At 73.9% G+C, this 55,048-nt stretch carries 56 protein-coding genes and 1 riboswitch (1 of these 57 cut by a window edge); of the genes, 16 read left to right on the top strand and 40 right to left on the bottom strand.

The genetic code is table 11. From position 1 onward, the window contains the following. Nucleotides 1-143 carry the end of an 8-amino-7-oxononanoate synthase gene (locus ABT092_RS18015; RefSeq protein ID WP_351244884.1) on the top strand. The gene continues 1,009 nt to the left of window position 1, outside the view, so the window shows 143 of its 1,152 coding nt (coding positions 1,010-1,152); its start codon lies beyond the left edge, outside the window; it ends in the stop codon at nt 141-143. A gap of 18 nt (nt 144-161) precedes the next feature. Here the strand turns inward: ABT092_RS18015 and ABT092_RS18010 are convergent, their stop codons facing one another. The 4 genes from ABT092_RS18010 to ABT092_RS17995 all read right to left on the bottom strand — a co-directional run bounded on the left by ABT092_RS18010 (nt 162) and on the right by ABT092_RS17995 (nt 2,733). Beyond that, nucleotides 162-668: a DUF6328 family protein gene (locus ABT092_RS18010; RefSeq protein WP_351244882.1), complete on the bottom strand. Its 507-nt coding sequence runs from the start codon at nt 666-668 to the stop codon at nt 162-164. A gap of 132 nt (nt 669-800) precedes the next feature. Further along, a complete protein-coding gene (locus ABT092_RS18005) occupies nt 801-1,274 on the bottom strand; it encodes a C40 family peptidase (protein WP_351244880.1) in 474 nt (157 codons plus the stop codon). Between the two features lie 4 nt (nt 1,275-1,278). Then, nucleotides 1,279-1,450, bottom strand: a riboswitch (cyclic di-AMP (ydaO/yuaA leader). A 323-nt stretch (nt 1,451-1,773) separates the two neighbouring features. Beyond that, the gene (locus tag ABT092_RS18000; protein ID WP_351244878.1) at nt 1,774-2,076 is read right to left on the bottom strand and encodes a hypothetical protein; all 303 of its coding nucleotides are present in this window, start codon (nt 2,074-2,076) and stop codon (nt 1,774-1,776) included. Nucleotides 2,077-2,082: 6 nt separating this feature from the next. Then, a complete protein-coding gene (locus ABT092_RS17995; RefSeq protein ID WP_351244876.1) occupies nt 2,083-2,733 on the bottom strand; it encodes an ATP-dependent Clp protease proteolytic subunit in 651 nt (216 codons plus the stop codon). Nucleotides 2,734-2,790: 57 nt separating this feature from the next. Here ABT092_RS17995 and ABT092_RS17990 point away from each other — a divergent pair, with 57 nt between their 5' ends. Further along, a complete protein-coding gene (locus tag ABT092_RS17990) occupies nt 2,791-3,069 on the top strand; it encodes a type II toxin-antitoxin system Phd/YefM family antitoxin (protein ID WP_351244874.1) in 279 nt (92 codons plus the stop codon). Nucleotides 3,070-3,501: 432 nt separating this feature from the next. Then, a complete protein-coding gene (locus ABT092_RS17985) occupies nt 3,502-5,109 on the top strand; it encodes an alpha/beta hydrolase (protein WP_351244872.1) in 1,608 nt (535 codons plus the stop codon). Between the two features lie 106 nt (nt 5,110-5,215). On the opposite strand, the gene ABT092_RS17980 is transcribed toward ABT092_RS17985, so the two are convergent. The 6 genes from ABT092_RS17980 to ABT092_RS17955 all read right to left on the bottom strand — a co-directional run bounded on the left by ABT092_RS17980 (nt 5,216) and on the right by ABT092_RS17955 (nt 10,734). Further along, complete coding sequence (locus ABT092_RS17980; RefSeq protein WP_351244870.1) at nt 5,216-5,947, bottom strand: lysophospholipid acyltransferase family protein; 732 nt, start codon at nt 5,945-5,947, stop codon at nt 5,216-5,218. Nucleotides 5,948-6,104: 157 nt separating this feature from the next. Then, the gene (locus ABT092_RS17975; protein WP_351244868.1) at nt 6,105-6,275 is read right to left on the bottom strand and encodes a hypothetical protein; all 171 of its coding nucleotides are present in this window, start codon (nt 6,273-6,275) and stop codon (nt 6,105-6,107) included. Between the two features lie 131 nt (nt 6,276-6,406). Then, the gene (locus ABT092_RS17970; protein WP_351244866.1) at nt 6,407-7,357 is read right to left on the bottom strand and encodes a cytochrome c oxidase assembly protein; all 951 of its coding nucleotides are present in this window, start codon (nt 7,355-7,357) and stop codon (nt 6,407-6,409) included. A gap of 127 nt (nt 7,358-7,484) precedes the next feature. Then, nucleotides 7,485-8,510 carry a 6-phosphofructokinase gene (locus ABT092_RS17965; RefSeq protein ID WP_351244864.1) on the bottom strand — a complete coding sequence of 342 codons (1,026 nt, stop codon included), beginning with the start codon at nt 8,508-8,510 and terminating at the stop codon, nt 7,485-7,487. A 187-nt stretch (nt 8,511-8,697) separates the two neighbouring features. Then, entirely contained in the window at nt 8,698-9,426 is a 729-nt protein-coding gene (locus ABT092_RS17960) for a type 1 glutamine amidotransferase (protein ID WP_351244862.1), read from the bottom strand. A 69-nt stretch (nt 9,427-9,495) separates the two neighbouring features. Continuing rightward, on the bottom strand, nt 9,496-10,734 hold the full coding sequence (locus ABT092_RS17955; protein ID WP_351244860.1) for a MurT ligase domain-containing protein: 1,239 nt from the start codon (nt 10,732-10,734) through the stop codon (nt 9,496-9,498). Nucleotides 10,735-10,870: 136 nt separating this feature from the next. Between ABT092_RS17955 and def the strand changes: the two genes are divergently transcribed. Beyond that, nucleotides 10,871-11,410 (top strand): peptide deformylase, encoded by a 540-nt coding sequence (def, locus tag ABT092_RS17950; protein WP_351244858.1) that lies wholly within the window; start codon nt 10,871-10,873, stop codon nt 11,408-11,410. A 20-nt stretch (nt 11,411-11,430) separates the two neighbouring features. Here def and ABT092_RS17945 read toward each other — a convergent pair whose 3' ends face one another. From ABT092_RS17945 to ABT092_RS17900, 10 genes are all read right to left on the bottom strand, one after another. Next, entirely contained in the window at nt 11,431-12,057 is a 627-nt protein-coding gene (locus tag ABT092_RS17945; protein ID WP_351244856.1) for a TetR/AcrR family transcriptional regulator, read from the bottom strand. A gap of 111 nt (nt 12,058-12,168) precedes the next feature. Continuing rightward, entirely contained in the window at nt 12,169-12,720 is a 552-nt protein-coding gene (locus tag ABT092_RS17940) for a cupin domain-containing protein (protein WP_351244854.1), read from the bottom strand. A gap of 19 nt (nt 12,721-12,739) precedes the next feature. Next, complete coding sequence (locus ABT092_RS17935) at nt 12,740-13,954, bottom strand: cytochrome P450 (RefSeq protein ID WP_351244852.1); 1,215 nt, start codon at nt 13,952-13,954, stop codon at nt 12,740-12,742. Between the two features lie 107 nt (nt 13,955-14,061). Beyond that, a complete protein-coding gene (locus ABT092_RS17930) occupies nt 14,062-15,159 on the bottom strand; it encodes a type III polyketide synthase (RefSeq protein WP_351244850.1) in 1,098 nt (365 codons plus the stop codon). Nucleotides 15,160-15,306: 147 nt separating this feature from the next. After that, nucleotides 15,307-15,543, bottom strand: a complete 237-nt coding sequence (locus tag ABT092_RS17925) for a DUF6213 family protein (protein WP_351244848.1) — start codon at nt 15,541-15,543, stop codon at nt 15,307-15,309. Nucleotides 15,544-15,637: 94 nt separating this feature from the next. Continuing rightward, nucleotides 15,638-17,038 (bottom strand): NADP-dependent succinic semialdehyde dehydrogenase, encoded by a 1,401-nt coding sequence (locus ABT092_RS17920; protein ID WP_351244846.1) that lies wholly within the window; start codon nt 17,036-17,038, stop codon nt 15,638-15,640. Between the two features lie 78 nt (nt 17,039-17,116). After that, complete coding sequence (locus ABT092_RS17915) at nt 17,117-17,581, bottom strand: NUDIX hydrolase (protein WP_351244844.1); 465 nt, start codon at nt 17,579-17,581, stop codon at nt 17,117-17,119. A 54-nt stretch (nt 17,582-17,635) separates the two neighbouring features. Continuing rightward, complete coding sequence (locus ABT092_RS17910; RefSeq protein ID WP_351244842.1) at nt 17,636-19,201, bottom strand: ATP-dependent DNA ligase; 1,566 nt, start codon at nt 19,199-19,201, stop codon at nt 17,636-17,638. A gap of 63 nt (nt 19,202-19,264) precedes the next feature. Continuing rightward, the gene (locus ABT092_RS17905; protein WP_351244840.1) at nt 19,265-20,290 is read right to left on the bottom strand and encodes a hypothetical protein; all 1,026 of its coding nucleotides are present in this window, start codon (nt 20,288-20,290) and stop codon (nt 19,265-19,267) included. Nucleotides 20,291-20,400: 110 nt separating this feature from the next. After that, entirely contained in the window at nt 20,401-20,721 is a 321-nt protein-coding gene (locus ABT092_RS17900; RefSeq protein ID WP_351244838.1) for a trypco2 family protein, read from the bottom strand. 77 nt (nt 20,722-20,798) lie between these two features. Between ABT092_RS17900 and ABT092_RS17895 the strand changes: the two genes are divergently transcribed. From ABT092_RS17895 to ABT092_RS17865, 7 genes are all read left to right on the top strand, one after another. After that, on the top strand, nt 20,799-22,481 hold the full coding sequence (locus tag ABT092_RS17895; RefSeq protein WP_351244836.1) for a trypsin-like peptidase domain-containing protein: 1,683 nt from the start codon (nt 20,799-20,801) through the stop codon (nt 22,479-22,481). Between the two features lie 47 nt (nt 22,482-22,528). Beyond that, entirely contained in the window at nt 22,529-24,880 is a 2,352-nt protein-coding gene (locus tag ABT092_RS17890) for a tetratricopeptide repeat protein (protein WP_351244834.1), read from the top strand. Between the two features lie 14 nt (nt 24,881-24,894). After that, nucleotides 24,895-26,331, top strand: coding sequence for a vWA domain-containing protein (locus ABT092_RS17885; RefSeq protein WP_351244832.1), 1,437 nt, complete (start codon nt 24,895-24,897; stop codon nt 26,329-26,331). Next, complete coding sequence (locus ABT092_RS17880) at nt 26,328-27,260, top strand: GlnX family signal transduction membrane protein (RefSeq protein WP_351244830.1); 933 nt, start codon at nt 26,328-26,330, stop codon at nt 27,258-27,260. The genes ABT092_RS17885 and ABT092_RS17880 overlap by 4 nt, the downstream gene beginning before the upstream one ends. Beyond that, on the top strand, nt 27,257-28,474 hold the full coding sequence (locus tag ABT092_RS17875) for an ABC transporter substrate-binding protein (RefSeq protein ID WP_351244828.1): 1,218 nt from the start codon (nt 27,257-27,259) through the stop codon (nt 28,472-28,474). Before ABT092_RS17880 ends, ABT092_RS17875 begins: the two co-directional genes overlap by 4 nt. Before the next feature lie 240 nt (nt 28,475-28,714). Then, nucleotides 28,715-30,739 carry an ATP-binding protein gene (locus tag ABT092_RS17870; RefSeq protein WP_351244826.1) on the top strand — a complete coding sequence of 675 codons (2,025 nt, stop codon included), beginning with the start codon at nt 28,715-28,717 and terminating at the stop codon, nt 30,737-30,739. Nucleotides 30,740-30,998: 259 nt separating this feature from the next. Beyond that, nucleotides 30,999-31,769, top strand: a complete 771-nt coding sequence (locus ABT092_RS17865) for a chaplin (RefSeq protein WP_351244824.1) — start codon at nt 30,999-31,001, stop codon at nt 31,767-31,769. 115 nt (nt 31,770-31,884) lie between these two features. Here the strand turns inward: ABT092_RS17865 and ABT092_RS17860 are convergent, their stop codons facing one another. The 4 genes from ABT092_RS17860 to ABT092_RS17845 form a co-directional block, all read right to left on the bottom strand. Beyond that, nucleotides 31,885-33,489: an MFS transporter gene (locus tag ABT092_RS17860; protein WP_351244822.1), complete on the bottom strand. Its 1,605-nt coding sequence runs from the start codon at nt 33,487-33,489 to the stop codon at nt 31,885-31,887. A 21-nt stretch (nt 33,490-33,510) separates the two neighbouring features. Beyond that, entirely contained in the window at nt 33,511-33,828 is a 318-nt protein-coding gene (locus ABT092_RS17855; protein WP_351244820.1) for a GNAT family N-acetyltransferase, read from the bottom strand. 100 nt (nt 33,829-33,928) lie between these two features. Further along, nucleotides 33,929-34,453: a DUF4232 domain-containing protein gene (locus tag ABT092_RS17850; RefSeq protein ID WP_351244818.1), complete on the bottom strand. Its 525-nt coding sequence runs from the start codon at nt 34,451-34,453 to the stop codon at nt 33,929-33,931. Nucleotides 34,454-34,659: 206 nt separating this feature from the next. Then, the gene (locus ABT092_RS17845) at nt 34,660-35,853 is read right to left on the bottom strand and encodes a D-alanyl-D-alanine carboxypeptidase family protein (RefSeq protein WP_351244816.1); all 1,194 of its coding nucleotides are present in this window, start codon (nt 35,851-35,853) and stop codon (nt 34,660-34,662) included. 173 nt (nt 35,854-36,026) lie between these two features. Here ABT092_RS17845 and ABT092_RS17840 point away from each other — a divergent pair, with 173 nt between their 5' ends. Next, a complete protein-coding gene (locus tag ABT092_RS17840; protein WP_351244814.1) occupies nt 36,027-36,677 on the top strand; it encodes a DUF4352 domain-containing protein in 651 nt (216 codons plus the stop codon). 122 nt (nt 36,678-36,799) lie between these two features. On the opposite strand, the gene ABT092_RS17835 is transcribed toward ABT092_RS17840, so the two are convergent. From ABT092_RS17835 to ABT092_RS17810, 6 genes are all read right to left on the bottom strand, one after another. After that, on the bottom strand, nt 36,800-38,227 hold the full coding sequence (locus ABT092_RS17835) for a flotillin family protein (RefSeq protein ID WP_351244812.1): 1,428 nt from the start codon (nt 38,225-38,227) through the stop codon (nt 36,800-36,802). A 144-nt stretch (nt 38,228-38,371) separates the two neighbouring features. After that, nucleotides 38,372-38,896 carry an NfeD C-terminal domain-containing protein gene (locus ABT092_RS17830; protein WP_351244810.1) on the bottom strand — a complete coding sequence of 175 codons (525 nt, stop codon included), beginning with the start codon at nt 38,894-38,896 and terminating at the stop codon, nt 38,372-38,374. Between the two features lie 153 nt (nt 38,897-39,049). Continuing rightward, nucleotides 39,050-40,948, bottom strand: a complete 1,899-nt coding sequence (locus tag ABT092_RS17825; RefSeq protein ID WP_351244957.1) for an NAD-binding protein — start codon at nt 40,946-40,948, stop codon at nt 39,050-39,052. A 130-nt stretch (nt 40,949-41,078) separates the two neighbouring features. Then, a complete protein-coding gene (locus tag ABT092_RS17820; RefSeq protein WP_351244808.1) occupies nt 41,079-41,795 on the bottom strand; it encodes a DUF2470 domain-containing protein in 717 nt (238 codons plus the stop codon). 893 nt (nt 41,796-42,688) lie between these two features. Then, the gene (locus ABT092_RS17815) at nt 42,689-43,636 is read right to left on the bottom strand and encodes a putative protein N(5)-glutamine methyltransferase (protein WP_351244806.1); all 948 of its coding nucleotides are present in this window, start codon (nt 43,634-43,636) and stop codon (nt 42,689-42,691) included. Between the two features lie 162 nt (nt 43,637-43,798). After that, nucleotides 43,799-44,032 carry a DUF5133 domain-containing protein gene (locus ABT092_RS17810; RefSeq protein ID WP_445399363.1) on the bottom strand — a complete coding sequence of 78 codons (234 nt, stop codon included), beginning with the start codon at nt 44,030-44,032 and terminating at the stop codon, nt 43,799-43,801. A 304-nt stretch (nt 44,033-44,336) separates the two neighbouring features. Here ABT092_RS17810 and ABT092_RS17805 point away from each other — a divergent pair, with 304 nt between their 5' ends. Further along, nucleotides 44,337-44,858, top strand: coding sequence for an ATP-binding protein (locus ABT092_RS17805; RefSeq protein WP_351244804.1), 522 nt, complete (start codon nt 44,337-44,339; stop codon nt 44,856-44,858). A 10-nt stretch (nt 44,859-44,868) separates the two neighbouring features. Here ABT092_RS17805 and ABT092_RS17800 read toward each other — a convergent pair whose 3' ends face one another. From ABT092_RS17800 to ABT092_RS17775, 6 genes are all read right to left on the bottom strand, one after another. Further along, nucleotides 44,869-45,876, bottom strand: a complete 1,008-nt coding sequence (locus tag ABT092_RS17800; protein WP_351244802.1) for a phosphotransferase enzyme family protein — start codon at nt 45,874-45,876, stop codon at nt 44,869-44,871. 66 nt (nt 45,877-45,942) lie between these two features. Further along, a complete protein-coding gene (locus tag ABT092_RS17795) occupies nt 45,943-46,389 on the bottom strand; it encodes a nitroreductase family deazaflavin-dependent oxidoreductase (RefSeq protein ID WP_351244800.1) in 447 nt (148 codons plus the stop codon). Between the two features lie 133 nt (nt 46,390-46,522). Then, complete coding sequence (locus ABT092_RS17790) at nt 46,523-47,044, bottom strand: ricin-type beta-trefoil lectin domain protein (protein WP_351244798.1); 522 nt, start codon at nt 47,042-47,044, stop codon at nt 46,523-46,525. 130 nt (nt 47,045-47,174) lie between these two features. Then, nucleotides 47,175-47,378, bottom strand: coding sequence for a type II toxin-antitoxin system VapB family antitoxin (locus ABT092_RS17785; protein ID WP_351244796.1), 204 nt, complete (start codon nt 47,376-47,378; stop codon nt 47,175-47,177). Nucleotides 47,379-47,434: 56 nt separating this feature from the next. Beyond that, nucleotides 47,435-48,613 carry a threonine synthase gene (locus ABT092_RS17780; protein WP_351244794.1) on the bottom strand — a complete coding sequence of 393 codons (1,179 nt, stop codon included), beginning with the start codon at nt 48,611-48,613 and terminating at the stop codon, nt 47,435-47,437. Between the two features lie 153 nt (nt 48,614-48,766). Then, nucleotides 48,767-50,014, bottom strand: coding sequence for an FUSC family protein (locus ABT092_RS17775; RefSeq protein WP_451361977.1), 1,248 nt, complete (start codon nt 50,012-50,014; stop codon nt 48,767-48,769). Nucleotides 50,015-50,135: 121 nt separating this feature from the next. Between ABT092_RS17775 and ABT092_RS17770 the strand changes: the two genes are divergently transcribed. Beyond that, nucleotides 50,136-50,621 (top strand): VOC family protein, encoded by a 486-nt coding sequence (locus tag ABT092_RS17770; protein ID WP_351244792.1) that lies wholly within the window; start codon nt 50,136-50,138, stop codon nt 50,619-50,621. A gap of 51 nt (nt 50,622-50,672) precedes the next feature. Here the strand turns inward: ABT092_RS17770 and ABT092_RS17765 are convergent, their stop codons facing one another. Together ABT092_RS17765 and ABT092_RS17760 are read right to left on the bottom strand one after the other, a co-directional pair. Beyond that, complete coding sequence (locus ABT092_RS17765) at nt 50,673-51,161, bottom strand: DUF1269 domain-containing protein (RefSeq protein ID WP_351244790.1); 489 nt, start codon at nt 51,159-51,161, stop codon at nt 50,673-50,675. A 104-nt stretch (nt 51,162-51,265) separates the two neighbouring features. Further along, nucleotides 51,266-51,694 (bottom strand): hypothetical protein, encoded by a 429-nt coding sequence (locus tag ABT092_RS17760; protein WP_351244788.1) that lies wholly within the window; start codon nt 51,692-51,694, stop codon nt 51,266-51,268. Between the two features lie 404 nt (nt 51,695-52,098). Between ABT092_RS17760 and ABT092_RS17755 the strand changes: the two genes are divergently transcribed. Then, nucleotides 52,099-52,524 (top strand): hypothetical protein, encoded by a 426-nt coding sequence (locus ABT092_RS17755; protein ID WP_351244786.1) that lies wholly within the window; start codon nt 52,099-52,101, stop codon nt 52,522-52,524. A gap of 6 nt (nt 52,525-52,530) precedes the next feature. Here ABT092_RS17755 and ABT092_RS17750 read toward each other — a convergent pair whose 3' ends face one another. After that, nucleotides 52,531-52,719, bottom strand: a complete 189-nt coding sequence (locus tag ABT092_RS17750) for an antitoxin (protein ID WP_351244784.1) — start codon at nt 52,717-52,719, stop codon at nt 52,531-52,533. A gap of 194 nt (nt 52,720-52,913) precedes the next feature. Between ABT092_RS17750 and ABT092_RS17745 the strand changes: the two genes are divergently transcribed. Continuing rightward, the gene (locus tag ABT092_RS17745) at nt 52,914-53,513 is read left to right on the top strand and encodes a DUF2165 domain-containing protein (protein WP_351244782.1); all 600 of its coding nucleotides are present in this window, start codon (nt 52,914-52,916) and stop codon (nt 53,511-53,513) included. A gap of 47 nt (nt 53,514-53,560) precedes the next feature. Here the strand turns inward: ABT092_RS17745 and ABT092_RS17740 are convergent, their stop codons facing one another. Then, nucleotides 53,561-54,850, bottom strand: coding sequence for a streptophobe family protein (locus ABT092_RS17740; protein WP_351244780.1), 1,290 nt, complete (start codon nt 54,848-54,850; stop codon nt 53,561-53,563). Nucleotides 54,851-55,048 lie beyond the last annotated feature (198 nt).

Raw genomic sequence — 55,048 nt, 5'->3', positions numbered from 1 at the left:
CCGTGGGGTGCTTCCGTCCGCCCTCGGTACCGGACGGCGTCTCCCGGCTGAGGTTGACCGCCCGTGCCGACCTCACGGACGCCCAGGTGCGCCGGGCGGTGCGGGTGGTGGTGGAGCGGGCTCCGGCGGGCGCGCTGGCGTGAGCAGACGCGCCTGGGCGCTCACTGCCGCTCGGGCGCCGCTCCGTGCCGCAGTCGGTGCCTGAGCACCCGCCAGGGCAGGACCAGCCACAGCCCCGTGCAGACCAGCAGGGTGCCCGCGCCGGCGGCCACCCCGCCGGCCCGGCCCACCGCCACGTCGACGGAGAGCAGGACCGAACCGGTGAGCGCCAGGGACAGCACGCCCAGACCGAGTTCGGTGATGCGGGACGACACCCGCACGATGTCGGGCTTGGCGCCGCGGTGGAAGAGGTAGCGGTGGATGGCGGCGGGGGCCGTGAACAGGGCCGCCGCGAGGACGGCCAGGCACAGGGAGACCACGTAGGCGGTGCGCTGGACGGTGTCCAGCGTGGGGAAGCGGGGGGTGAACGCCAGGGTCAGGAGGAAGGCGAAGAGGATCTGCACCCCGGTCTGGGTGACCCTGAGTTCCTGGAGGAGTTCGCCGAAGTTCCGATTGGTCCGCTGGATCGGGGTCTCGGAGGGCGGAGCGCCGGGCCGGTCGTCAGTCATGTCTCATGGGTAACCGGAAGCGCACCCGCCCAGCGGGGCCCGAAGGGGTGGGGGACGCACCGGTGCGTCCCCCACCCCTTCGGGCGGTCGGCACACGCCTCAGCGTATGCACCGCTCAGTTCGTGGCATCGCTCACCGCACCCGTCCGTACTTGACGCTCTTGGTCCAGATCTTGGAGAGGCGTACCACGTCGCCGGTTTTCGGCGAGTGCCAGATCTTGCCGCTGCCGGCGTAGATGCCGACGTGGTAGACGTTCCGGCCCGAGTAGAAGAAGACCAGGTCGCCCTTGGCGCGGTTGCCCGCGCTCACGCGCTTGGTCTTGTTGTACTGGGCCGCTGCGGTACGGGGCAGGGTCTTGCCCGCCTTCTTGTACGAGTACATCGTGAGCCCGGAGCAGTCGAACCTGTAGGGCCCCGTCGCGCCGTACCGGTAGGGAGCGCCCTTCTTCGAGGCGGCCACCTTGAGTGCCTTGGTCGCGGGCGTCGCGGCGGACGCCTCCGTGGCGCCGCCGGGGGCCACTATGGTCCCTCCCACGGCGGCGAGGGTGAGTGCCGAGGCCGCGGAGGCCATGGTCAGCAGCGACGGAACACGATTGAGCGCAGTCATTGCGCAACCCTTCGTCAGCCGCCTGTGAAGGATGACCTGTCGGGTTCGGGCAGGCGAAGATGCCCGGCCGCTGACGCGGCTTCACCCCAAGGGCCGTCCGGATCGCTCCGACGGCCCGGCTTGCTCGGGTCCTCCACTCCTGCCGTCCACTCCTGTCGACCTGGCGTCCGGGCGGCGGCAGGACTCGGCGTCCGCCCGGACCGCCCCGCCGCTGTGGCGGGGGCTTGTCGTCGGAAGGGATCTTCACGCATGACCATCGGAAAAACCGAACGTTACCGCTGGTTTGTGAGTCTCCTCACCCCTGGCCCGTTCGGGTGGACAGTCGTCCCGCAAGAGCGGGTGACGGGTGCCTGACGACCCCGGTACCAGCGGCGAAACGTCGATTGCCCACTATGGAGTGGACGAACCGCGCAAGTCGGGCCCTTGGAAACGTCTACTCCGGGATCCGCTGTTCGTGGTACCCCGTTTGGGCCGTTTCCGGCTCTGCCCGGACGCCGGGTCAGTTCTGCTCCGGTGGGAGCCCGACGCGTGCCGCCCGGCGCACCCCGTCCAGGGTGCGCAGCGCACGGGCCAGCGTGTCGGCGCACAGCCGGCTCTCGCCGCGCTGGTGCATCAGCGCCAGCGCGTCCCGCAGCACCACGGCCGTGCTGACCAGCGCCTGCGCGGCGCGCAGGCCGCGATAGGTGTCGTCGCCGCGCGCCGGATTGATCCGCCCGAGGAGGTCGACCGCCTCCAGGTAGCGGTCGATCACCTCCCCCTCGGCCCGGGTGAGGGCCGGCAAGGGCGGGAGGTCGGGAAGCACGACCGCCTACCGGGCGGGCGGGGCGGGCGGCGTGCTGCCGGCGCGGGTGGTGACGATCCGGTCCACGAGGCCGTACTCCAGGGCCTGGGCGGCGTCGAGGAACCGGTTCCGTTCGAGGTCGGCCGCCACCCGTGCGCGGCTGCGTCCGGTGTGCCGCACCAGCAGTTCCTCCATCAGATCGCGTCGGCGCCGGAGTTCCCGGGCCTGGATCGCCAGGTCGTCGACCTGGCCCCGTAGCGGTTCCGGCAGCGCGGGTTGATGGATCGTCGCCCGCGCCCCGGGCAGCGCCAGCCGTTTGCCGGGGGTGCCCGCCGAGAGGAGGACCGCCGCGGCGGACACGGCCTGCCCCAGGCAGATGGTCTCCACGTCGCAGCTGAGGTAGCGCAGGGTGTCGTAGATCGCGGTCATGGCGGTGAACGAGCCGCCGGGCGAATTGATGTACAGCGAGACGTCCCGCTCGGGGGCCGCGTGCTCCAGGTGCATGAACTGGGCGATCACGTCGTTCGCGGCGGCGTCGTCGATGGGGGTGCCCAGGACGACGATGCGCTCTTCCAGCAGCTTTCCGTACGGGTCGAGGGTGCGCCGGCCGCCGGGGGCGCGCTCGGTGAACCGGGGGAGGACGTGACGGGCGCGGGGGCGCGCGGAAGCCGTGGCCACGAGCGGGCACCTCTCTGTAAAAAATGTACAGGATGTACATGTCGTTAGAATGGGAGCATGGCTCACGAGATCCCGGTCACGCAAGCACGTGCCGAACTGGCCGACCTGATCAACCGCGTGGTGTACGGCGGCGAGACGGTGGTGCTCACCCGGCACGGCAAACCGCTCGTCGCCCTGGTGTCGGCGGATGACCTGCGCACACTCGATGAGTTCCGGGAGCGGGAGGACGGGGCGGCGGTCAGCACCGTCACCCCGCTGTCCCCGCTGCCGTCCGCTCCCGGCGAACGCCAGCGCTTCGGGATCACGGCCGAGTACCGGGGCCCCGAGACCCAGTAGCGCGTCTACGCGCCCCCTGGCAAGACTTCGCGCCCGCGCACACCAAATCGTGTCGTGGGCGCGTTCGTGTGCGGAGGGCCGTGCGTCGCCCTCCCGGTCGGGCCACCCGTTCGGGGGGAGGGGGGCGTGCGCCGGGGCGCACCGAGGGAAACCGACCGCACGGTCCGTTCCGTCGGCGAGAGCGGACGGGCCCGGAGGCTCCGGCTCTCCTGCACGACGGCGGGAACGGCGGTGACCGGCGCGCCGATCGGACCGCGCGGCGGCTCGGGGCTGCGGAGGCCCGCATCGGGCCCGTTCCCGGGAACCGGTGAACGGTATCCGATGTCCCGGTTATCGGATTGGCAAAGAACCCCGACCTCGTCTTTTGTCAGGGACCCCACAGGCGGCAGGATCACGCTGCATTCATTCGAATCTGCGTACGGGAGGTCCCAGTTGAGACGGACACGGACGAGCCGGGCAACCGCCCTCGGCTCCGCGGGCACGATGATCGCCGCCACGCTGATGGTGGGCGTGCTGACCACGCCCACCGCGAGCGCGCACGACCGGACCGGCGACCTGGTGCGCGGTCAGGAACGGGAGCAGGTCGGCGCCTCCATCGCCGCCAACCGTGCCGCGAGGGCCGGCATCGAGTGGAAGGACTGTCCCGCCGACTGGGGGCTGGCCAAGCCCATCCAGTGCGGCTGGGTGACGGTCCCGCTCGACTACGCCAAGCCGTTCGGCAAGCAGATCAAGCTGGCCGTCGACCGGATCGGCCACACCGGCACCCCCGAGGAGCGCCAGGGCGCCCTCGTCTACAACCCGGGCGGCCCCGGCGGCTCGGGCATGCGCTTCCCGGTCCGCGTCACCGCCAAGAACCCGCTGTGGGCCAAGACCGCCAAGGCGTACGACTTCGTCGGCTTCGACCCGCGCGGGGTCGGGCACTCCACCCCCATCTCCTGCATCGACCCGCAGGAGTTCGTGAAGGCGCCCAAGCTCGACCCCGTGCCCGACGGCGAGGCCGACAAGCGGGTGCAGCGCGGGCTCGCCGCCGCGTACGCGGACGGCTGCGCCGAGCGCAGCGGCGAGATGCTGCCGCACATGACCACGCCCAACACCGCGCGCGACCTCGACGTCATCCGCGCGGCCCTCGGCGAGGAGAAGCTCAACTTCCTCGGCGTCTCCTACGGCACCTACCTGGGCGCCGTCTACGGCACCCTCTTCCCCGACCACGTGCGCCGCCTGGTCGCCGACAGCGTGGTCAACCCGTCCCGCAAGAAGATCTGGTACCAGGCCAACCTGGACCAGGACGTCGCCTTCCAGATGCGCTGGAACGACTGGCTGACCTGGGTGGCCCAGCACGACGCCACCTTCCACCTGGGCACCACCCGCGCCGCGGTGGAGCAGCGCTGGAACGCCCTGCGGGCCGCCGCCAAGAAGAACCCGATCGGCGGCCTGGTCGGCCCCGCCGAGCTGATCGGCTTCTTCCAGGCCGCCCCCTACTACGACTCCCGCTGGGTGCCCGTCGCCCGGGCGTGGAGCCAGTACGAGGCCGGCAACACCCAGGCCCTGGTGGACGCCGCCGCCCCCGACCTCACGGACACCGAGGGCAACGCCGCCGCCGAGAACGGCAACGCCGTCTACACCGCGGTCGAGTGCGCGGACGCCAGGTGGCCCCGCGACTGGCGCACCTGGGACCGGGACAACACCCGGCTGCACCAGAAGTACCCCTTCCTCACCTGGTCCAACGCCTGGATGAACCTTCCCTGCGCGACCTGGAAGTCCAAGCAGCACACGCCCGTCGAGGTGACCACCCGCAAGGGCCTGCCGCCGGTCCTGATCGTCCAGGCGACCCGGGACGCGGCCACCCCCTACGCGGGCGCGCTCGAACTGCACAAGCGGTTCAAGGGCTCCCGACTGATCACCGAGGAGAACGCCGGTTCGCACGGCGTCACCGGGATCGTCAACCCGTGCGTCAACGACCGCGTGGACAGGTACCTGCTGACCGGTGAGCTCGACGGCAAGAACGTGAGCTGCGCGCCGCACGCCACGCCCAAGCCGTGACCGCCCGGCGCGCCCGGCCCGGTACCGGGCGCGCCGCACGACGCGCACCGGGCCCGCACCCCGCTCGCAGGGGCGCGGGCCCGGTGCGCGTTCCGGCTCCCGGCCCTCAACGACGGGGCCGGCCGGGGAACCTCCGCGGCCGCTTCGCGGGCGGCGCCCCGGCGTCCTCCTCGGCCTTCACCACGGCGGCGTAGCGGTCCACGTACTCCTGGCCCGACAGCGTCATGACCGCGTACATGATCTCGTCGGTGACCGCGCGCAGCACCGCCTTCTCGTCCTCCAGCCCCGCGTAGCGGGAGAAGTCCAGGGGGGCGCCGAACCGGATCGTCACCGGCCGGGGCCGGGGGAGCAGCCGGCCCGGCGGCTGGGCCTCGAAGGTGCCGATCATGGCGCAGGGCACGACCGGCACGCCCGCGGTGAGCGCCATCGTCGCCACCCCCACCTTGCCCTTGTAGAGGCGGCCGTCGTGGGAGCGGGTGCCCTCCGGGTAGATGCCGAGCAGTTCGCCCCGGGCGAGCACCCCGAGCCCCTCGCGGATCGCGGCGGCCCCCGCCTCCCGCCCCGAACGGTCCACGGGGATCTGCCCGGCGCTGCGGAAGAACGCGGCGACGATTCGGCCGCGCAGACCGGGGCCCGTGAAGTACTCCGCCTTCGCGAGGAAGGTGATCCGCCGGTGCAGGACCGCCGGCATCAGGAAGTGGTCCGCGAACGAGAGGTGGTTCCCGGCGACGATCCCCGCGCCCCCGTCCGGCACGTGGTGCAGCCCCTCGATCCGGGGGCGGAACAACAACCGCAACAGGGGACCCAGGAGCACGTACTTCAGCGCGTGGTAGAACACGGCGTTCCTCCCGACTCCACGCCCGGCCGGCCGGTCCCGCTCCGACGCGTGCCGTCGTGGATCACTCGGCACAGGATGACAGGCGCGGATCGCCGCGTACGGACGTTCCCGCGGCCGGGCCCCGGGCCCGCCCGGCCGCTCCGGGTCCGTCACCCGGTCAGGCGTCGCGCGCCACGATCATGCCGAGGGTGATCAGGACCAGCAGCACCCAGCCGAACCACAGCCAGCCGTTGCTGCCGAGCGCCACCGAGTAGGCCGAGACGGCCACCAGCGCTCCGACGGTGAGCATTCCCATGGTCCTGGTCGACCGGGGGGTCGTTCCGGGCATCGCGCACCCTCCTCACGGCCGCCCGGACTCCTCGGCCGGGTCACGGCCTCCCGCCCATCGTCACCCCGGGACCGGGCCGTGCGCCAGGCGTCGGTACGGGCCGACCGCCCGGGCCGACGCCTTCGCGCAGCTCAGCGACCGCGGGAGTGCAGCGAGGCGAGGTAGGCGTTGTACTCCGCCAGCTCCTTGTCCCCGTCCCGGTCGGCGGCACGGTCCTGACGCCGGGCCTGACGCTGGTCGGAGGCGTACCACTGGAACACCAGGGCGATCAGCACCAGCACCGAGGGCACCTCGCTGAACGCCCAGGCGATGCCGCCGGCCGCGGTCTGGTCGGCCAGGGCGTCGATCCCCAGCGATGCGGGCGGGTCCTGGTACGGGCCGATCATCGGGGTGCTCGCCATCATCAGCGCGATGCCGAAGAAAGCGTGGAACGGCATGCCCGCGAACAGTTCCAACATCCGCATCACGTACCCGGGCCGGTGCGGCCCCGGGTCCACGCCCATGATCGGCCAGAAGAACACCAGCCCCGTCGCCAGGAAGTGCACCATCATCGCCAGGTGGCCCGGCGTGGACCCCATCAGGAACTCGAACAGCGGCGTGAAGTACAGGCCGTACAGGCTCGCGATGAACAGCGGAATGGTGAACCCCGGGTGCGTGATCACCTTCAGGTACCGGCTGTGCAGCAGGCCCAGCAGCAGTTCGCGCGGCCCTCTGCGGCCCCGACCCGCGACCGGCAGCGCCCGCAGCGCCAGGGTGATCGGCGCCCCCAGCAGCAGCATGATCGGCGACAGCATGCTGATCACCATGTGCTGCACCATGTGCACGCTGAACATGACCATGCCGTAGTCGTTGAGCGCGGTGCACATCACCAGCATCACCGACAGCACGCCCAGCACGAACGACACCGTCCGGCCCACCGGCCAGGCGTCGCCGCGGCGCACCAGGCGCGCCACGCCCCAGCCGTACAGGGCCAGCGCCAGCAGACAGCCGATCAGGAAGAACGGCTCGGGGGACCACTCAAGACCTCGCCCCAGCGTGAACGGCGGCAGGTCCGTGGTCGTGCCGTGCCCGCTGTGATCCATCCGCCGGCTCCTGTTTCGTGGGGGATTCGCTCTGTCCGTCCGCACCAGACTAGAACCGCCCCCGACCGCGCTCGCGGTCGGGGGCGGTCGAAGCGCCGAACGGGTCGGGCCCGCTCGTGCAAGGGGCCTACAGCACGACGCCGGCCTCGGCGTACCGCGCGTCGGGCACCGTCTTCAACGACTCCACGGCATCGCTCAGCGGCACCGTGACGATCTCCGTGCCGCGCAGCGCGGTCATCCGCCCGAACTCGCCCCGGTGCACGGCCTCCACCGCGTGCCAACCGAAGCGGGTGGCCAACACCCGGTCGTACGCGGTGGGCGTGCCGCCGCGCTGGACGTGCCCCAGGATCACCGGCCGCGCCTCCTTGCCCAGGCGCTGCTCCAGCTCGATCGACAGCTGCCGGGCGATCCCCGCGAAGCGCTCGTGGCCGTAGACGTCCTTGCCGCCCTCGTCGAACTCCATGGAACCCGGTCGGGGCTTGGCGCCCTCGGCGGCCACCACGATCGCGAACTTCTTGCCGGCCGAGAACCGCTCCCCGACCCGCGAGGCCAGCTCCGCCACGTCGAACGGACGCTCCGGGACCACGATGGCGTGGGCGCCCGCGGCCATCCCCGAGTGCAGGGCGATCCACCCGGTGTGCCTCCCCATGACCTCGACGATCAGCACCCGCTGGTGCGACTCGGCGGTGGTCTTGAGCCGGTCCAGGGCCTCGGTCGCCACGCCCACGGCGGTGTCGAAGCCGAAGGTGACGTCCGTCGCGGCGATGTCGTTGTCGATGGTCTTCGGCACGCCCACGATCGGCAGCCCGTTGTCCGAGAGCAACCGGGCCGCCTTCAGGGTGCCCTCGCCGCCGATCGGGATGATCGCGTCCAGCCCCAACTCCGCGACGTGGCCCTTGGCGCGCTCCACCCCGTCCACCAGATGGGCGGGCTGCACCCGGGACGAGCCGAGGATGGTCCCGCCCAGGGCGAGGATGCCGCCGACCGCGTCCAGGTCGAGCTTGCGGTAGTCGCACTCCAACAGGCCCTTCCAGCCGTCGTTGAAGCCGACCACCTCGTCGCCGTGATCGACGACGGCACGGTGGACGACGGACCGGATGACGGCGTTCAGGCCAGGGCAGTCACCGCCGGAGGTGAGGACACCAAGACGCATGGCTCGGAAACCTTTGCAACGTGGACGTGCGACCGGACCACGCCGTCCGGTGGGACGCCGCCACCCTACCGGCGCGGTCGGCCTGCGCCGAACGCCGCGTCCGCCTTCTGGACACCCCTGCACACCTGAGCGCGGGCCCCGTCAGACGGGGCCCGCGCTCAGGTGTGCGACGGGTCGCACGGCTGCTTCAGGCGGGCTGTTGGGCCGCCGCGATCCGCTCGCTGCGCAGCGCCTCGTACCAGCGGTCGTCGGTCGGCGGCAGTGCGTTCACGTCCAGGGCCAGCTTCAGCAGCAGATCGGCCACCAGCGGGTTGCGGGCCAGCACCGGACCGTGCATGTACGTGCCGAACACGGTGTCGTTGTACGCCCCCTCGGTACCGTCCCCGGTGCCGTTGCCCCGGCCGATCCGCACCCGGGCGAAGGGACGGGCGGACGGCCCCAGGTACGTCACGCCCTGGTGGTTCTCGAAGCCGGTGAGCGGCGGCAGCCCCAACCGGGAGTCGATGTCCCCGAGCACGTCGCCCACGCAGCGCTCGCCCTCGCCGCGCACCGTCTTGACGTCCAACAGGCCCAGACCCGGCTCGCGTTGGCCGAGGTCGTTGATGAACTCGTGCCCGAGGATCTGGTAGCCGGCGCACACCGCGAAAACGATCGCCCCGTTCTCCACCGCCCGCGGCAGACCGGCGTCCCGGCGCAGCCGCTCCGCGGCCAACCGCTGCGGACGGTCCTCGCCCCCGCCGATCAGGTAGATGTCCCCCGAGGTCGGGATCGGCTGGTCGCTGCGGACGTCGATCCGGGTGACGTCGAGCCGCCGCTGACGGGCCCGACGCTCCACGACCAGGGCGTTTCCCTGGTCGCCGTAGGTGCTGAGCAGGTCCGGGTAGATCCAGACCAGACGCAGACTGCTTTCGCTCATCCTCAAAATCCTTGGCTCAAAGGCCCATCGTGCGGGGCGGGCGTGCGGGAACGCGGCTCGGTCGGCCGGTCAGTTGCCGATGCGGCGGCGCAGGTCCTGGAACGCGGTGTAGTTCGCGATGACCTCGATCCGACCAGGCGGGGCCATCTGCACCGCCTGGTCGACCGTGTCGCAGACCTGGAAGCTCTGGCCCGCCACCTCCAGCCGCACCGCGAGGTCCAGCTTGCGGTCGCCGATGACGAAGATCGGGTGCCCGGTCAGCCGCGTGTAGTCGACGTCCCACAGCCAGGAGGTGTCGGTGCCGTCGGCGCCGCGCGCGTTCACGGAGAGGATCACCGGCGTCGGCGGCGGGTCGATCAGCGAGAAGGTCTCCAACCAGCCGGCCGGGTTCTTCGCCAGCAGCAACCGCAGGTCCCGACCCGCGAACTGCACCACGTCGTAACGGCCGGCGACGGCCTGCACCTGGTACATCCGCTCCAGCGCCACCTGCGGCGGCACCCCGAAGACCGCGACGACCGCGGCCGAGGTCGCCGCGTTGGCCTTGTTGGCGCGGCCCGGCAACTGGAGGTGGATCGGCCAGGCCGAACCGTGCGGGTCGAGCACGTAGTCGCCCTGGAGCACCCAGCTGGGAGCGGGCCGGCGGAAGCCGCACTCGCCGCAGTACCAGTCGTCGCCGGGGCGCTGCATCACCCCGCCGCAGGACGGGCAGGACCAGGCGTCGTCCTTCCACATCTGCCCCGCCGCCACCCAGATCACGTTCGGCGAGGAGGACGCCGCCCACACCACCAGCGGGTCGTCGGCGTTCGCGATCACCACGGCCTTGGTGCCGGCCAGCCCCTCGCGCCAGTGCTCGGCCAACATGCGGGTCTCGGCGGCCCGGTCCAACTGGTCCCGGGAGAGGTTCAGCAACGCGATCGCCTTCGGCTCCACGTCACGGGCCACCCCGGACAGGTACTTCTCGTCCACCTCGATCACGCCGTACCGGGCGTCCGAGCCGCCCGCGAGCGCCGAGGTGATCCCGGCGGGCATGTTCGCGCCGAGCGCGTTCGACACCACGGGCCCCGCGGCGCGCAGCGCCTCCGCGATGAGTCGGGTCGTCGTCGTCTTGCCGTTGGTGGCCGAGACCAGTACCACGTCCAGGTGCTGGGCGAGGCGGCCCAGCAGCTCCGGGTCGAGTTTGAGTGCCACCCGGCCGCCGATGACCGATCCACTGCCACGGCCCGCCGCGCGCGAGACCGCCGCGGCTGCCTTGCCCGCCGTCACGGCCAGCTTGGCTCGTGGCGACAGCGGGTCCGGGGTTGCTGCCATCGTTCTGCGTCCTCCTTGCGTACGGCGCCGCGCCTGCACCGGCCTCGATGCCCTCAGCCTATCGAGATGTGGTCACCTGCCCGAACCACGGCACCGCCCGGGAATGGGCGGGTGTGGTGAACGTACCCTTGCCGGCATGCCGCACCGCACCATCCCGGGAGCCTCCGGGCGCGTACGCCCCCTCGTCCTGCACGGCGATGCCGTGCTGCGCGCCCGCTGCGCGGAGGTGACCGACTTCGGGCCGTCCCTGGCCCGGTTGGTCGACGACCTGTTCGCGACGATGTACGCGGCGCGCGGGGTGGGCCTCGCCGCCAACCAGGTCGGCGAGGCGCTGCGGGTGTTCGTCTTCGACTGCCCCGACGACGAGGACGAACGGCACCTGGGACATGTGGTGAACCCCACGCTCGTCACCGCCGACGGAGTCACGGTCAGGGGGCCCGAGGGCTGCCTGTCCCTGCCCGGACTGGAAGCGGGCACCGAGCGGTTCGACCACGCCGTGGTGGAGGGGGTCGACGTGCGGGGCGAGCCCGTGCGCATCGACGGCACCGGGTTCTTCGCCCGCTGCCTCCAGCACGAGAGCGACCACCTCGACGGCGGGCTCTACGTGGACCGGGTCACCGGTTGGCGGGCCCACCGGGTGCGGCGTGCGGTGGCGCGCGGGCCGGTGGCGCGGTGAGCCGCCGTCGCCCCCCGGCGTCAGAAGCCCGGGCCGGCGACCCGGTCGCCGGCGGCGGCCAGCCGACCCCACAACAGGTCCGCCAGGGACTTGACCAACTCGGCGCGGGAGCAGGGGTGTTCGCTGAGCCACCAGTCCCCTGCGGTGTGCATCATGCCGATGATGCCGTGTCCCCACACCCGGGCCAGCCGCTCCCCGTCGGGGCCCAGGTCGAGCCGCTCCTCGATCACCCGGGCCAGTTCCTCGCCGAGGCTGTTCAACAGGGGGGCCCGGTGGCCGCCGGCCACCGGGCCGCTCTTCCCCGGGTGCATCAGGAACCGGTACACCTGGGGACGGGACTCGATCGCGTGGAGGTAGGCGTCCAGGGTCGCCTCGATCCGCTCCCGGCGCCCCACCGGAGCGTCCAGGGCGGCCCGCAGCGAGGCGAGCAGCCCGTCCGTGTGCCGCTCGGCCAGCGCCGCGTACAGCCCGCCCTTGTCGCCGAAGTGGCGGTACAGGATCGGCTTGGTGATGCCGGCCTCGGCGGCGATCGCGTTCATCGAGGCCCCGGGGCCGTCCCGGAGCACCACCCGGTCCGCGGCCTCCAGCAGCTCGTACCGCCGCCGCTCGGCCGACCGTTGCAGATCGCCCCGATGCGTGGTCTCCATGACCCTTGCTCCCCACCCCGTTGGACTCCTTGACGCCAGCGAAAACTAACACCCCCGGCGGGGCGGGCCGCCGGGTTCCGCGGCCCGGGCGGGGCGGGTGCCCGGGCGAGGTCACCCGCCCGGCACCTCGTGCCGGCCGTGCCGCAGCGGCGTCAGCTGTTCGATGTCGTAGCGGGCCCGCAGGTCCGCGATGGCCGCGACGTCGGGGGTGCCGCCGGTCGAGAGGATCTCCAACAGCTCCTCGAAGTACCGCTCGTGGTCGGGGGGCGGGGAGGACTGGAAGAACATCCTCGCCGGGGTGTCGGTCGGATTGGCGAAGGCGTGCGGACACCCCGGCGGCACCACGATCACGGTGCCCGGCTCGGCCCGCACCACCCGCCGCCCGCCGGGGGACTCCCACCGCTGCCAGCGGTCGGCGGTGCGCACCTTCGGCTCGAAGGCCAGCACCTCCAGCTCGCCCTCCAGCACGTAGAACAACTCCTCGCTGCGGGAGTGCACATGGGCGCCCACGTCGAAGCCGGGCGGCACCACCACCTCGAAGGTCGACGCCACCTGCGAGTGCTCCCCGGTCACCTTGAACGTGACGTCCTGGGCCGGGGTCAGCACCCGCTTGCCGTGGCCGGGCGGGACCAGCAGGCCCTCCGGCGGGATCAGCGCGGTCATCGGTGTTCCTCCCGCCGGCTCACCAGGCCACCGGGAGCGCCTCGGGCCCCCGGATCAGGGCGCCCTTGCGCCACGGCACCTCGTCGGGCGGCACGGCGAGGTGCAGCCCGGGCAACCGGTCGACCAGCGTGGACACCATCAGCTCGGCCTCCATCTTCGCCAGGATGCCGCCCACGCAGTAGTGCGGGCCGTGCCCGAAGGACACGTGCGGATTGGGGCTGCGGTCGAAGTCGATCCGGTCCGGTTCGGGGAACACCTCGGGATCGCGGTTGGCCGCCAGGTACGACACGTACACCGGCTCGCCCCGGCGGATCAGCACCCCGCCGACCTCCACGTCCTCCAGTGCGATCCGGGACAGTCCGACCGCGCTGCGGTGCGGGATGTACCGGATCAGTTCGTCGATCGCCTGCGAGCGCACCGCGGGCTCCTCCCGCAGCCGTCGCCACAGCTCCGGCCTGGTCAGCAGCAGGTAGAACAACTGTCCGGTGTTGTTGGTGACCGCCTCGCCGCCGATCTGCACCAGCACCGCGAGGCCCACCGCCTCCTCCTCGCTCAACTCGCCCCGCCCCACCGCCGCGCCCAGCAGCCCGACGACGTCCTCCGAGGTGCTGCCCCGCCCGGCCCGCACCAACGCGGTGAACTGGGCCACCATCGCGTCCTTCGCCCGCTCGCTGACCTCCGCGCCGTTGGACGAGGACAGGATGAGCTGGGTCCAGGTGTGCATCCGCTCCCGGTCCTGCGCCGGCACCCCCATCACCTCGCAGATCACCGCGATCGGGAACGGGGCCAGCACCCGTTCGGTGAGGTCCGCAGGGGGGCCGTCCCGCAGCAGCCCGTCCACCATCGCGTCCAGGGTCCGCTGGGCGTGCTCCCGGATGCGTTGCACGCCCCGGGCGGTGAAGGCCGCGGTGACGGCGCGCCGCAGCCGGGTGTGGTCCGGGGGGTCCGCGAAGCCGACCGCGCCGGGCACCGGGATGAAGTGCGGTGCCAGCCGGGTCACCTGGCGCCCCACCACCTCGGCGCGGCTGAACCGGGCGTCGTTGGTCACGGCCCGGACGTCGTCGTAGCGGGTCACCAACCACGCCCAGCCCTCGCCGTTGGGGAGTCGGATGCGGTTGACGGGGCCCTCGCGCATCAGCTCCGCCAGGACCGGGTCGAAGTCCACCGCGGTCAGGTCCAGCGCGGGCCAGAACCGTACGGGGGGCAGGGTGGTGGTGGTCGTCTCGTCGGTCATGCCGATGGCCCTCGTCTGTGGTGTGTGGGGGTCTGTGGGGACGGTGGTCCGTGTCGCGGCCCGGCGCGCACGCGCGCCGGGCCGTCCGGCCGGAGGGGAGGCGCCGCTCAGGCGAGGGCCTCCCGGGGCACCTGGACCGTGGAGGCCAGCGGTTCCTTGGCGCTCACCCAACGGCCGAGCGCCATCTCGGCGGTGATCCCCGGCCCGAAGCCCGCGAGCAGCCCCCGGGCCCGGTGGGTGGCGCCGCCCTCGTCGAACAGGCGGCGCAGCGCGTCGAGCACCACCGCACTGGCGATGTTGCCGTACTCGGTGAGCGTGGCCCGACTGAACCGGAACGCGTCCGAGGGCACCTGGAGGAACTTGCTCAGGTCGTCCAGGATGCGGGGCCCGCCCGCGTGGACGATGTAGAAGTCCAGGTCGGTGGCGTCCCAACCGTGGACGTCCGCGAGTTGCTTGAGCGCCGGGGCCAGGGGCTCCATCGTCGCCGGCACCCGCTTGTCCAACAGGAAGTGGAATCCGGTGGCCCGGACGTCGTACGCGATCCAGTCCTCGGTCTTCGGGATCAGGTACGAGCCGTTGCGCTCCAGGGTGACCCCGGTGCCGCCCCTGCCGCGGACCACGGCCGCGGCGACCCCGTCGCCGAAGAGGCCGTTGGACAGCAGGGAGCCGATCCCCAGGTCGGTCGGCTGGTAGCAGAGCGAGCAGAACTCGCACGCCACGATCAGCGCGTTCGCCTCCGGGTAGGCGGTGCAGAAGTCGTGCGCCCGGTTGATGGCGGCACCTCCCGCCGCGCAACCGAGTTGGGCGATCGGTATCTGCCGGGTCTCGCTGGAGAACGACATCTCGTTGATCAGCCACGCGGTCAGCGAGGGCATCATGAAGCCCGTGCACGACACGTAGATGATGACGTCGATGTCACCGGCGCGGAGTTCGGCGTCGTCCAGCGCGCGCCGCACCACGGCCGGCACCCGCGCCTTGGCCTCCGCCTCGTACAGCTTGTTGCGGTCCTCGAACCCCGGGTGCTTCAGGGTCTCCTCGATGGGCTGGACGATGTGGCGGGTTCGGACGCCGGTGTTCCGGATCAGTCGCAGCGCCAGGGGGAGCTGCGGGTGGTCGGCGTGGCGACTGCTCGCCAGCGCCAGCGTCTCCTCCATCGTGATGATGTGCTCGGGAACGGATACAGCGGGTCTGCACAGGGTCGCCATGGCGTGCCTTCTCTCGCCCCCTCCGGACGGAGGGTGGTCCATCCACGATGACCCGCGGCGGCGGGGATATCGCGTCGGACTACTCCAGACCGGGGGTGGCGGCACGGCGGGGACGGGGACGGGACCGGCCCCGGGCGCCCGGCGGGTTCAGGAGGCCGTGCTCGTCTGGTGGGCGATGCAGGCCACGTCGATGCGGTCGGCGAGCTTGGCCAACTCGATGGCCAGCGCGGCCACCGTGTCCTCGTCCAGTTCGGGTCCGCCCCGCTCCACCAGGTGGAGCCAGTGCGCCCCGATCCCGCGCAGCAGCCTGCTGACGTCCGCCGCGGCCACGTGCAGGCTGCCGTGACTGTCGATGATCACGGGGGGCGTGACTTCCCGGCCCACTGGTTCCTCCCGGGGACGACGACGCGGGGATCGTAACCGCCCGTGCCGCCCTGCCCGCCGCGCCCGCGCTCGTCCGGCAGCGAAGTTAGGCCGGTCAGGGGCCCTGCCACACCGTCGTGATGTTGCAGAACTCGTGCATGCCGTGCCCGGACAGCTCGCGACCGTACCCGGAGCGCTTGACGCCTCCGAAGGGGAGGGCGGGGTGCGAGGCCGTCATCCCGTTGACGAACACCCCGCCGGCCCGCAGGTCGCGGGTGAACCGGTCGACCTCCGCGGCGTCCCGGGTCCACACGTTGGAGCTCAACCCGAACGGCGTGTCGTTCGCCAGGGCCACCGCCGCGTCGAGGTCCGCCACCCGGTACAGGGTCGCGACCGGCCCGAACGCCTCCTCGTGGTGGATGCGCATCCGCGGCGTCACGTCGGCCAGCACGGTCGGCTCGTAGAACCAGCCGGCCGTGAGCGCGGGCGGACGGCGCCCGCCGCACAGCACGGTGGCACCGCTCTCCACGGCCTCGTCCACCAACTCCTCCAGGTCCGCCCGGCCGCGTTCGGTGGCCAACGGACCGACGTCGGTGGCCTCGTCCAGCGGGTCGCCCACCCGCAGCGCCCGCATGCCCTCGACGAACCGCTCGGCGAAGGCGTCGAAGACCTCCTCGTGGACCAGGAACCGCTTGGCCGCGATGCAGGACTGGCCGTTGTTCTGCACCCGGGCCGTGACCGCGACCCGGGCGGCCCGCTCCAGCTCCGCCGAGGGCATGACCACGAACGGATCGCTGCCGCCCAGCTCCAACACCGTCTTCTTGACCTCGTCCCCGGCGACGGCCGCCACCGCCCGGCCGGCCGGCTCGCTCCCGGTGAGCGTCGCGGCGGCCACCCGCGGATCGCGCAGCACGCCCTCCACGGCGTCCGAGCCGATCAGCAGGGTCTGGAAGCACCCTTGCGGATAGCCGGCCCGACGGAACAGGTCCTCCAGGTACAGCGCCGTCCGGGGCACGTTCGAGGCGTGCTTGAGCAGCCCCACGTTCCCGGCCATCAGGGCCGGCGCGGCGAACCGCACGACCTGCCAGAGCGGGAAGTTCCACGGCATCACCGCGAGCACCACCCCCAGCGGGCGGTACACCACCCGGGCGCTCGCGGCCCCCGCATCGGCCACGTCCACCCCGTCCGGCACCTCGTCGGCCAGCAGCCCGTCCGCGCGCTCCGCGTACCAGCGCATGGCCTTGGCGCACTTGGCGGCCTCCGCCCGGGCCTGCCCGATCGGCTTGCCCATCTCCACCGTCAGCACCCGGGCGATCTCGGGCCCGTCGTGGTCCAGCAGGTCGGCGGCGCTGTGCAGCAGTCGGGCCCGCTCGTACAGCGGCAGCAGCCGGAACCGCTCGAACGCCTCGGCGGCGGCGGCGAGCTTGGCCTCGACGCCCTCCGCGCCCAGCACCTCGAAGGCCGCCACCTCCTCGCCGGTGGCCGGATTGACCGTCGTCAGCCGCTTGGGGGACATGGGGGACCTCCTGGTGGGGGAGCGGTCCTTCGACCTTCCCCCGGCCCCCTCGGCCCCGCAACGCGGCACGGGTGCGGTTCAGCCCTCCCACGCGGCGGCCAACCGGTCGACGAACGCCCGCTGCCCCTTCACCAGGGCCGCCCGAGCGGCATCGAGACCGAACCAGGCGACGCGGTCCAGCTCCGGGAAGGTGCCGGTCCGGCCGGAGCGGGGCGGCCACTCCATGGTGAACGTACCGGGCACCACGTCCGCGGGGTCCAGATCGGCCTCGACGGCCCACACCGTGACCACCTTTCCGCCGGCCTGGACGGTCTCGCCGAGCGCCACCGCGGTACCGGCGGGCGGCGCCAGCCCCAGCTCCTCCCGGAACTCCCGGCGGGCCGCCTGCCACGCCTCCTCCGGCGGTGCGTACTCGCCCTTCGGCACGCTCCACGCACCGGCGTCCCTGCCCACCCACCACGGGCCGCCCATGTGCCCGAGGAGCACCTCGGGGCCGGTGGGGCGGCGGCGGAAGAGCAGCAGCCCCGCGCTGCGTCTGGTCATGCGCCCAGTGTCTCCACGATCGGCGCCCGCGGCCAGGCGCGCCCGCCCGGGCGGCTACGGCGACCCGGCCGTCCCGTGCGGGGCACCGAGGGCGAGCACCGCCTCCACCGTGTCGGCCTCCCGCGCCGTCTTGTCCTCCCGGTAGCGCACCACCCGGGCGAACCGCAGGGTCACCCCGGCCGGGTACCGGGTCGACCGCTGGAGCCCGTCGAAGGCGATCTCCACCACCAACTCGGGCCGCACCCGCACCAGGTGTCCGTCGTCGCTCACGGCGAGCCCCCGCAGCCGTTCGGTCTGCCAGGCCAGCACGGCGTCGGTGAGCCCCTTGAACGTCTTGCCCAGCATGGCGAAGGTCCCGTCCGGGCGGCGCGCCCCCAGGTGCAGGTTGGACAGGGTGCCGGTGCGCCTGCCGTGCCCCCACTCGGCGGCCAGCACCACCAGGTCCAGGGTGTGCACGGGCTTCACCTTCCACCAGGAGGCACCCCGCCGACCCGCGCTGTACGGGGCGGCCAGCGACTTCACCACCACGCCCTCGTGCCCCCGCGCGAGCGCCGCCGCGAAGAACGCCTCCGCCGCGTCCCGGGCGGCTCCCGCATCGGCGCCCGGGTCCACCACCGTGCGGCGGACCCGGGCCTCGGCGGGCACCAGACGGGCCAACTCCGCGTGCCGCCGCTCCAGCGGCAGGTCCAACAGATCGCGGTCGTCCACCACCAGGACGTCGAAGAACACCGGGGTCAGCGGGACCGAGCGGGCCGCGGACGCCACGTCGGACCGTGCGCCCACCCGGCCCGCCGTCTCCTGGAAGGCCCGTGGCCGGCCCGCGTCGTCCAGGGCGATCAACTCGCCGTCCAGGACGCACCGCTCACCGGGAAGCTCCCGCACCCGGGCGACGAGTTCGGGGAGCCGCGGAGTGATCTCGTCCAGCGTCCGGGTGAAGACCCGCACCCGCTCGCCGTCCCGGTGCACCTGGATCCGGATGCCGTCCAGCTTCTCCTCCACCGCGCACGGGCCCGCGACCCGGTCGACCGCCTCCCCCGCCGAGGGCGCACTCGCCGCCAGCATCGGCCGCACCGGCCGCCCCACCGCCACCCGGAACGACGCCAGCGCGGCGGGTCCTTCGGCGAGCAGCACCCGGGCCACCTCCGGCAGCGAACCGGCGAGCATCACGGCCCGGCGCACCTCCTCCGCCGGTGCCCCGGCCGCCCGGGCCAGGGCCTCGCCGGCGAGGGCGTCGAGGGCGCCCTGCCGCACCTCGCCCGTCAACACGGCGCGCAGGAAGTCCTGTTCCGGTGCGGTCGCCGCTGCGAAGAGTGCGGTGACCTGCCGGGCCCGTGCGGCGCGCGCGCCGGGCCCGGACACCCCGGCCAGGGAGGTCAGCGCCGCATCCACGTCCCGCACGGTCAGGGACGCCGTGACGGCGGGCTCCACCGGATGCCGCAGCAGGCTCCACCCCACCCCGATCCGGCCCTGCGGCAACCGCCCCGAGAGGTGGCCGATGACCACCGGAACGTCCGCGGGCCCCGCCTGAGCGAACAACTCCGCGAGCAGCGCGACCTTGCGGGACCGGGCCGAGACCGCCGCGACCTCCCGCGAGGCCTGGGCCAGCCGGGCGAACAGCATGCGGCCATCCTCCGACCGGCGCCCGCCGCACGCCAGTCGGGGCCCGGGGAGCGCCCGGCCCGGCTACCAGTCGCCGTCCGCGACGGGTCGGCCGGGGCGCGGATCGCCGAGCGGGTGGACCTGCGGGGGCGCCGGCGGCTGCCAGGGGGCCTGGTCGTCGCCGAGCCAGTCACCGACCGGCCGGACCGCGCCGAGCGCGTCCGAGGGCGTCAGATCGACCCCGTCCTCGTCGTAGTGGTCGAACCAGGGCAGCCCGGCAGCGGTGTACGCGGCCCGGTCCACCGGGGAGGGCGGCGGTGCCTCCCCGGTGATCCGCTGCCATAGGGACGCCGGCACCAGATGGACGAAGGTCCGCGCCGCGGGGCGGGACGCCCAGTCCGACGGCGGCCGGTCGTCCCGGAACACCTGCTGGCGCATCGACCCGCCGACCCCGACCCCCATGGCGGCGGCCGGCGTGCCCCGCATCGACGCGGCCCGGGCCGCGGGGGCCGCTCCGGGAGCCGGCGGTGCGCCGCCCGCGGCGCCGCCGAACGCCATCGGGGGTGCCTCCCGCCACGCCCGCCGCCACGTCCGCCGGGCCTGCTCACCGAGCCCGAACGCCTGGAGTTGGACGCCGCCCACCGTCTCCTCGCCGGTCACCTGGCCCTCGACCGTGGCCCCCGATCCCATCGGCACGGCCACGAACTGACGGACCGTGCCCCGACCGGAATTGATGCCGTCCAACCAGGGCTGCCGCGGCAGCACCAGGTAGTTCTGCGGGCTCCGGTCCAAGCGGTCGCTCCAGGGCTGCCCGGACACCGCGCACACCTTGCCCACCCCGACCTGGAGGGCCGAGGGCTCCACCGTGCCGGAGAAGCTGAGCCACATCGCCTCGCGCAGGTGCACCGGGAGCATCACCCCGCCCTTGGCCAGCCACGCGGCCGGCACCGCCTCGGAGTGGTCCTCGACGCGGCGGAGGGGGAAGTGGCCCAACCCGGGCGGCAGCGGATGGGTGCCCTGCTCGGGCAGCCGCAGGGTGCGGACGAACCGCACCCGGACCCCTCCCAACACCAGTGCGTCCCCGTCGATCCGGGCGGTGCTCGTGCCCACGCCGGCTCCCTCCTGCTCGTTCGCCCCGTCCGCTGCGGTGGACGGGGTCCCCGCGGGTACCACGAACGGGCGGCGCGCCCGGTTCCGCCCGCGTCGGTGGGGCCACGGCCTCAGCGGTACGTGCCGCGCCCGTCTTTGAACCGGCCGACCTGCATCCGCTCGCCGTCGGGCAGCTCCGGTTTCAGGTCGACCTGGACCTGATGGGTCACCTGACGGTCCACCGCGCCCCCCAACTCGGCGGTCACCACGCCGATGCGGACACCGCCGCCGGCGGTGCCCGAACGGTGGATCTGGACGGTGAAGGTCAGGTTCACGTTCTCCACGGTGAAGCCGACTTCCTGGCCGCGGGCCTGCGCCCGGGCCTCCTCCAGTTCGCCACGGATCTGGCGGATGACCTCGGCTAGTCCCACGAACCCCAGTTCTTCCGCCAACTCTGGTTCCTCCCAGGCTTGTTGATTCTTTTCGACAACAAGTATGCGGCAGTGGGAGGCGCCCGTATAGTGTCGATATGGCTGCTGGCGGGGGAGTCCGGGCCGCCTCGTTGATGGAGACGCCCAGGTGGGCGGTTCGGCTCCGGAGGGCGAACGGCGACATCGTGGGGACCGGCATTCTGCTGAGCCCGGACCGGGTCCTGACCTGCGCTCACGTGGTGGATTCGGCGAACGGGCCGATCACCGCGGAGTTCGTCGGCGCGGCGGCGCCCGACGTTCCCTCGGTCCCGGCGCGGGTGGACGAGGGCGCCTACGTGCAGGAGGACCGGGACCTCGACGGCGATCCCGGTGGCGACCTGGCGTTGCTGGAGTTGGAACGGCCCAGACCGGCGGCGGACGCGGTGCGGCTGCACCGGCTCTCCTCCCGCCGCGAGGTGCGGATGTACGGCTTCCCCCGCGGACACAACGGCGGCATCTGGTTCCGGGCCCTGGCCGTCGGCGGCTGCGGCCGCGACGGACAGGTCCAACTCGCCCCGACCGTCCCCGGCGAGGTGGCCGGCCCCGGATTCAGCGGCGCCGGGGTCGCGGACGGCACGACCGGTGAGGTCTTCGGCATGGTGCTGAACCGCCACCGGGACGGGCACTGCTTCATGGCCCCGGCCGAGACCATCGTCAGGCACCTGCCCCAGGTCCAGGCGTTCACGGTGGGCCCGACCGCGGTCGACGACCGGCTCAGGTCCACCGGCGACGACGTCTCGGCGGACCTGCTGGACGAGCCGTTCGCCCAACGCCTCGCCGAGTGGCTGCGCGACGACGGGCGACAGGTGAAGATCAGCGTGGTCGGCCCCGACGACCGGGCCCGGGCCGCCACCCTGCGCCGTGCCGTCTCCCTCGCCGACCGGGAGCGCCCGGCCGCAGCCGCGGCCCGTTCCTCCTGGGGACCGCCCGCCACGGTCCCCTCGATCGGCGGCTACGACCTGGCGGTGGACGCCGCCGGACTGGAGTGCGCCGAGATCGCCGGACGGATCGCCGGCCGCCTGGGACTGCCCCCGTGCCCGGAGGGCTCCGTCAGCGCGGCGCTGCGGGCCGCCCGCAGCACCCTGGACCTCGTGGTCGTCGGCGTGGACGAGGCGGTGGACCCGCCGGACCTCCTCGACCTGCTGGAGGTGCTGCGCGCCGGCGGCAGCCGGTTGCTGCTGGTCTTCCGCACGGCCGGCGTCCCGTACCTCCGGGCCCGGGAGGAACTGGTCGTCCGGCCCGCGCGGGAGCGCCGGGCACGACTCGTCGAGCGGCTGGAGGAGGTCACCGGCCCGCTCGCCCGCGCCCTGCACCAGCGACGGGCCGAGGTGCTGCCCCACGGCCTCCGGTCGGTCGACGCCTACCTGGTGGCCGCCCACGCGGCCCTCGCCGACCTCACCCGGACCCCGGACGACCCGGCCCGGCTCCCGGACCTGGCCCGCTACGAGCGGCTGGCCGAACGGGCCGCCGCCGGGCTGAGCGCGTACGCCGAACGCCTCGACCTGCTCCGGGAACGCTGCGACGAACTCGGAGGACGCCTCCGCGGCTACCGCGTGCTGCACCAGCACGCGGCCCAGGGCGTGGAGGACCCCGCGGTGGACGCCCTCTACCTGCGGGCGCACGCCCTGCTCCAGACCAGGCCCTGCGACCTCCGGGAGGCCGAGGCCGCCGTCGCCGCCTACACGCACCGGGTGGACGGCACCGACGCGTCCGCCCGGGACCGGGGCGGGGCGCCCCGGTGAACGGCGGCGCGCCCTGCGCCAGATCCGGGTGCCGCGGCGGGCACCTGATGGTGACCGGGTTCTGCGACACCTGCCACCGCCGACCCGCCGCTCCCCGAGGGCGGGGCGCCCCTGAAGCCCCGGCTCCCCGGCGACCCCGGCAGCCCCCGCACCACCCGCAGCCCTCGCGGGCCGCCCCGGCTCCGGCCGGCGGCGCCCTGGACCGCGACGGCCTGCCGGTGCTGCCCCGGTTGGACCCGCCCGGCGTGTCGGAGGCGGCCGACACCACCGCCCGGCGGCACACCGGTGGCCGGCGGTGCGGCGTGGACAACTGCGTCGGCACCATCGGGGTCTCCTACGACCAGGACCCGGCCCCGGACCGCGGATTCTGCCCGCAGTGCGGTACGGAGTACTCGTTCCGGCCGAAGCTGCGGCCGGGCGACCTGGTCGGCGGCCACTACGAGGTGCTCGGGTACCTCGCGGTGGGCGGCCACGGCTGGATCTACCTGGCCGGGGACACCCGGGTGCCGGGTCTCCACGTGGTGCTGAAGGGACTGATCAACAACGGCGACGCGGCGGCCCGCCGGGCCGCCGTCGAGGAGCGCCGTTCCCTCACCACGCTGCACCACCCCGACATCGTCCGCATCATCACCCACGTGTGGCACCGGGGACCCGGGGACCGCGAGGACACCGGCTACATCGTGATGGAGTACGTCGGCGGGCGGTCGCTCGCCTGGCTCAGGGACGCCTCGGCCGGGGAGGTGGCCCGGGTGCTCGGCGGGCCCCTGGAGTTCGGGCACCTCGTCACCTACGGCTGCATGATCATCGGGGCCCTGGAGTACCTCCACGACCAGGGCCTGCTGTACTGCGACATGAAGCCCGAGAACGTCATCCACTACGGACGGCGGATCAAGGTCATCGACCTCGGGGCCGTCCGCCGGCTCGGGGACCGCACCTCCACCCTGACGTACACGCACGGCTACCCGCCCGACCGCAAGGAGCTGGACGAGCGCGGTTTCCACGTCGACAGCGACCTGTTCACCGTGGCCAGGACCCTCAGCTCCCTCGCCGCGCGCGCCACCCCGCCCGTCGGCCTCGCCGCCCGCTCCTTCGACGTGCTGATCCGTCGGGCCACCCACCCGGACCCGGGGGCCCGCTTCGGTTCGGCCGCCGAGATGTCCCGGCAACTGTGGGAGGTGCTGCGCGAGCACCTGGCGTTGAGCGGCCACGAAGCGTACCCGGAGAGGTCGACCCGGTTCGAGCCGAGCGCGGTGCTCCTGGGCGCCGACCTCGGCACCGCACCGGAGCTGGGCCACTGGACCCGCCGCCCCCCGTCCCGACTCCCCGAACTGCCCGTCGCGGCACCGGAACCCCGCCGGGCGGCAGCGGCGCTGCCCGTACCCCTGCCCGACCCCGCGGACGAGGCCGCCGCCCTGCTCGACGGTCTCGCCGCCGACACCCCGGACCGGATCGTGGACCGGGCCCGGAGTGACCCGCGGCTGGCCACCGCGGAAGCGGCGCTGTGGCTCTGCCGCGCCTATCTGAGCGTCGAACGGACGGATCAGGCCGCCTGGTGGGTGCGCACGGCCCGGGAGCGCAGCCGCGACTACGACTGGCGGATCTTCTGGCACCGCGGACTCGTCCATCTGACGCGCGGCGAAGTCCGGGCCGCCGAAGGCGAGTTCACCGCCGTCTACCACGCGCTTCCGGGCGAGTGGGCGCCCAAGTTGGCCCTCGGGTACTGCGCGGAGTTCCAGGAGGACACCGGCACCCCGGGCACCGGACCGGGCGGCCCGGGACAGCGGGTCGTCACCGCTGCCGAGTACTACGAGGCGGTCCGCCGACGGGACCCGGCCCAGGGCAGCGCGGTCTTCGGCCTGGCCCGCATCCATCTGCGCCGGGGCGAGCGGAGCCGCGCCCGCGCCGTCCTCGACGAGGTGCCGATGACCGCACGCCACTACGACGCCGCGCGCCTGGCGACGGTCCGGCTGCTGGTCGGCCGGCTGCCGGACGGGTCCGGGCCCGGTGCCGCGGAGCTGACGGAGGCCGACCGGAGGCTGGAGGGGCTGACCCTGGCGGAGGGAACGCGCCGGCGGCTCGTCACCGAACTGCGGGAGCAGGCCGTCGCCGCCCGCCCTCCCGCCGGATGGGGCGCCGACTTCCCCGCCGGTGACCGGTTCGGGCCCGAGGACACCCCGGCCGCCCTGGCCGCCGGACTGTTCCGCTCGTTGCGGGAACTGGCCGACCAGGCGGGCAGCGCGGCCGAGCGCGGTGCCCTGCTGGACCGTGCCTACGCGGTACTCCCCGAACCCTGGGGCCCGCGCCGCCGACGACGCGCTGCGCGCGGGCGAGACGGGCCGGCCCCGGCCCCGGCGGACCGGGGGACCCGTGCGGCCCCGGAGGAGCACGACGACCCGTGAGGACGAGGAGTGTGGTGCCAGTGGACCCCGGAGCGCCCCCGGCGACCGAGCGACCCTCCGTGCGGTTGGCGGTCGACCAGTGGAAGTACCTGTCCGCGACGGAGCCCCACCCCCGGATGCACGTCATCCTCAGCGTCCAGGTCACCGGGACCGGGGGCGATCGGCGCACCCCGCTGCTGGCCCAGGTGCTGGTCGTGGACTGCTCCGGTTCGATGTCGCAGGAGAAGATGCACGCCGCCCAACGGGCGACCGCGGCGGCGATCAGGAAGCTTCCCGACGGCGCCCCCTTCGCGGTGGTCCGGGGCGACGGGGACGCCACCGTGGTCTACCCGGACACCGGGGGCACGGCCCGCGCCGACGACCGCAGCCGCAGGGCCGCGGAACGCGCGGTGCGCCGACTGGTCGCCGGCGGCACCACCTGCATCGGTGCCTGGCTGGACCTGTCCCGTCGGCTCCTGGCCGAGCAGGACGCGCCCATCGGCCACGTCCTGCTGCTCACCGACGGCAAGAACCAGGACGGCGACCGGATGCCGCTGGCAGAGGTACTGGAGGGCTGCGCGGGGCGGTTCGTCTGCGATGCCTGGGGCATCGGCGACGGCTGGGACGGGCGGGAACTGCTGCGCATCACCAGCCGGCTGCACGGCAGTGCCTCGGCCGTCCGCGAGGAGGCGTCCCTGCCGGCGGCGTACGAGGAGCTGATGGACCGTCTGCTCGCCAAGACCGTGCCCCGGCTGGACGTCCTGGTGACCCCGATGACCGGGACCGTCGTGCGGTACCTCAAACAGGTCCACCCCACCGAGGCGTGGCTGCACCCCGAGGGCGGGTCCCACCGGTTCGTGACCCGGGCCTGGGGCGACGAGACCCGCCGCTACCAGCTGTGCCTGGACGTCGACCCCGCGGGCCGACCCCGACGCGAGGACCTCCAACTCGCCGTGGTCGCCCTCGACGCGCCCGGCGTCACCGGGCTGCTCCTGCCGCAGCCGCAGCCCTGCGAGGTGCACTGGACCGAGGACGCCTCGCTCTCCGCGCACACCGACGCCCACGTGGCCCACTTCGAGCAGCACCAGCAGCTCGGCGAGGCGGTCGCCGCCGCGACCGACGCACACCGCCGCGGGCAGCCGGACCGGGCGGCCGAGCACCTCGGCCGCGCGGTCCAGATCGCCGAGGCCATGGGCGCCCGCACCCTCCTGCGGAGGCTGTCCGAACTGGTGGACCCGGGCGCCCCGGCGGGGCCGGTCCGGTTGCGCCCCGGGGTGACGACCGCCGACTTCGAGCACCTGATCACCGCGAGCAGCCGCAGCACCTTCGGACCTCCCTCCGCCGGGGCCACCGCCGTCCCGCAGCTCACCACCGCGGCCCGTACGACCTGCGTCGACTGTGCCCGCCCGGCACCGGCCACCGCGCGGTTCTGCCCCTCGTGCGGCCATCGCTTCCCGGAGCAACGACCATGAGCACCACCGGCCGGGAACTCGTCCGCGGACTGCGGCTGTTGCTGGCGCTCGGCGTCATCACCACCTTGGTCCTCCTCTTCGCCTACCGGGGGGTCCACGACGACACGGTGCCGCTCGCCTCGTCGAGCGCGCCCGGTGTGCTCGCCGTCGACACCGCGCACCACGCGCTCCGCGCGGCGCACCGGGCGATCCGCGACGGCGGGCCGCGGGGCGACCTGAGCTCCGAGTTCCACACCCAGGTCTCCGTCGCCCACCAGAGCCTGGCGGTGGCTGCCTCGAAGAACGTGCTCGGCGTGGCGGGCCGGCACGACCTCCAGACGGTCACGGGCCTGATCTCCGTCTACTCCCACTGGGTGGAGCGGTGGGGCAAGGAGGAGCACGGGGCACTGGGCACCGCGTACCTGCACTACGCGGAACAGGTGCTCGGCTCCCGCCCCGTCCCCGCGGGCGGGGACGTGATGAGCCGTCTCGCGGCCCTGCGCCAGGGACAACTCGACGAGGCGGAGCGCCAGGCCGCGTTCACCCGGCCGCTGCGGCTCGGCTGGGGCGCCGTCGCGGTGCTGTACTGCGCACTGCTCCTCGTGCTCCTGCGCACCCAGAGGTTCCACCGCCGCCGCTTCCGGCGCGCCGTGCAGCCGCAACTGCTCGTCGCCACGGCCCTGTGCGCCCTCGGCGTCCCGGCGCTCGGCTGGATCACCCTGTCCGCGCAGCGGGCGACGGCCGCGGCACTGGAGGAGATCCGGGTCCCCGCGGGGCGCCCGGACGGGGTGCCGCTCGCCGCCGACCGGGTGCAGGACCTCCTGGCGGGGGCGGACCGCTGGCAGTCGCTCTCCGCCGGGGTGTTGTTCGCCGGGGGCGCGGTGGTGGCGCTCGCGGTGTGGGCGCTCTGGCCGCGGATCGCCGAGTACCGGTGGAAGGGGCCCCGATGAGAAGACCCCGCCCGCGCACGCTCGGCATCCTGTGCGCCTGTCTCGCCCTGCTGGGCCCGGCCGTGGTCGCCGAGGTGCGCGGGGCGGTCGGCTGGCGGGGGTCGGTGACGTTGCTCGCCGGTTGGAGCGGTGAGGAGCGCGAGCAGTTCGAGGAGCACGTCGTCGAACCGTTCGAGAGGACCCACCGGATCGACGTCGTCTACCAGGGCAGTTCCGCGTTGAGTCAGGTCCTCGCCGCCGACATGGCGGCCGGCAACCCGCCGGACGTGGTGATCCTGCCCGGGCCGGGCGAACTGCTGAGCTACGCCCTGGACGGCAGGCTCCACCCGGTGGACGACTTGTTCGACGCCGGACACTACGACGACATCTGGGTGCCCGAGGTGAGCGTGCCGGGCCGCCCGGGCCGCCACGCCTTCTGGCTACCGGTCAAGATCGGCCTGAAGAGCATGGTGTGGTACGCGGGCGAGCGGCCCGCCGCGGGGGCGGCGGGCGACCGCGAACGGTGGTGCCTGGGCATGGAGTCCGGCGCGACCTCCGGTTGGCCCGGCACCGACTGGGTCGAGGACGTCCTGCTGCACCAGGCCGGCCCCCGCACCTACGAGAAGTGGGCGAGGGGGGAGCTGGACTGGACCGATCCCGCCGTGCGCAGGGCGTGGACGACCTGGGGCGAACTGGTCGGTGCCGGGGAGGAGCACGTCCGGCCGGCGCTGACGACCGCGTTCGGGAAGGAGTGCCCGGCCGGGAACCCGGAGCACCAGGGGGCCTTCCGCACCGACCACTGGCGACGCAAGGGCGGTGACTTCGTCCACTTCTCCGAGGTGCTCGGCGGGGCCGGCCCCCGCACCAGGGCGTGGAGCGTCTCCGGCGACCTCGCCGCCCTGGTGAACCCGACCGAGGAGGGCCGGCAGCTGATCCGCTACCTCGCCGACCCCGACACCGCGCTGCCCGAGCACCGGGCGAACGAGGAGGCGGCGCCGGAGGGCGACCGGGACGCCACCCGACGGAGGATCGCGGGCATCCTGCGCGGCGCACGGGGCCAGCCCCGCTGCTGGGACGCCTCCGACACGATGTCCCGCGCCCTGCGGGACGCCTTCCACCTGGCGGTCCTGCGTCACCTCGTCGACCCCGCGGAGCTCGACGTCCAACTCAGGCGACTGCAAAGGCTCCAGCAGTTGAGCGGCGGGCACGACCTGCCGGTGTGCAGTCACGACTGACCGCGGCGCCCCGGGGCCGTTCGCCACCCACGGGGCCCCTGGGACCCGAGCGTCCCACCGTGCCCGATGGTGACCTCCGCGCGACCGTGCGTAACCGGTCACTTTCCTGCCCGCCCCGGACGGCGCGCACGTTCCTGGCCAGGGCGGGTATCAGTCAACTCTGCGCACGCCATGACCGTTTCCGGCTGCTTTCGTGGCTGGGCGGTGCACGGCCGTGTGAGCTGGTCCACACTGTTCCCCGTGGTGGGAAGCACTCCTGATGAGTCCACGAGCTTCGTCGGACGTACGTCCGAACTGGCCCGATTGGTCGATGCGTTCGCGGGGCACCGGATCGTGACCCTGACCGGCCCCGGCGGGGTCGGCAAGTCCCGGCTTGCCCTGCACGCCGTGACCACCGGAATCCTCGGCCCTCCCGAGGCGGTGGCCTGGGCGGACCTCTCCCCCCTCCAGGACGAGCGCCTGCTCGCGGCCACCGTCTCCGACGCCTCCGGGCTCGCGGACCACACGCCGCGGATGCCCGCCGACGCGCTGTGCGCCTGGCTGGCCGACAAGCGGATGCTGCTCGTCCTCGACTCCTGCGAACACCTGGTCGACGCCTGTCGGGACCTGGTGGGCGACCTCCTCACGGCCTGCCCCGGCATCACGGTCCTGGCGACCAGCCGTCAACCCATCGGCATCCCGGGCGAACTGCGCTTCGAGGTGGGTCCGCTGCCCCGCGACGGCGACGCGCTCACCCTGTTCGTGGAGCGGGCGCGGGCCGCCGTCCCGGGCATCCGACTGGACGGGCCCGGGGAGGTCGAGGCGGTCGCCGCGATCTGCCGACGCCTCGACGGCATCCCCCTGGCCCTGGAACTGGCCGGCGCCCAACTGCGCGAGGGCAGCGTCGGCGAGGTGGCCGAGCGCCTGCACACCGCGCTCTCCGTGCTGGGCACCGAGGAGCCCGTGCGCCCGGCGCGCCACCAGTCCCTGCGGACCGCCATCGGCTGGAGCCACGAACTGTGCGCCCCGCTCGAACGGCTGCTGTGGGCCCGGCTGTCGGTGCTGCGCGGGACCTTCGACGAGTCCGCCGCCCGCGCCGTGTGCGCCGGCGGCCCCCTGAACGCCGAGGCGGTCGCCCCCGCCCTCGCCGGCCTGGTCGCCAAGTCGGTGGTGTCCCGGCGGGGCAGCGGCTTCCGGATGCTGGACACCGTCCGCGAGTACGGGCGGATGTGGCTGGCCGAACTGGGCGAGGAGAAGGCCGCCGAGGACCGGCACGCCCGCGCCTTCCTCAACCTGGTGCGCCGCGCCGACGACGGGTGGTTGGGTCCGGGCCAGGCCGGCTGGTACCGCAGGCTGGCCGCCGCCCACCCGGACGTGTGCGCCGCCCTCGACCACCTGCTGGCCAACGATCCGCACGCGGCCACCGAGATGGCCTCCCGCGTCGGCTTCTTCTGGGCCTGCTGCGGCCACCTCCACGAGGCCCGCGGCTACCTGGAGTCCGTCCTCGCCCAGTACCGCGTGCCCGGTCCCACCCGGACCAGGGCCCAGTGGGCCCTCGGTTGCTGCGCCCTGCTCCAGGGCGAGCACGCGAAGGCGCAACTGCTGGGGGAGCGGTGCGCCGCGGAGGCGGACCGGGACGACGACCTGGAGGGCCGGCGCTCCGCCGCCTACCTGTTGGGCATCACGCACCTGCTGTCCGGCGAACCTGCCGCCGCGGAGCAGGTGGCAGACCGGGCCCTGGCGACCGCCCCGGACGGACCGTTCGCCTCCGCCTCGGTGCTCCGCTGCCACCTGGTGCGGATCTTCGCCCTGACCGGGGCGGGGAAGCTGGACCGGTCGGCGCGGGAGGCCGAACGCCTGCGCCGGGGGTGCGTGGCCCGCGGGGAGTACTGGGCCCGCAACTACACCTACTACCAACTGTCGTTGATCGCCCTCTTCCAGGACCGCCCCGGGGAGGCCGCGGAGTACGCCCGGGCGATGCTCGACGGCAAACGACGGCTCGGCGACAGCTTCGGCATCGCCCTCGGGCTCGACCTGCTCGCCGCCGCCCTGGCCGCGGGCGGGGAGAACGGCCCGGCCGCCCGCCTCGCGGGCACCGGTCTGGCGTTCTGGCGGGCCGTCGGTCACGCCCAGCGCGGCACCCCGGAACTGGGCCCCATCCGCGAGGAGTGCGAGCGCGCGGCCCGCGCCGCGCTGGGCGACGCGAGCTACGAGCGCGAGTTCCGCTCCGGCATCGAGGAGGACGCCTCGATGGCCCTGGCCCGCGTCGTCCGCGGGGCGGGCTGAGGCCGCCGTCGGGCCGGGCGCGCTCACGGGGGAACGGACGTGCGGTGCCGTGCCGTTCCCCGGCTCCGGCACCCTGCGGTGCCCCTCCGTGCCGTGTGCACTCGGGAACAGTGGTCGCTCACCCGAGCGAGCCGGGACAGTTCGACCGGACGTTAGCCCATGAGGGTGAAAATCAGTTTGACCATAACTCCAGCCGTTTCTCCTGCGTTTCTTCCCATGCGGGTGAGTGCCCGCAGACGATCTGGAAGGCAGGGAACCTATGAAGCGGGTTGCCCGGAATGGCTTGATCGCCGCAGCTGTCGCCGGAAGCGCTGTCGTGGGGGCAGCGCCGGCGTTCGCGGATGCGACGGCTGACGGTGCGGCGGTCGGCTCCCCCGGTGCGGTCTCCGGGAACACGATCCAGCTCCCGGTACACGTCCCCGTCAACGCGTGCGGGAACACCGTGAACGTCGTCGGACTCCTCAACCCGGCGGCGGGCAACACCTGCGCCAACCAGGGTTCGGGCCCGGCGTCCACGGGCTACGGGGAGCAGGCGCCCGGCGGGAACGAGGCCGGCACCAGCACCTCGAACGGAGGCGGAGCCACGGCGGAGGGCGCCGCCGTGGGTTCTCCCGGAGTGGTCTCCGGCAACGGCGTCCAGTTGCCGGTGGACCTCCCGGTCAACGTGAGCGGCAACACGGTCGACGTGGTCGGCGTCGGCAACCCGGTCTTCGGCAACCACGCGGAGAACGTCCCCGCGCCGAAGCCTCCGCAGCCCCCGGTGCGCCCCGAGCGGCCGGTGACCCCGAAGCCCGAGAAGCCCCCGGTCGAGGAGCCGGTGAAGCACGCACCGCACACGGAGGCCAAGCCGCCGGTCGAGATCCCCGAGGAGCGGGAGCAGAAGCCGGCCGAACCCGCGCAGCAGGCCGAGGAGCGGGCTTCGCTCGCCCAGACCGGTGCCGACCCGCTGGCCCTCGCCGCGCCCGCCGCCCTGGCCCTCCTCGGCGGAACGCTGCTGCACCGGCGGTTCCGCCGGCAGCGCGACAACTGAGCCGACCCCCTCGGGCGGCGGGTGGATCCCCTCCTTGATCCGCCCCTCCCCGAGTCACGGGCCCCGCCGCGGCCTTCCTCCGCGGCGGGGCCCGTGGCCGTCGTCCGGCCGGCCGTCAGCCGTCCCCGGCCGACGGCGGGGCCGGGGTGCGCGGGCCGGGCTCCAGGGGAGGGCAGTTGGCGGCCATGTGGGAGCGGCACTGCGGCTTGGGGGCGTCCCGCAACCGGGGCTCCACCGCCCTCGGCGGGATCAGGAGCAGAGCGGTGAGGGAGCCGAGCAGGAAGAGTCCCGCACAGCCGAGGACCGCGCGGTGGAACGAGGTGTTCACGGCGTCCGCCGAGGTGTAGGCGTCCCCGGAGAGGCCCACCGCGAGCGGCAGGGCGGCCACCACCAGGAACTGCGCGATCCGCGCGGCGGTGTTGTTGACCCCGCTGGCCAGCCCCGCCCGCGCCGCCTCGACGGAGGCCAGCACCGTCGCCGTCAGCGGTGCGACGAACAGGCTCATGCCCACGCCCAGCACCACCACCGCGGGGAACACGTCCGCGAGGTACGAGGAACCCGGGCGCACCCGCAGCATCAACAGCACTCCGGCCGCCGCCACCAGCGGGCCGGTCACCAGGGGCAGGGTGGGCCCCACCCGCCGGGTCAGTTCCCCCGCCCGGGCCGAGAGCAGCAGCATCAGCACCGTGATGGGCAGCGTCGCGGTCCCCGCCTCCAGGGCGTTCCAACCGAGCGCGGTCTGCAACTGCACCGGCAACAGGAACAGGATGCCGCCGATCGCCGCGTACAGGCACAGGGTCATGACGTTGGTGGCGGTGAACAGCCGCGACCGGAAGATCGACAACGGCAGCATCGGCGCCGCCCTGACCCGCTCCACCAGGACGAACACCACTCCCGCGACGACCCCGCCCGCGGCGGACAGGGCCACGACCGCCGGGGACGTCCCCCCGGAGGCGTCGATGAGGGCGTAGCTGACACCGGCCAGGCACAGCGCGCCGAGGCCCGCACCCAGCAGGTCGAAGCGTTCCCCCGCGGCACCCGGGTCACGGCTCTCCGGAACCTGCCACAGGGCGAGCGCGATGACCACGACGGCCAGCGGCACGTTGATCAGGAAGATCCACCGCCAGCCCGGGCCGTCGATCAACCAGCCCCCCAGGAAGGGCCCGAGCGCCCCCGCCACCCCGGTCAGCCCCGACCAGGCGCCCACGGCACGGGACTGGTCGTCCGGGTGGTACGTCGAGCGGACCAGCGCCAACGACCCGGGGGTGAGGAGGGCCCCGCCCACCCCCTGGAGCGCCCGGGCGGCGATCAGGGTGGCGTCGTCGGGGGCGATGCCGCACAACACCGAGGCCACCGCGAACCACACCACCCCGATGACCAGCGTCCGCTTGCGGCCGATCCGGTCACCGAGCGCGCCGCCCCACAGGAGCAGGGTCGACAGCGTCAGCATGTAGGCGTTGACCACCCATTGCAGCCCGGACAGGGAGGCGTTCAGGTCGCGGCCCATCCGGGGCAGGGCCACTGTGACCACGGTGCCGTCCAGCATCGCCATCCCGGAGGCGAGGACCACGCACGCCAGCACCCAGCGCCCGCGGGCCGAGGACAACCGGACGCCCGGGCCCTCCGCGGGCGGTTCGACGGCCCCGGGACCGCCCGCCGACGCGCCCCGCCCGCCGGCCCGGACGTCCGGCTCGGGACCCGGTTCCGCCTCCGCACCCATGCCTCGCGCTCCGGCGGGCGGTCAGTCGCTGACCCGGCTCCGGCCGGCGTACAACAGATCCCGGTACTCGGGGTGCCGGGCGATCCAGCCGGAGTAGAACGGACACACCGCGAGCACCGAGGTCCCCGTCGCCCGAGCGGCGTCCAGCGAAGCGCGCACCAGCGCCCCGCCGATGCCGCGCCCCTCGAACCCGGGGTCGACCTCGGTGTGGACGAAGGCGACCAGTTCCGCGGTGCGGATGTACTGCGCGAAACCCGCCAGCACCTCACCGACCCGGGCCTCGTACCGCTGCCGCTCCGGTGCGTCGACGACGGTGACCGTCTCGGCTGACTCGCTCATCGGGTGGCCCTCTCCTCGGATTCCGCGGTGGAACCAGGGTGACCCGTCCGGGCCCGCGGCGCGAGCCGGACGTCCGGACGGGTCGGTGCACCGGACCGGGTCAGCGGGCCCGGTTCAACTGGCGGTCCGCCCCGCCCTGGGTCCCGTGCCACCAGGTCGTCACCGGGTCGTACACCGTGACGCGGTTGGTGCCGCTCACCGTCCGGGCGGTGAAGGACGTGCCCCGGTGCCGCTGCTCCGTGATGACGTGCACGGTCCGCACGGTCCGGGCGAGCGGATCGCCCGGCCGCTTGATGGTGCGGACCTTCGCGTGCGCCTTCGCCCCCGCCGCCAGGGTGTAGGTCCGGCTGGTCGCGGACGACACCGGCTGCGCGGCACCGTCCAGGTTCCCGAAGGTGATCGTCGGCACGCGGTCGATGCGGCAGGCGCGGACGTCGTCGTTGCGGACGGTGAGGCGGAAGACGTGGGGCTTGTCGGTCTTGGCGACCTTCAGCTTCACCTTGGCCTCACGACAGGCGGGAGCCGACTGGGCCTGCTGCGGGGCCGCGGCGGCGAGCGCCGGGGGCAGGGCGAGGGCGAGGGAGGCGGCGACGGCCGAGGCCGCGAGGAGGGAGCGGGCACGCATCTTCTGGTTCCCCTGTTCGTCGTGCGGTGCGTCGGGAGGGGGAGCCGCCGTACGGCGCGCAACGTCCGAGCGCCCCGGTCCGGGCGGCCGGTCCCCTTCGATGTGTGGGGAGACGAGCGGGGCACCGAAACGGTTGCGGCCCGACCGCACCCCGCGCCCCCTCCCGCCGGGCGCCGTGGGGGAGTTGACGTCCGACGGGCCGCGGTTCACCCGCGCGCCGCGCCGCGCCGCCGCCCGTGGACGACGGCCGCCCCCACCAACAGCAGCAACGCCCCGCCGCCGAGCAGCGAACCGGTCGACCAGCCGGGGTCGGCGGACTCCTCCCGCTGCGCCACCGACACGGCCAGCGGGCGGGGCGTGGCCACCGCGGGCAGGGTGGCCGCGGCCGGGGCCGGACGCGGTGGCGGGGCGAGCAGGGAACCCACCGGCCGCACCCGGCCGGCGGCGGCGAACCCCCAGTCGAGCAGGGCCCGCGCCTCCTCGTACACGGCGTGGCCCCCGTCCTGGGGGTTCATCACCGTGGCGATGACGGTCCGCCCCTCGCGTTCCGCCGCTGCGATCAGCGTGTAGCCGGCATTGCTGGTGTAGCCGTTCTTCACCCCGATCAGCCCCCGGTAGGCGGCCACCCCGTCCTCGCCGGTGAGCAGCCGGTTGGTGTTCTGGATGGGGAAGGTCACCCGTCCGCCGGGGAAGTCCGCGAGCCTGGTGGAGCCGTACCGGACGAAGTCGGGGTGGGTGAGCCCCTCGCGCCCGATGACGGCGAGGTCGTAGGCGGAGGACACCTGGCCCTCGGCGTCGTAACCGTCCGGCGACACCACCGTGGTGTCCAGGGCGCCCAGGGAACGGGCCTTGGCCTGCATCTGCCGCACCGTCTCCTCGACGCCGCCGTTCATCGAGGCCAGGGCCCGCACGGCGTCGTTGCCGGAGCTGAGGAACACCCCGCGCCACAGGTCCTCGACCCGGTACCGGTACCCCGGCTCCACGCCCACCAGCGAACTCCCCGACCCGATGTCGGCCAACTCCCCGTCGGTGACCGTGTGGCCGGTGCCCGCGGCGACGCGGGGGAGGACCGTCACGGCGAACAGCGCCTTGAGGGTGGAGGCGGGCGGCAGCTTGCGGTGCGCGTCGTGCGCCGCCAGCACCTCACCGGTGTGTGCGTCCGCGACCAGCCAGGACAGCGCGGACAACCCGGTCGGCGGGGCGGGCGTACCCGGCCCGCCGGGATGGGCCTGGGTGCCCGGCCGTTCGAGCAGGGAGCGGTCGGGCACGGGGCGGGGCTTGGGCGGCTCCGGCTCGCGGGACCTGGCAACGGCCGGAGACACCGGCAGCAGGAGGGCGGCCCCCACGGCGAGTGCCACGGAACGGGCCAGGGCGGCACGCGCCATTCGTCTGATGACCATTCAGTCACCGTAGGAAGGGCCGGCGCGCCGCGCAGATCGGCTTGATCCGGATAGCGGTACGGTCCCGCCGGCGGGGTGGACGCCGGGGCGAACCGGTGTGATCCATCGGAAGAGTCACCCGAACGGGGGAGCCGCGCTGCGATCGCCGGATCGGGAGCGTGGGTCATGATGCGATGGTGTACCGATCACTCAGCGCGTTGGGCGCCTCCACCGTTCTGATCGCTCTCGCCTGCACGGGATGCAGCGCGGGAACCACGGACGGCGCCGCCTCCCCGGCCGCCCCCCGTTCCCCCGCCGCCGGCGCGCCCGGACCCCTCTCGGGTGCCGACGCCCGGGTTTCCGCGGGGGTCAGCGAACAGGCCGGTACCTTCGGCGTCGCCTACCTCGGCGACGGGCGCCGGTTCAACGCCCCGGGATCCGCGGAGGGCGAGGACGAGGAGCCGCAGTACCAGCTCACCGTCACCCCCAAGTCGGTGGTCGTGGGGGCGCTGCCGGCCAAGGGCGGGGGCACCGGACCCGCCGCCGGACAGCACTGGGAGGCCGTGAAGGTCTCCCTCGCCAACACCGGGTGGGACACCTACGAGGGCATCCTGGCCAGGTCCCTGACCGTCCAGGACTCCGAGGGCAGTTCCCACACGGCCCTCACCAAGGTCGAGAAGCTGACCGTGGGGGAGGTCCTGGACGTCGAAGGCGAGCTCCTGTTGGGCGAGCAGGTCACGGGGTGGGTGGTGTTCGCGCTCCCGGACGGCGCCTCCGCCGAGCAGCTCCACTTCCGCTGGGACAACACCAAGACCGTCAACACCCATCGGGGCTGGCGCCTGTGAGCACCACGCACGGGGCGGCCCCCGCGCTCCGCGCGGCGACCGCCCCGTGATCGTGCGGCGCCCCGAGGGGCGCCGCCTCCGCCCGGGCCCACCCCCGTGTGGCCCCGACGGTCCGGCCCCGATCAGTCGGTGACCGGAATCCTCCCCTCGGTTCCGTCCCCGTTCTGCGGCGTGGCGGGCGCCGCCCGCCGGGCCGCGTCCTTGAGGAGCGCTCCGAGGTCCACCCCCGTGGTGGAGCTCAGCAGTTCCAGCCCCTGGGCGACGTTGTCGGTCACGGTGCGCGACAACTGACCGGCCCCGTCGGTGGAGATGACCGTCATCTTGTCCACCGCGGACAGCGGCTCGGACGCCTTGCCGACGACCTCCGGCAGCACCTGGACCAGCATCTGGAGGACCGCCGCCTCCCCGTACTGGGCGAAGGCGTCCGCCTTCTTGTGCATGGCCTCCGCCTCGGCGCTGCCCTTCGCGTGGATCGCGTCGGCCTCCGCCTTGCCCTCGATCCGTACCGCCTCGGCCAGCGCCGCACGCTGCGCCTTCTCGCCCTCACCGGTCAGCCGGGCCCGCTCGGCCGCGGCTTCGGCCTCCTTGACGAGGGCGATCCGCCGGGCCTCCGCCTCCTGTTCGGCCTGGTAGCGGGCGGCGTCCGCGGGCTTGCGGATCTTAGTGTCCAGTTCGCGGTCGGTCAGTGCGGCCTGGCGCGCGGCGACCTTCTCCTGCTCGGCGAGGACCTCCTGGCGCCGTGCCGCCTCGGCGAGCGGGCCGGCGGCGTTGGCCTGGGCCGCGGCCTCGTCGGTCTGCGCCTTGATCTCCGCCTGCTTCAGGTAGAGGGTCCGCTGCGCCACGGCGATCTCCTCCTCCGCCTTGAGTCGTGCCTGCTCGGCGGCCTGCCGGGCGACGGCCTCGGCGATGTCGGCCTCCTGCTTGGCCCGGGCGGCCTCGGGACGGCCCAGGTCCTCCAGGTAGGAGCCTTCGGTGGTGATGTCCTGGATCTGGAAGGCGTCCAGCACCAGGCCCTGGCCGGAGAGGCTCGTCTCCGCCTCCTCGGCCACCTGGCCGGCGAACGCGGCCCGGTCCCGGATGATGTCCTCCACGGACATCCGGCCCACGATCGAGCGGAGCGCGCCCGACAGCACCTCCTGGGTGAAGCCGACGATGCCGTTCTGCTGCTGGAGGAAGCGCTGCGCGGCGGCGCGGATGGAGTCCTCGGTGCCGCCGACCTTGACGATCGCGACCCCTTCGAGGTTGGCCTTCACCCCGCGCAGGGTCACCGCGCCGCGCACCGAGATGGGGATGTGCCGGCTGGACAGGTCGAGCGTGGACTTCTGCTGGACGAACGGCACCACGAACACGCCCCCGCCGACCACGACCTTCTGGCCGCTGTTGTCGGTGAAGACCCGGCCCGTGTCGGGGTCGGTGGACTTCTTGCCGCGGCGTCCGGTGACGATGAACGCCTCGCTGGGCCCGGCGACCTTGTAGCGGGTGATGACCACCAGGCCGAGCAGGACCAGCAGGACGACGACACCGATGACGGAGATGACTACTGGACTCATGGAAGAACCCCCCCTGCCCTCCGGGGACGGCAGTGTTGGACGAGTGGAACCACATCAGTGGGACGACGACGGCGGGGACGACGGTTCGCCCCGAGGGCCGTCCCGGGGACGGACCCGGCAGCCCGAGGGCGAAGGGCCGGTGGATCAGCCCTGGTCGAGGTGGACCGGACGGACGACCACCGAGGTGGCGGTGGGCGCCGACTCGACCCACACCTCGGTGCCCCGGGCGATCGGGACCGAACTGCGCGCCGCGAACTTGGCTGGCTGTCCCGCCAACCGCAGCATGACCTCGCCGTAGCCCTCGACGGGAATCGCGGTGACGACGCTGCCGGTGCTGCCGATCAGGTCGTCGCCCCGGGGCGCGGGCGGGGTGTGTTCCTGCATCAGGGCGCGGCTGAACCTCGCGGTGAGCCAACCCGCCCCGACGCCGGCGACCGTGCCCACGGCGGTCGCCGGGACGGCGCCCAGGCCGGTGGTGCCGAGGACGATGGCCCCGCTGAAGCCGAGCATCGACACGAACCCGGCGATCACCGGTAGGGAGAGCAGTCCGTCGAACGCGCCGAACAGGCCGCCGATGCCGTCGGCGAGCCCTTCCAGGAACCCGTCGAAGACCAGCGCGGCAGCCAGCACCACGAGTCCCGCGATGCCCAGACCGAGAAACCACTGCATGTCCCGGGCCCCCCTCCTGCTGTCATTCCCGTGCCGCCCCTGGTACGTGCTCCCCCGGGCGGCCGGGTCCATCCTCGCACGGATGTGCAGACTTGTTCATTTCCGTATTCCGGCAATCTTTACGCGTTCTTAATGCCCGATCCGGTCGAACCGTCAATCCCGGTCACCCGGAGTCCGGTCGGCCGCGCCCGGCCGACGCCCCAGCAGTTCGGCGAGCCCCTGGCCGGTGGCCGCGAGCACCACCCGGTCGGTCGGACGCAGCACGTACCCGGGGTGCAGGTCCCAGACGAGTCCGCCTGCGGGGCCGCCGGAGCGGTGCGGGGCGATGCCGCCGGTCCGTTCCCGTCCCGGGGGCGCACCGTCCCCCGCCGAGGTGTCCAGGGCGAGCACGCGCCAGGCTCCGGGGCGGAACGCCTCGGCAACGGTGCGCCCTTCCAGCGGGGCGAGCCCGGCGACGATGACGGCCGCGATCAGCAGCACCTTGCGCTCCACGGGCACCGCACCCAGGATCTGGCGCCCCATCATCGCGCCGGCGAAGGCGGGCGCCGCGAGGAAGGACACGCTGCGGCTCCGGGTCACGGCCCGCGGGTGCGCGGTGCGCAGGGTGCGGTACACGGCGGTCGCGTAGTCGTCGTCGTACAGCCGCATCACCACCCGGAGCTCCGGATCGAGGGACCGGGCGTACAGGGCTGCTTCCAGGTTGGTGGTGTCCACGCTGGTCAGCGCGAGCAAGGAGTGCGCCCGGTGGATCTTCGCCGCTTCCAGGACGCCCTCCTCGGTGACGTCCCCGAGCACCACGGGCACCCGCAGCCGGCGGGCCAGGGCCATTCCGCGCGCCTCGGGGTCGGCCTCGACGCAGACGACGGGTATGTCGAGTTCCCGCAGCCGGGCCAGGACCCGGGTGCCCACCTTGCCGAGGCCCAGCAGGACCACGTGGCCCGACAGCCCGCGGGGCGGGCGGCGGGTGACCGCACCGCTGCGGAAGGTGCCGAGCGCTTCCAGCACCGCGGCCAGGAGCACCGGCAGCAGCAGCAAGCCGACCAGGCCGGAGAGGAGTTGGAGGACCTGACGGCTGGTCGACTCCCCGAGGGCGGGTTCGTTGATGGAGAACAGGTCCAGCAGGGTCAGGTAGACCGCGCGGAGCGGATGCTCCCCGGTGGTCCACATGGCGGTGATCGCGAGGGCGACCACCCCGAGGACGAGGCAGACGAACGACCACCGCAGGCGCGGGGAGAGCAGCGAGCCGAGCGGAACGCTGCGGCTGACGGGTTGGACCGGGCCGGAGTAGGACACGGTCTCCAGGACGATCCGGTCCCGCCCCGCCCCCGCGGCCACGGTGCCCTCGTCCGGCAGCAGGTGGGGCAGGGCGGTGGTCGGGCCCTGGGTGTCGGTGGCCGTGTCGGTGAGCAGGGCGAGGGTGCACAACGCCGGGTCGTCGGGGTCGTCCGGCTGGTCGGCCGGACGCTCCGCGGTCCGCAGCAGGACGCCGTGGGCCTGGACGACCTTGCTGCTTCCGGCGACCGCGGCGGCGGTGAGGGCGGGGGCGGCGGTGTCGGCGTCGGACAGGATGGTGGTCGAGGCGTCGAAGGCGTCGGGGGCGACGCCGAGCGAGGAGAGCCTGGCCGCCTGGTCCAGCACGTCCTCCAGGTACTGGCCGAGCCGCCGGTTGTAGAGCCGGATCACCAACCGCAGCCGGGGGTTGAGGCGCCGTGCGGCGAGGGCCGCGCGGATGTTGGTCTCGTCGTCGTCGTGGACCAGGGCCAGCGCGGTGGCCCGCGCCACCCCGGCCTCCGCGAGGACCTCGTCGGTCAGTTCGACGGCCTCCAAGCGGTCGGCGGGGGAGCCGGGTTCGGGGTCGCCGGTGGTCCCCGCCGCGCGTTGGACGGCCGCGGACACCCGGCCGAGCAACTGGGAGGCCCGGACCCGTCCGGGGGAGGGGGACGGGCCCGACCGCCCACCGGGCGGGACCACGAGGGTGACGTGTTCGCCGTACACGCCGCGCAGTTCGGAGGCGAGCCGCCGGGCCAGGGCGTCGTCCCCGCAGACGACCATGTGTCCGGCTGCGGGTGGGGTCGGGTGTGGGGGTGCGACAGACATGGTGCGTAAGACTGCCCTACACCGCACGCGGTTTCACCGCGGGGACGGGACAGGACGGAACGGGAGGGACGCGGACGCCCCCGGGTCAGTCCTTGGGGGCCACCGACCGCAGGGTGGGGCGCCGGGTGGCCCGGGCCGAGGCCAGCAGTACGTGCATGCGCTCGGTGACCTGGGCGAGGTCGTCGGCCGGGCGCTGGAACGGCAGCCGCACGTCCTCGTGGTCGCGCAGCCGTTCCAGACGCAGGGTCAGTCCGTGGCGGTCCAGCGCGAGCGGTTGCACCCGGACCACCTCCGCCAGTTGCTGGGGGTCCAGGAGCCGGGTCAACCACTCCACGGCGTCCGCGTGGGAGTCGGCGAGGTGCGTCAGGAGTCGGGACTCGGCGGTGGCGAGGGGATCGGGCGCGGCCCGGGCGAAGTCGTCGATGTCGATGCCGATGTGGCCGGACGGGACGTGCAGGACGGCGCAGGCGGGATGGAAGACCAGGTGGTCGCCGTCTCGGGTGAACCGCCCCGACAACCACAGCCGGGAACGGATGCGGTCGCGCACCGGGACGGGCGCCGGATCGGAGAACTCCAGGAGCGCCGTCGGTTCCCCGCGCGGAGCGCAGATCGAGGCGGCGGCCAGCCCGCTGTCGGCCGGTACGCACAGGCGCACGGTACCGTCGTCGGCGACGGAGTGGGCGCTGACCAACTCCTCGTGGCAGTGGTCCGTCGTGATGGCGCAGGACCATGCTGCCGCCAGGACGGAGCGGGCCCGTTCCGCCGCGGTGGGCGCGGTCGTGCGAGCCGGACGGACACCCATGGGGAACCTCCACTGTTAGGTAAGCCTTGCCTAACTTAATGGAAAGTCGCGCGAAGAGCCACCGGGCGCGCCCGGTGCGTCGACCGTGCGGGTGGTGGAGCGGGTGATTCCGCGGGTGGCCGAGGGGTGGAGTGTGAATCTGGTCGCGTGCACGTGCACGAGGGTCGAGTGAGAACCGGAGAGGGGTTCCCGCGGTGTTCGGTGCGTCCGGCCGCCCCGTCCCTGCTGACCGGGGTCGCCGACCCTCCCGCGGAGGTGGCTCCGCGCGGCGTGCGGAGGGGGACGGGGGTGGATTCGGCGCCGGAAGGCGCTTCGGATGGTGGATTTTCAGTCGATTGCCCGGAGGTCGTCATTCGGCCACGGAGTCTTGACGGGTAGGGCGATTCCCCTTGATTCCTGGGGTGTGCGCCCCTGCGGGCCCCCTGCGTCTGTCACATCTCGCCACTGTTTCAACACACAAGGTTACTGAAACGTGGGGGGTCGATGTGAATTTCATAGCGGGACTCGGCAGACTCACCGTCGCCGAGCACGCACCCGGCTCGTCGACCGGCCACGCTGCACCGAGCGGAAGGAGACCGCCGTGATGAACACCCGCTGCGGGACCACCGCCGATCTGCGGGGCACGGTCGCGCCGGGGACGGGCCGCACCCCGGTGGACGGATGGTGCCGCGTCGGACCTCATGGGCTGTGGGGGCCCGGGGCAACGACCGGACCGAAGCCGTCGGGGGCCGTTCGGTGCTGAGGGGGAGCGCTCGCGAGGCGCTCACCGGCACCGGATAGACCGGGACCTGGAACGGTCGTCGACCTGCCTGTGGGGGGCAGCGTCCGACCGCCCGTGTGGGGGGTCCCAGTGGGGGATCGGCCGGACGGGGGGACCACCCCCGTCCGGCCGATCATGTACCGGCCGCCCCGGCCGTCCGCGCTTCGCCCCGCACCACCGTCGCCGGGAGTTCCCCGCACCCGTCGAGCCGGGCCCTGAGCCCGGCCCGCCGGAACGCGGCCACGGCGTCCGGCGCTTGGGACGCGCTGGTCTCCACCAGGAGCGCCCCGCCGGGGGCCAACCACCCGGGCGCCCCGGAGGCCACCCGGCGCAGTACGTCCAGCCCGTCCTCGCCGCCGTCCAGGGCCGCGTGCGGCTCGTGGTCACGGGCCTCGGCCGGGAGGAACGCCACCTCACCGCTCGGCACGTAGGGGACGTTGGCGACGAGGACGTCCACCCGACCGCGCAGGCCCCCGGGCAGTGCCGAGAACAGGTCCCCCGCGACGACCCGCCCGCCCAGGGGCTCGACATTGCGTCGGGCGCAGCGCACCGCCGTGGCGTCGACGTCGGCCGCCACCAACTCCGCACCGGGCACCGCGGAGAGCACCGCCGCACCGATCGCCCCCGAGCCGCAGCACAGGTCGACCACGACCGGTCGCCCGGTGGACACCCGTCCCGCCAGGGCGATCGCCCGGGAGGCGAGGAACTCGGTGCGTCGACGCGGCACGAACACCGCAGGCTCCACGGCGATCCGCAGCCCGTGGAACTCGGCCCAGCCCAGCACGTGTTCGAGGGGAAGGCCCGCCTCCCGGCGCGCGGCCATGGCGGCCGCCTCGTCGGAGCTGCGGGCGGTGGCGAGGATGAGCTGGGCCTCGTCCTCGGCGAAGACGCACCCGGCGCGCCGCAGTCGGGCCGTGAGGGCGGTGGCCTCGGGGGAGGACCCCCCGGGAGGGGCGGTGTCCGAGCCGCCGAAGGCGAAGCCGTCGACGGTCCGGAACGGATCGGCTGCGTGGGGGGACGAGGACGCACCGGAACCGGCGGAGGCGGAGCGGACCGCCGGGGAACGTGGAGGAACGAGCATGCGAACACGGGCCTTTCGAGGAACCGAAAGGGCGCTCCGCGGTGCCGGGACGGGCCGCGCTAGGCAGCCGGGGCCGGACGGCCGGCGAACGAGAACACCCTGCCTGAACAGGCGGAAATGGTTCTCACCCCCCGGGCAGTCACCGACACGGACGGAGCCATGCTACCCGAGCGGTTCGGACGCGGTGCAGCGCACGGCGCCCGTACGGAGATAGCGCTCGGCGGCGAGCGCGGCCTCACGGGCGCTGCGGCGTCCCATCAGGACGCACAGGGTGTACGCCGTGTCCTCGAACCGTCCCCGGACGGTCCCGTTGGACGGATTGGCCAACATCAGGCGTTCCCACGCCCGGTACCGCCTGAGCAGGGTGTCCACCTGCGGTTTGTCCGGCAGCAGCATCGTGCCCCTCACCTCCGGCCTGTCGTGCCGCGCGCGGTCGTGCGGTGGTGCCATGGTGCCCCGCCGTCCGCCGCTTCTCCCGTCGGGCAACCGGGGCTCCGGCCCCTCGCGCCCCGCCGGGGTCACCCGGATGCCGTTCCGTCCTCCGCCGCGACCCCGGGCCGCGCCCTCGTGTTGCACGGGTGGAGCAACCCCCGCAGGCTGGAGGCAACCCAGCGGACACCCGCACTCACACTTCGTGCGCACCGCTGCGCCGAACGGGCGGGTTCCCGCGGTCGCAGGCGGTGCGGGTGGAGGAAATCCCATGACCGTTCCCCGTCCCTGCTACTACGGCGTGGAGGTGGAGGCGTGCCGGGAACGGGCCGACCAGGTGCGCCGCGTCCTCGCCGCCCACCTCTCGCACTGGACGCTCGACCACCAGGTGGGGCCGGTGTGCGGAGGCGTCGGCGAACTGTTCGCCAACGTCGTGGAGCACACCGACGACACCACCGCCGTGGTGGAACTGTGTTGGACGGGGCGCCATGTCATCGCCTCCGTCGCCGACCGGGACCGCCGACCGCCGCGCCTGCTCGGCCCGACGCTCGGCGGGCTGGCACGGGTGGCCGCGCTCAGCGACGGCTGGGGCAGTTGCGGCGTTCCGGGCGGCGGCAAGGTGGTGTGGTTCACCCGGCGGGTGGAGTCCGCGGAGGGGCTGCCGCTGCGATGGCCCGCGCCCCCGCCCGCCCTGCGGGAGATCCGTCACCGGCCCGCGACCCGGTCGTCCCGGCGGCGGTCGGGGTGCCCCGTCGACGGGCCGTGGAACGCGCGCGGTTGCCTGGTCGCCTGAACCGGAACGGTCAACCCGGGCCGTTCACCAACCGGGCGACCGTGCCGGTCAGCCCCTCCCACGCGGCTTCGGTGTCTGCGCAGTGCCCGTGCGGGGCGCGGAACAGTTCCCAGAAGGCCGACACGTCGTCCAGGTCCCAGCGCAGCCGGTACAACTCCAGGGCCGACGGATCGGGGGTGCGACCGCTCTCCACGGCCCACACGGACAGCGCCTCGTGGTCGAACCCGCCCTCCTCCCGGGCGGCCACGTGCCAGAGGTCGCGTTCCGGGAAGGAGCGCCCGCAGGTGTCCCAGTCGATCAGCCGCACTTCGCCGTCGGGGCCCCACAAGAGGTTCCCCGGGTGCGGTTCGCCATGGGTCACCACCGGCGCGTCCGCCCGGGCCGACACCTCCCCGACGAGCCGGTCGAACTCCGCGAGCCGCCGCCGCAGGGCCGTGCCGTGCCGGCGCAGCAGCGCACGGGCGGCGGCGGTGCGGGGGCCGACCTCCGGGTCGGAGTCCGTCCCCGGCGGGACGGACTCCCACCCGGACCGGGACGGCAACCCGGGAGCCAGGGTCCGGGCCGTGGCCGGCGCGACGGCCCGGTGCAGGGCCGCCAACGTCCGCATCACCCGGGCCCGTTCCGCCGCGCCGAGCCGTTGTCCGAACTCCCCGGCGCTCCCGTCCACCCAGGGTTGCAGGGAGAGGCCGTACCGCCCGTCCATCCGCTGGACCGTGCTGCCGTCACGGCCGGGCAGCGGGGCCACCACGAAGTCGAGCCCCGCGGCCCGGAGGGCTCCCGCTGTGTCCAGTGCCCCGCGCAGGCCCTCGTACGCGGCCCGAGGCCCGTCACCGCAGTGCGGCTTGCGCGCCAGGTCGGACACGGTCAGGAACCAGTGCCGCCCCCCGGTGTCCGTCACCCTCCAGTGGTAGTCGCCGAACCCGAGGGGCGCGTAGTCGAGGCGGACGGCCGCCACTCCCCAGGCCCGCAGGCCCCGGCGCAGTGCGGTCTCGTCCACTCCGGCGGGCAGGTCGCGCATCCGGCGACCCTATGCCCGCCGCTGACCGCGGCGCATCCGGATATGCGCGCGGCCGTACGCTGGCCGTCAGTGCGGTCGCGCGGAGGGTTCGAGGACGAAGACGGGGATCCTCCGCTCCGTCTGCCCTTGGTACACGGCGTACTGGGGGAACACCGCCACAGCCCGCTCCCACCACAGGGCCTTCTCCTCGCCGGTGACCTCACGGGCGATCATGTCCCGTCGTACGGTGCCGTCCTGGAGTTCCAACCGGGGATCGGAGATCAGGTTGTGGTACCAGACGGGGTTCTTGGGCCCGCCGCCGAAGGAACCGACCGCCGCGTACCGTCCTTGGTGTTCCACCCGCATCACCGGCGACTTGCGGAGCTTGCCGCTCCGTCCGCCCCGGGTGGTGAGGACGACTACGGGCATGCCGTGGATGGTGGTTCCCCGGGTGCCTCCCGAACTCTCGTACAACTCCACCTGATCGCGCACCCAACCGGTCGTACTGGGTGCGTACTCGCCCGTCAACGGCATGGTCCCTGGTCCCTTCGTCGGTCTCGGAGAGGTGTCCGTCCCCCGTCCCCGTTCCTTACGGACCGTCAACCGGCCGCGCCCGACCGGCATTCCCGACCGCGCCCGCATCCCGTCCGGTGCGCCGGCGGCGCGGTCACGGACCGGGCTCGAACGCCCAACGCTGGCGGGCGGAGCGGTCGCGCACCTTCACCGCCACGGCGGCCCCGGCCTCGGCGGCGATCGGAGCGAGGGCCAGGTCGTCCTTCCAACGCGGCACCAACTGCCCCTGGATGGTCAGGTCGTAGCGGACGTCCGTGCCGTGGTCGGCATCGCGCCCGGTGCAGGAGTCGAGGGCCGCGAGCCCCTCGGCGGCGTGCGAGTCGAGGCACAGCCGGGCGTCGGCGCCGCTGCGCAGCAGTCCGTCGCCCTCGTACGACCACTGCATGGTCCGTCCGTCCGCACAGGGCAGCAGGGCCGCCCGGGCACCCGCGACCGGGCGCCGGCCGAGCACGTCCAGACAGAGCCCCGTTCCGACGTTGAGCAGGGCGCCCCGCAGCGCTCCGGCGTCCCGTTGGCGGGGCGGGGCGGAGCCCGCGGCGTCCCGGCCCGACCACCAGGCGGTGGTGAGGGCCGCGACCGCCGCCACCGCGACCACCAGGGCGGTTGCCGGGAGCACGCGTCGACCGGGCGCGGCAGCGGCCGGGCCCCGTCCCCGGCGCCGTCCGTGGCGGCCAGGGGTCGGGAGACGGGTGGTCACGGGGGAGTCCTTCCGGGCCGTACCGGGCAGGCGTCCGGCCGTGCGGTCCTCAGCCCTGCGGGGGGTCGATCGGGATGACGGGCGCGGTCCGCGGGCCGTCGCCTTTGAGTTCCGTGCGCTCCTCGGTGCGGTGGCCGCGCGCGATGTAGTCGCGCACCACCAACTCGACGGCGTCCTGGGGCGAACCGACGCCTGCCAGAACCATGGCCTCAACCACGAGTTCGGCGTCCAGACTGACGGTGACCTTGGCCATGGCGGCTCCTCCCGAGACGGCGGGACCGGACTCTAACACCCGCGGCCGACGTCGCGTCAGCCGGCGGCCGGGGCGGCGTCGGGGACCAGGCCGGCCACGGCGCCCGACGCCTTCAGCCCGGAGCCGGTCAGGACCACGACGACGGTCTCCCCGTCCCGCACCGCGCCCCGGGCCCGGAAGGTCTCGACCGCCGCGGCCGCCACCGCGCTGGTGGGCTCCGCGTACAACCCGCGGGCCGCGAGGTCCCGCACCGCCCGCGCGATGTCCGGCTCCGGGACCGCGACGAGGTCCCCGCCCGAGCGGCGCACGGCGGAGACCACCTCCACCAGCCGCACCGGTTCGCGGATGGCCGCCCCTTCGGCGAGGGTGGGTCCGAACTCCGGCGCCGGCATCGAGTGGAAGGCCGCGTCGATCGGGGCGCAGGCCGCCGGTTGGGCCACCAGCAGCCGGGGCCGCCGGTCGATCAGGCCCGCGCCGAGCAGCTCCGTGAACCCCAGGTCGCAGCCGAGGACGATGCTGCCCGCCCCCGCCACGGTGACCACCGCGTCGGGCGCCCGGTAGTCGAGGTCCTCCCAGAGTTCGTAGGCCAGCGTCTTGGTGCCCTGGAGGAAGTACGGATGCCAGTTGTGCCCGGCGTAGGGGACCCGCTCCGCGCGGCGCAGCGCTTCGGCCGCGGTGGCGTCCCGGTCGCCCGCCACCGTGGTGATCCGGGCGCCGTAGGCCCGGGTCTGCAGGACCTTGGCGGCCGAAGTGCCCTCGGGCACCAGGACGGTGGCGTCGATCCCGGCGGCCGCGCAGTACGCCGCGACCGAGGAGCCCCCGTTGCCCGAACTGTCCTCGACGACCTCGTGCACTCCGCGGGCGGCGAGCGCCGAGACCAGCACGCTGCTGCCGCGGTCCTTGAAGCTGCCGGTCGGGTTGAACCACTCCAGCTTGAACCGGACCGGAGACCCGGCCCACTCGGCCGTCACCAGCGGCGTCGCGCCCTCGCCCAGGCTGACCGGTCGGTCGATGCCCGGCGGGAGCACCGCACGGTAGCGCCACAGCGAGCGGGCGCTCCGGTCGATGTCGGCGCGGGCGAGCGCCGGCAGCCCCGCCACGGTCAGCGGGGCGCCGTCGTCCCCGCGCCAGCGCAGTGCGTCGAGCGGATAGGACCGCCCGGACCGCACGTCGACCAGGCGGGGTCCGTCCGGCTCGCCGGGAAAGGGGGGCGCGTGGTCCGCCGCTGGCTGCATGCGTGCTCCTCCTGCCGTGGTGGCGCGGTACCCGGTCCGCCCGCGGCGGCTCGTGATCGACGGGTGACGGCGACCGCAGGGTAGCCCGTGGGCGATCATGCGGGCAGGGGGCGGTACGGGGGCACAGGAGTTCGGACCGGCCGCGCCGCCGGATCAGGCGTGCGGCCGCTCCCCGCCCGGGAGGAGGCTCCGCAACCGGGCCCACCGGGGGAAGCGCTCGTGGCGTTCGCGGGTACTGCGGTCCAACTCCTCCATGAGGCGGCGGGTGCGGTGCTCCAGGTCGAGTTCGGCCAACATGCGGTCCACCTCGGTGAGGAGGGCGCCCTGGAGCTGCCAGCCCCGCGGATCGTCCCGCACGTCGTCCAGGAGCAGCCCGGCGGCCCGGTCGCGGGTCCGTGCCGCCGCCGCCAACTGCTCGTTGAGCCGTTCCTCGGCCGTGGTGGCGCTGCTGCTGGCCTGGGCGGTCACCAGTACGGCGAAGCTCACGAGGGCGTCGGCGACGTGGCCGAGGGTCTCCCGCAGGGCGCGCCCGGGCTCCGGGGGGAGCAGCGGGGCGCCGGCCCGCACCCGGCTGAGGTCGGCGAGGGTGCGGGACAGGACCCGCACCACGACGGTGCAGATCTCCAGGGTGTCCAGCCCGGTCCGCAGCACCACCCGGTTCAACAGGCCCTCACGCACGCGGGGGTTGAGCCGCAGGCTGTCCTCCGCCTGTCGGAGCACGGCGTCGACGTCGGCGACGTCGTCGTCCAGTTGGCGGGCTTCGTGCAGGCGCTGCTCCGCCAGCCGGGGCGGGGTGGGGGTGACCAGTTGCTCGGCGTCCCGCAGCAGCAGCCGACGCAGTCGGCGGGCGAGGTCCTCGATGGACTCCCCGGCGGTGTCGACCCACACCGGGGGCGCCAGGACGAAGTTGAAGGTGAGGCCCACCACGGCGCCGATCAGCGTCTCCAGCACCCGGTCCCAGGCGGAGGCCCCGACCTCGGTCACCCCGAGGACGAGCATGGCGCTGATCGCCACCTCGGGCACGAACTCGCCCACCCGCACGAACTGGCCGACGGTCAGCGAGGCCAGGATGATCAACCCGAGGCTCCACCAGCTCAACCCCACCAACGAGCTGAACCCCACGGCGATCAGCACGCCGATCACCACCGAGTTGACCCGGCGGATACCGGTGGTGAGGGTGGCGTACAGGGTCACCTGGACCACCAGCAGCGCGGTGAGCGGCGCGGTCAGCGGTGCCGTGACATCACTCAGTTGCAGGGCGACGACGTACGCGATCGTGGCCGCGACGGTGGACCGCAGGATCTGGACCACCACCGGGTCCCGCCACCGCCGGACGGTCCTGGCCAGCCGACCGTCCCCCGCCCGCGGTGTCTTCGGCACCGGGACCCGTGCCTCGCTCACCGGGTCACCGCCCGCGGCGCGTGCCGCGTTCCGCGCGCGGGCGATGAGTTTTCGGCGGAGCATCGGTCGTACGGACGAGACCCCATCCTCGTATCCATCGCGTGAGCGGGAGGCACCACCCATGACCAGCGAAGCATTCACCACCTGCCTGTGGTTCGACGGGAAGGCGGAGGAGGCCGCCGCCCACTACCTGTCCGTGTTCACGAAGGACTCGCACCTGGGCTCGGTCACCCGCTACACGGAGGCGGGCCCGGGACCGGCCGGCACGGCCATCACGGTCGACTTCACCCTGAACGGGCAGCGCTTCCTCGCACTGAACGGGGGACCCCTGTTCACCTTCAACGAGGCGATCTCGTTCCAGATCCACTGCACCGACCAGGACGAGATCGACTACTACTGGGACCGGTTGACCGCGGACGGGGGCCAAGGCGGCCAGTGCGGATGGCTCAAGGACAAGTTCGGGGTGTCGTGGCAGGTGGTTCCCACCGAACTGCCGGCCCTGCTCGCGGATCCGGATCCGCAGAAGGCGACCCGGGCCACCCGGGCGATGCTCGCCATGACGAAGTTCGACCTCGCGGAGTTGCGGCGGGCCCACGCCGGAGAGTGACGACGCGGGTGTCCGGTGCGCCGGGCCGCGGGGCGCCGGCGCGGTGGTCGATCACTGCCCGGCGCCCAGGTGTTCGGCCAGTTCCTTCTCGTCCTCCGCGGTCAGCGAGGTCTTGAGGAGGGTGCCGCCGAACGGCTGCATGGCGTCGGCGAACTTGTCCTCGGTGATCTTCGCAGCCATGATCACCACGGCTGCCGAGCCCGGCTGGAGCAGGGACTGCACCTGCCCCCGGAACTCCTCGTTGACGCCCGACTTGCTCAACTTGCCGAAGAGCCCGCCGAAGGCCGCGCCGGCCAGTAGCCCGAAGGCCGGGACGAGGAAGAGCAGGCCGAAGATCATCCCCCACAGCGCCCCGGAGGCCGCCGAGACGCCGACGATCTTGCTCGGGGTCTCGACGTGGTTCTTGCCCTCCTGGTCGACGGTGACGACGGCGAGCCCGGAGAGGTCGACGACGAAGTCCTTCTGGAGGGTCTGGACGCGTTCGTACGCCTGATGGGCGACGCCCGGGTCCTCGTACCCGATGACGATGAGCTCGGACATGCGGTGCCTCCTCGGTCCGTGGCCATCGGCGACCACGCTCGCAGTTGCACCATATGTCCGTTCCTGGAGCGGGGCGCGCGAAGGCTCCGCGGGCCCGGGGCGCCTCAGGACGGGAGCGGGGTGCCGCACCGGGCGCAGTACCGGTCGCCGAGACCGGTGGCCAGCCGCCCGCACTCCGTGCACACCCGGTGCAGCAGGCAGGCCGGCTCTCCGCCGTACGGGTGCGCTTCCTCGGGGGCGGGGGACGGGGGTGCGGCGGCCCGGGCCCCCACGGCCAGGAACGCCAGTCCCTCGGGCCCGGCCGTGAGCACGTACCGGCTCCCCGGCGGCACCCAGCTGACGCACCCCGTGTCGACGGCCTCCAAGCGGCTGCCCGACTCCAGGTGGCCGTTCCCGCGGGTAACGTAGAGCAGCAGGTCGCCGCTCTCGGGGGCGGGGGAGGCGAACTCCCGGTCCGGGGCGACCTGGACGACTTCGGCGTCGAGTTGTCGTTCGGTCCCCCCGAGTTGCCAGCCGCCGTCCTCCGTCGCCATGCGTCCCGTCCCTCGTCCGTGTGTCCGTCGTGCCCGCTCGTGCGCCGCGTGGGTGCGGTGCCGGGTCCGACGGTACGCCGCCGGTGCGGTCCGGGGGAACGGTCCGGTCCGCCGCGGGGTGCGCCGGGGCGGGTGAGAGGCGAGTGGCGGGGCGGACGCGTGGGGAACGGGCGAGTGCGGACGTTTTGAGTCAGGTTCATGCCATGGGGGCTCAGGGGTGTCGGCCCATCGGAGCGGCTCAGCGCGCTCCCGGGTGCCGCCGGGGGGCGGGAAGAGTTGCCACTGGCCGGATCGGATTGGTGACATTCCGTCAGGAAGTGAACTAGAGAAGGGGGATGCCCCACTGCTCGCACCGGAGCCGCCGCACCGCAGCAGCCCGTGACGCACCGCCCCGGAGGTGATCCGTGCACGACGAGTTCCTGTGCCACGTCACCGCCTACGGGGTCTGCGGCGGGCAGTGGATCGGCGTGCCGCTGGGCACCTACCGCGCCCCCACGCTTCCGCTCGCCCTCTGGTGGCTGCGCGACCGCGCCCTGTGGATCGCCGATCGCCTGGATCCGGAACCCGGCGGGTCGGCCATTCCGACCGGCGCCCTCATCGAGGTCACGGACGCCGTCCCCGACGTCCCCTCGGCGCTGCGGACCTGGTGCCGCGAACCGCAGGCACAGGCCCGGGCCGCCGAAGAGCTCTCCCAGGGGCGGCTGTTGCGGTTCGCGGCACAGGACGACACCACGGAGTACGAGCTGCTGGCCGAGTCCGTCGACACCCTCCGGATGCGACGCACGGCGAGCGGCCCGGCACTGTCCCTGGGACGGGTCCCTTCCCGGTGAGCGGGATCAGCTCTGCGGCGGCTGCTGGTCCTGGCCGCCGAGGCGGTCCTTCAACGCCTCCTGGCCCTTGTCCACCTGGCCCTGGTACTTGTTCTGGGTCCTGCCGTCGACGTAGTCGCCTCCCTTGTCGACGCCCTTGGAGACCTGGTCCCCGTGGCCCTTCAGCATGTTCTTGAGCTTGTCCATCATGGACATGGCCCACCTCCTAGAGGGGTTGTTCCGTCTTCAGCTTCACCCGACCGGGCCCGTCCCGCATCCGCGCACCGCGCCGCCCGCCCCCCCGGGCGCCCGGCTCCCCTTCCCGGCGGGGGGTTGACGGCGTCCGACGCGGGCCATGGTCACAGGGAGAGACCGCCCGCCCCGGGCGGCACCGAGGGGGAGGAGCACCCATGGCCGACAACAAGGGCCTGGCCGAGCGGCACACCGCCGACGAGGGGGGAGCGGGAGCCGGCCGAGCGCCGGGCGGGCTGCCGGTGGCGGCTGCCGCACTCACCGTGACCGTCGCCGTGTACATGGCCCTGGTCGCGTTCGGCAACATCACCGACTTCGGCACCAACCAGCAGTTCGTCCGGCACGTCCTCGCGATGGACACCACCTTCAAGGACGAGGACCTGATGTGGCGCGCCATCGAGTCGAAGGCCCTCGCCGACGCCGCCTACGTCCTGATCATCGCCTGGGAGACGCTGGCCGCCCTCGTCCTGTTGGCCTCCGGCTGGCAGTGGGCCCGTGCGCTGACCCGGCGCGGCGGTGACCCGGCCGGTGCGGCCCGGGCCCGTCGGACCGGATCGCTGGGGCTGGTGATGGTGGTGCTGCTGTTCGGCCTCGGGTTCATCGCGATCGGCGGGGAGTGGTTCGCCATGTGGCAGTCGTCCCAGTGGAACGGCCTGGCCGCCGCGACCCGGAACCTGACGCTGGCCGGATTCGCCCTCGTGGTCACCTGGTTGCCGGGCGCCGTGCCGACCGGGGGGCGGATCGGCCGCTCCTCCTGAGCGCGGTTTCCGGCGGTGCGGGAGCGCACCGCCGGAGACGGAGGGGCTCAGCCCGCGGGCCCGCCCCCGCGGCGGCGCCACCACCGGGCGGCCCCGCCGCCCAGGAACCCCGTGACCGCACCCCACGCCACCGCCACCACCAGCGCACCACCCCACCGCGGACGCAGCAGCACCTGCCCGGAGGACCCGCCGTCCGGATCGCCGATGCCCAGCAACGACAGACCGAAGGAGACGTCCACCCGGACGAGCAGGCACACCACCGCCACGGTCACCACCAGGGCGAGCCCCCAGCGCACGGCGAGCCGCCACAGCGGTGTGCCGGGCGGTGACCGCAGTGCCGCGAGGGCGGCCGCCGAGCAGAGCGCCAGCGCCGCGATCGGCACCAACCACCAGAACCCCGCGTCCTGCTCGGCCAGCGTCCGCACGCTCAGCTCGCGCTCCCCGCCACCCCGCAGCACCCGGTCCAGTGCCGTGGGCACCGGCAACCCGAACGGGCCGTCGACCCGGCCGTCCCACACCACCCCGAGCCCCAGCACGAACGCCAGCCAGACCAGATCGGGCAGCCCGAGCAGCACGACGGCGAACGTGTCGGCCGGGTGCCCGCGCACCCCCGCGACCACCACCCCGATCACCAGCCCCACCGCCACGTAGCCGAGCAGCAGGTCCAGCGCGGCACGTGCGGCGGGCCGCACCGCCGAACGGAACCGCGACACCCGCCCCGGAACGGGCACCCGGGGCGAGACCAGGAGCGCGACGAGGAACACCCCGGCGAGCCACCCCAGACCCCGTAGCACGCTGCCGCCGACATCGGCCTCGAACCCGACCGTGGGCCGCAGCCCGAACAACTCGCCCAGCTCGGACAGGAGGCCGTCGCCGAGCGGAACCCCGAACTCCTGGCGCGCCCCGAGCGCCAACCCCACCAGCGCGGCCGTCCACAGCAGCGCGATCCGACCGGCCCGGCCGGCCCACTCCCGCCCGTCCACCACCGTCCGGCGGTGCCACGGCGCCAGGAACCCCGCCCCCACGACCAGGGCCCCGGCCAGCCCCACCGACAGCGGAAGCACCCGCAACTCTCCCCGTCCCCCCAGGAACGCGCCCGCCCCGCCGGTCAGTTCGAGGTCCCCACCCACGGCGAGCGACACGACCGCGACCACCACCCGGGGGAAGGCCCCGTCCGGCAGGCGGTGCGCCCCAGCGGCCCACAGTCCCGCCGTGGCGAGGACGCCCATGGTGCCCAGCGCCGCGCCCACCGTGCCGCACGCGAGGAGCCACCCGTGCCACACCGGCCGCGCCGGGCCGTGCCCGGCCGTCCGACCCCCGGTGCGTCCCTCGTCCACGCCGCCACGCTAAGCAGGGCGGCGGCCCGGCGCTTCCCGGAGGGGGCCGACCGCGTCCGGTCCCGCCGGGGCGCAGGGGGGGCGCCCCCGCGGGACCCCGCCAGGGGGCGCTCACGGGTCCTCCCCCCCCCCCCCCGCGGCCGGCCGGTATGTACAGGACCGGGTTCGCCCCCGTGTGGTTGGTGCGGGCGGTGTGGG

The organism is Streptomyces sp. NPDC002490 (genome assembly GCF_040296045.1).
Taxonomy (GTDB): Bacteria; Actinomycetota; Actinomycetes; order Streptomycetales; family Streptomycetaceae; genus Streptomyces.
This window is presented reverse-complemented; position numbering and strand designations above follow the sequence as displayed.

What these genes read in the sequence shown, in the direction of transcription:
- ABT092_RS18010 (WP_351244882.1), bottom strand. Translation starts at nt 668, where the DNA reads ATGACTGACGACCGGCCCGGCGCTCCGCCCTCCGAGACCCCGATCCAG.
- ABT092_RS18005 (WP_351244880.1), bottom strand. Translation starts at nt 1,274, where the DNA reads ATGACTGCGCTCAATCGTGTTCCGTCGCTGCTGACCATGGCCTCCGCG.
- ABT092_RS17990 (WP_351244874.1), top strand. Translation starts at nt 2,791, where the DNA reads ATGGCTCACGAGATCCCGGTCACGCAAGCACGTGCCGAACTGGCCGAC.
- ABT092_RS17975 (WP_351244868.1), bottom strand. Translation starts at nt 6,275, where the DNA reads ATGCCCGGAACGACCCCCCGGTCGACCAGGACCATGGGAATGCTCACC.
- ABT092_RS17970 (WP_351244866.1), bottom strand. Translation starts at nt 7,357, where the DNA reads ATGGATCACAGCGGGCACGGCACGACCACGGACCTGCCGCCGTTCACG.
- ABT092_RS17965 (WP_351244864.1), bottom strand. Translation starts at nt 8,510, where the DNA reads ATGCGTCTTGGTGTCCTCACCTCCGGCGGTGACTGCCCTGGCCTGAAC.
- ABT092_RS17960 (WP_351244862.1), bottom strand. Translation starts at nt 9,426, where the DNA reads ATGAGCGAAAGCAGTCTGCGTCTGGTCTGGATCTACCCGGACCTGCTC.
- ABT092_RS17955 (WP_351244860.1), bottom strand. Translation starts at nt 10,734, where the DNA reads ATGGCAGCAACCCCGGACCCGCTGTCGCCACGAGCCAAGCTGGCCGTG.
- def (WP_351244858.1), top strand. Translation starts at nt 10,871, where the DNA reads ATGCCGCACCGCACCATCCCGGGAGCCTCCGGGCGCGTACGCCCCCTC.
- ABT092_RS17945 (WP_351244856.1), bottom strand. Translation starts at nt 12,057, where the DNA reads ATGGAGACCACGCATCGGGGCGATCTGCAACGGTCGGCCGAGCGGCGG.
- ABT092_RS17940 (WP_351244854.1), bottom strand. Translation starts at nt 12,720, where the DNA reads ATGACCGCGCTGATCCCGCCGGAGGGCCTGCTGGTCCCGCCCGGCCAC.
- ABT092_RS17935 (WP_351244852.1), bottom strand. Translation starts at nt 13,954, where the DNA reads ATGACCGACGAGACGACCACCACCACCCTGCCCCCCGTACGGTTCTGG.
- ABT092_RS17930 (WP_351244850.1), bottom strand. Translation starts at nt 15,159, where the DNA reads ATGGCGACCCTGTGCAGACCCGCTGTATCCGTTCCCGAGCACATCATC.
- ABT092_RS17920 (WP_351244846.1), bottom strand. Translation starts at nt 17,038, where the DNA reads ATGTCCCCCAAGCGGCTGACGACGGTCAATCCGGCCACCGGCGAGGAG.
- ABT092_RS17915 (WP_351244844.1), bottom strand. Translation starts at nt 17,581, where the DNA reads ATGACCAGACGCAGCGCGGGGCTGCTGCTCTTCCGCCGCCGCCCCACC.
- ABT092_RS17910 (WP_351244842.1), bottom strand. Translation starts at nt 19,201, where the DNA reads ATGCTGTTCGCCCGGCTGGCCCAGGCCTCGCGGGAGGTCGCGGCGGTC.
- ABT092_RS17895 (WP_351244836.1), top strand. Translation starts at nt 20,799, where the DNA reads ATGGCTGCTGGCGGGGGAGTCCGGGCCGCCTCGTTGATGGAGACGCCC.
- ABT092_RS17890 (WP_351244834.1), top strand. Translation starts at nt 22,529, where the DNA reads ATGGTGACCGGGTTCTGCGACACCTGCCACCGCCGACCCGCCGCTCCC.
- ABT092_RS17880 (WP_351244830.1), top strand. Translation starts at nt 26,328, where the DNA reads ATGAGCACCACCGGCCGGGAACTCGTCCGCGGACTGCGGCTGTTGCTG.
- ABT092_RS17875 (WP_351244828.1), top strand. Translation starts at nt 27,257, where the DNA reads ATGAGAAGACCCCGCCCGCGCACGCTCGGCATCCTGTGCGCCTGTCTC.
- ABT092_RS17865 (WP_351244824.1), top strand. Translation starts at nt 30,999, where the DNA reads ATGAAGCGGGTTGCCCGGAATGGCTTGATCGCCGCAGCTGTCGCCGGA.
- ABT092_RS17860 (WP_351244822.1), bottom strand. Translation starts at nt 33,489, where the DNA reads ATGGGTGCGGAGGCGGAACCGGGTCCCGAGCCGGACGTCCGGGCCGGC.
- ABT092_RS17855 (WP_351244820.1), bottom strand. Translation starts at nt 33,828, where the DNA reads ATGAGCGAGTCAGCCGAGACGGTCACCGTCGTCGACGCACCGGAGCGG.
- ABT092_RS17850 (WP_351244818.1), bottom strand. Translation starts at nt 34,453, where the DNA reads ATGCGTGCCCGCTCCCTCCTCGCGGCCTCGGCCGTCGCCGCCTCCCTC.
- ABT092_RS17845 (WP_351244816.1), bottom strand. Translation starts at nt 35,853, where the DNA reads ATGGTCATCAGACGAATGGCGCGTGCCGCCCTGGCCCGTTCCGTGGCA.
- ABT092_RS17840 (WP_351244814.1), top strand. Translation starts at nt 36,027, where the DNA reads ATGGTGTACCGATCACTCAGCGCGTTGGGCGCCTCCACCGTTCTGATC.
- ABT092_RS17835 (WP_351244812.1), bottom strand. Translation starts at nt 38,227, where the DNA reads ATGAGTCCAGTAGTCATCTCCGTCATCGGTGTCGTCGTCCTGCTGGTC.
- ABT092_RS17830 (WP_351244810.1), bottom strand. Translation starts at nt 38,896, where the DNA reads ATGCAGTGGTTTCTCGGTCTGGGCATCGCGGGACTCGTGGTGCTGGCT.
- ABT092_RS17825 (WP_351244957.1), bottom strand. Translation starts at nt 40,948, where the DNA reads ATGGTCGTCTGCGGGGACGACGCCCTGGCCCGGCGGCTCGCCTCCGAA.
- ABT092_RS17820 (WP_351244808.1), bottom strand. Translation starts at nt 41,795, where the DNA reads ATGGGTGTCCGTCCGGCTCGCACGACCGCGCCCACCGCGGCGGAACGG.
- ABT092_RS17815 (WP_351244806.1), bottom strand. Translation starts at nt 43,636, where the DNA reads ATGCTCGTTCCTCCACGTTCCCCGGCGGTCCGCTCCGCCTCCGCCGGT.
- ABT092_RS17810 (WP_445399363.1), bottom strand. Translation starts at nt 44,032, where the DNA reads ATGCTGCTGCCGGACAAACCGCAGGTGGACACCCTGCTCAGGCGGTAC.
- ABT092_RS17805 (WP_351244804.1), top strand. Translation starts at nt 44,337, where the DNA reads ATGACCGTTCCCCGTCCCTGCTACTACGGCGTGGAGGTGGAGGCGTGC.
- ABT092_RS17800 (WP_351244802.1), bottom strand. Translation starts at nt 45,876, where the DNA reads ATGCGCGACCTGCCCGCCGGAGTGGACGAGACCGCACTGCGCCGGGGC.
- ABT092_RS17795 (WP_351244800.1), bottom strand. Translation starts at nt 46,389, where the DNA reads ATGCCGTTGACGGGCGAGTACGCACCCAGTACGACCGGTTGGGTGCGC.
- ABT092_RS17785 (WP_351244796.1), bottom strand. Translation starts at nt 47,378, where the DNA reads ATGGCCAAGGTCACCGTCAGTCTGGACGCCGAACTCGTGGTTGAGGCC.
- ABT092_RS17780 (WP_351244794.1), bottom strand. Translation starts at nt 48,613, where the DNA reads ATGCAGCCAGCGGCGGACCACGCGCCCCCCTTTCCCGGCGAGCCGGAC.
- ABT092_RS17770 (WP_351244792.1), top strand. Translation starts at nt 50,136, where the DNA reads ATGACCAGCGAAGCATTCACCACCTGCCTGTGGTTCGACGGGAAGGCG.
- ABT092_RS17765 (WP_351244790.1), bottom strand. Translation starts at nt 51,161, where the DNA reads ATGTCCGAGCTCATCGTCATCGGGTACGAGGACCCGGGCGTCGCCCAT.
- ABT092_RS17760 (WP_351244788.1), bottom strand. Translation starts at nt 51,694, where the DNA reads ATGGCGACGGAGGACGGCGGCTGGCAACTCGGGGGGACCGAACGACAA.
- ABT092_RS17750 (WP_351244784.1), bottom strand. Translation starts at nt 52,719, where the DNA reads ATGTCCATGATGGACAAGCTCAAGAACATGCTGAAGGGCCACGGGGAC.
- ABT092_RS17745 (WP_351244782.1), top strand. Translation starts at nt 52,914, where the DNA reads ATGGCCGACAACAAGGGCCTGGCCGAGCGGCACACCGCCGACGAGGGG.